We start from the raw sequence: 57,671 nt of genomic DNA, 5'->3' as shown, positions 1-57,671 counted from the left end.
CTACGCCAAGCCGTCGGGGACGGCGATCACGCGGGTCGGGTTCGTGGCCGGCAAGCGGTTGGGTCCAGCGGTGGCCAGGAACCGGGCCAAGCGCTTGCTCCGAGAGGCCTTCAGACAGGTCGTCGGCCGGCAGCCGATGGCCGGCGGCTTCGACCTTGTCTTCGTGGCCCGAGGGCGGCTCCTCTTTCAGCGGTGGGATGAAGTCCTGGACACCATGGCGACCTTGCTATCTCGCGCCCGAGTCCATGAGCGGAGGGCATGACATTGACCTTGGCGACCCGGTTCGTGTCTGCGGCGATCCGCTTTTATCAACGCTTCCTATCACCCCTCAAGCCACCGACGTGCCGCTTTTACCCGAGCTGTTCGGACTACGCGGAGCAAGCGGTGGCCAAGTATGGTGCGGCCAGGGGGCTCCTCTTGGCCGGGCGTCGCCTGCTCCGCTGCCACCCGTTCCATCCAGGAGGCTACGATCCGGTCCCGTGACCGGTCAGCGGACCTGGAATGAGGTGGGCGGAGGAGAACATAATATCGGCGGTTGGGGAAGATAAGGGGGGGCAAGGTTTGGCCTGGTTGACATCAATCGTTCAGCAAGGGCTGAACACCTTTTACGGGTGGACGGGGAACTATGGTTTGGCCATCATCCTGGTGACGGCGGTCATTCGTGTCTTGTTGGCTCCTTTCCAGTATAGCCAAGTGCGGTCGACCCAGAAGATGATGGCCCTCGAGCCGCACCGGAAGGCCCTGGAGAAGAAATACAAGAACGACCCGCAGAAGATGAATCAGGAAACGATGGCCCTTTGGAAGAAGTTTGGGGTCAATCCTCTCGGCGGATGCCTGCCGCTGCTCCTGCAATTCCCGATCATCATCGCTCTTTTCCGGGCGCTGGACAAGTTCCAGTACCTAGGGCCGGCCGGGTTCTTGTGGATCCATCATCTTGGCCGCCCTGATCCACTGTTCATCCTGCCCATCCTCACCGGGGTCACCACCTGGTGGCAACAGAAGATCTCAACGCCGGCGACCGACCAGACTCAGAAGACCATGCTCTTCATGATGCCGGTCCTGATTGCCTTTCTGAGCCTGAGGTTCGCGGCCGGGCTCGCGTTGTACTGGGTGGTGTCCAACTTCCTGGCCATCTTGCAGCAGTACCTGACGCCCAAGCCGGCGCCGGCCACGGGGGAGGACAAGAGCAAGTGAACGAAATCGAAAAGCGGGGAAAGACGGTCGACGAAGCCGTTCGGGCAGCCGTCAAGGAGCTCAACGCCCGGCCCGAGGACGTCGACGTGGTCGTCTTGGACGAGCCGACCAAGGGGCTGTTCGGCCTAATCGGAGCGAAGGAGGCCCGGGTCCTGGTGCGGGTGCGCCAGGACCGGCGCCAGGTCGCCCGTCATCTCATCGAAGAGGTCGTAGCCGGGATGGGCCTCAATGTCCGGATCGAGACCGAGGAGCGGGAAGGGGCTACGGCGTACGACCTGCATGGTGACGACCTGGGGATTCTCATCGGGCGACGCGGGCAGACCCTGGACGCCTTTCAATACCTCGTCAACTTGGCGGCCAACCGGACGGGAGACGCGGAGAAGGTGCGGATCATCCTTGACGTCGAGGGGTACCGCCGGCGCCGGGAGGAGACCTTGCAGCGATTGGCCGAGCGCTTGGCCGACCGGGTCCGGGCAAGCGGCCAGAGCGTCGTCCTCGAGCCCATGAGCGCCCAGGAGCGAAGGGTCATCCACCTGGCTTTGCAGGACAATTCCTACGTGGGGACGCAGAGCGAGGGAGAGGATCCGCAGCGGCACGTGGTCATCTCGGTCAAGAAATAGGGCAAACGGAATCGCCGACTCGTAGTGAGCGGCGGTTCTTTTTCTTTTTTCGGGAGGGTCCTGCCAGGGCTGACCCGGGGCAACTGGCCATCGAAGCGGCCGGCCGGGAAGTGCCCGGCGGTTCTGCTGGGCCCGCGCTGAAAGGTTCGAGCGTCTTAGGGGAGGGAGGCCGGTCATGCCTGGTGTGGGTGAAGGGGGGCCGAGTCAAAAGCCGGCGGAGGGTGATACGATCGCGGCCATCTCGACTCCTCTGGGGGAGGGCGGGATCGGCATCGTTCGAGTCAGCGGGCCGAAGGCCCGGGCCATCGCCGGGCGGCTGTTCACTCGGGGTCCGCGCAGGGAACCTCCAGCCCGCGGAAGGGCGGCCACCGAGGGCGTTAGGCCGGCGGCGGGGGAGGGATCTCCCCGGCTTCTGTACGGCCACGCTTGGACGCCGGACGGGCGCCTTCTCGACGAGGTCCTCCTAGCCGTGATGGGCCAACCGCACAGCTACACCCGGGAAGACGTGATCGAGTTCCAGTGCCACGGGGGCCCGGTGGTCACCCGGGCGGTCCTCCAGGCCGTACTGAGGGCGGGGGCGCGTTTGGCCGAGCCGGGGGAGTTCACCAAGCGGGCCTTCCTGAACGGCCGGCTGGATCTGGCCGAGGCCGAGGCGGTGATGGCCCTCGTCCGTTCGAGGACGGAGGCCAGCCGCCGGGCGGCCGTGGAGGCGTTGGGCGGTCGGCTGTCGGGGCAAGTCAGGCGGTTGCAGGAGCGCCTGACTCGAGCCATCGCCCAAGTGGAGGCGGGGGTCGACTTTCCGGACGAGGAGATCGATGCGAGCCCGTACGGGTCACTCCGCGGTGAGTGCCAGGCCATCGACGAAGACCTGGCCAGGCTGGTCGGGTCGGCCCACGCGGGGAAGATTTTGAGACAGGGGCTCAAAGTGGTCATCGCGGGCCGACCCAACGTCGGGAAGTCTTCGCTACTCAACGCGTTGCTCAGGGAGGACCGGGCGATCGTCACTGCGGTGCCCGGGACGACCAGGGACGCCATCGAGGAGCCCCTGGATCTCAGCGGCGTGCCGGTGCGCCTGGTCGACACCGCCGGCCTGCGGGCGACGACGGACCCCGTGGAGAGCCTGGGGGTCGAGCGGACAAGACAGTGGCTGACGGCGGCCGACGTGATCCTGGCCGTTGTTGACGTCAGCGAGCCCCTCCGCGACGAGGACCGCCGGCTCTTGGAGAGCCTCGGGGCGGTCCCGGCGATTGTCGTCCTGAATAAGTCGGACCTTCTCTCGGTGGATGGGGGCCTCTCCCCTGAACTTGAGCGGGAGGTCGCAGGCCTGGCTCTTGGGCGGGAGAGGGTCCTCGTGTCGGCCGCCACCGGCGCCGGGCTGGATCGCCTGGAGCAGGCCCTGATCGCGTTCGTCTACGCCGGTTCGGCCGAGGCGCCAGAGGAGGCCCTGGTGGGGAGCGTCCGAAACGAGGAATCCCTTCGCCGGGCACGGTCGGCGGTCGGCGAGGCGGTGACCACTCTGGCACGTGGTCTGGCCGAGGACCTGGCCGTGGTCGACCTTCGCGAGGCCTGGTCGGCCTTGGGCGAGATCACCGGGGAGACCGTCGATGAAGGCATCCTCGACCGTCTCTTCGCGGAATTCTGCGTGGGGAAGTGAACGGTTTGGGGTACCGCGTCGCCGATTATGACGTCATCGTCGTCGGTGCCGGACACGCCGGCTGCGAGGCGGCTTTGGCTGCGGCCCGGCTCGGGCAGGAGACCCTGATCCTGACCATCAACCTCGAGAACATTGCCTTGATGCCCTGCAACCCGGCCATCGGGGGGCCGGCCAAGGGGCACCTCGTGAGGGAGATCGATGCCCTCGGTGGCGAGATGGGCCGGACGGCGGACCTGACGAGGCTGCAGGTCAGGCTGCTCAACACGGGGAAAGGGCCGGCCGTGCAAGCCCTTCGGGTCCAATCGGACAAGCGGGCGTATCAGGCCGAGATGCGGCAAACGCTTGAGCGGACGCCGGGCCTCCGGATCAAGCAGGCCATGGTCGAAGAAGTCGTGCTCGAGGACGGGCGGGGGAGCGGGGTCAGGACCACCGCGGGCATGGTCTACGGGGCTAGAGCCTGCATCCTGACGACCGGGGTCTACCTCAACAGCCGGGTGATCATCGGCGACCTGTCCTATGAGTCCGGACCTGGCGGGCAGCTCTCGTCGCGCGGACTGACCGCCAGCCTGGAAGGGCTGGGACTGAGGCTGGGGCGGTTCAAGACCGGTACCCCGCCGCGAATCGACCGCGATTCCATCGATTTCGGGGCCATGCAGGAGCAGCCGGGTGCCTCGCGGTCGTATTGTTTCTCCGCCATGACCGGGTGCCTCGCTGAGGAGCGGGCGCAGCTGCCCTGTTGGCTGACATACAGCAACGAGGAGACCCACGCCATCATTCGGGCCAACCTCCACCGCGCGCCCTTATACAGCGGCGCGATTAAGGGCGTCGGCCCACGCTATTGCCCGTCCATCGAGGACAAAGTGGTCCGTTTCGCCGAGAAGACACGGCACCAAATCTTTATCGAACCGGAGGGCCGGGACACGAGGGAGATGTACGTCCTCGGGTTCTCAACCTCGCTTCCCGAAGACGTCCAACTGCGGGCCCTGCGAACGGTCCGCGGGCTTGAACACGCCGAGATGATCCGGCCTGGCTACGCCATCGAGTACGACTATCTCGTCCCGACACAGCTCCGTAAGAGCCTGGAGGTCAAGGCGGTGCCGGGCCTGTTCGCGGCTGGGCAGATCAATGGTACCTCGGGGTACGAAGAGGCGGCCGCCCAAGGACTGATGGCCGGGATCAACGCCGCCCTGACCTTACAGGGCCGGCCGCCGCTGGTCCTGGAACGGTCTGAGGCCTACATCGGCGTGCTTATCGACGATCTGGTGACAAAAGGGACCGATGAGCCATATCGGATGCTCACAGCCAGGTCGGAACACCGCCTTCTGCTCCGCCATGACAACGCCGATCTTCGTCTGACCCCCATCGGCCGGGCGGTGGGATTGGTCTCCGACCGTCAGTACGCGGCCTTTGAGGCCAATAGGGAAGCCACGGAGAAGGAGATTGAGCGGCTCGAGGCGACACGGGTCCGTCTCGACCAGGCCACCCAAGGCTTCCTTCGGAAGCACGGGAGCGCCGAGCTTCGGGCGGCGACTTCTCTGGCCGACCTGTTGCGCCGCCCCGAACTGGACTATCCGGCCTTGAAGGAGATTGATCGAGGCCGACCGGATCTTCCGGGGGAGGTCGGGGATGAGGTCGAAGTACAGGTCAAATACGCGGGGTACATCGCTAAGCAACAAGCCCACGTCGAGCGGATGAAGCACCTTGAGGCCAGGACCATTCCGCGGTACCTTGAGTATGAGCGGGTGTATGGGTTGTCCAACGAAGCCAGACAGAAGCTGGGCCAAATCAGGCCGGAGTCGGTCGGTCAGGCGGGGAGGATCTCCGGAGTCTCACCGGCCGATGTCTCGCTGCTCCTGGTCCATTTGGAAGCCGAACGGCGCAAGGGAGGTCCGCCCGATGCTTCAGACCGATGACCAACTCGCGGCCATCGCCTCTGCCCTGGGGATCGCCTTGACGCCGGAGCAGGAGAGGCAGTTCGGGCGGTTCGAGCGGTTGCTCCTTGGGGCGAACCAGGAATTCAACCTGACCCGGATCACCGAGCATCAGGAGGTGCTGGTGAAACATTTCCTCGATTCGCTCACCTGTCTTTTGGCCCTGGACTTCCCGGTCGGGGCTCGGGTGGTTGACGTCGGCAGCGGCGGCGGATTTCCCGGGATTCCCCTGACCATCAGCCGTGCCGACCTGAGGATGACGCTGATAGAAGCCAGTCAGAAGAAAGCCGTCTTCCTCGAGGCGACGACCCGCCGGCTCGGCCTGGATGGGGTCGAGGTCGTCGGCGCCAGGGCAGAGGATGTGGCCCGCCAGGCCCGCTATCGGGAAGCCTTTGATGTGGCCGTGGCCCGCGCCGTCGGGCACCTAGCCACCCTGGCCGAGGTTTGCCTGCCCTTGGTCAGGGTGGGCGGATGGTTCGTCGCAATGAAGGGCCCGGAGGGGGAGACCGAGGCCGACGAGGCCGCGTTGGCTTTGACGGCGGTGGGGGGACGGATGGCCAAAGCCGTCAAGGTGTCTCTGCCAGGGGGCGGAGGGGCGCGGACCCTGGTGGTCGTGGCCAAGGAGGCAGGAACGCCTGAGAAGTACCCCAGGAAGGCGGGGATTCCGCAGAAACGGCCGCTCGGAAGGCCCGGACCCGGAAGGACGGGAGAGTCGGAGACCGCGGGGAGGTAATCCCGCTGAGAGCGGCGAAATGGCTTATTAGACAAGAGAGGGGCGGCGAGGGTCACGCCAACCTCCAGGGAGGGGTGGGCCGGATGCCAGGGGACGAGGCCGCAAGAGCCAGGCCGGAAGGCGGCACCGTGGTAATCGACGTTGCTTTGGACCGAATCAAGATAAACCCGTACCAACCGCGGAAGCAGTTTGACCCGGCGAAGCTGTCTGAGCTGTCGGCCTCCCTGCGAGAGCATGGCGTCCTTCAGCCCCTGGTGGTCAGGCAGTTGTCTGACGGAGGCTACGAGCTCGTCGCCGGGGAAAGGCGCCTTAGGGCAGCTAAGATGGCCGGACTCGAGCGAGTGCCGGTCATCGTTCGTAGTATGGGTGGGATCGACCAGGCCATCCTGAGTCTGGTCGAGAACCTTCAGCGCGAGGACCTGAACTGCCTGGAAGAGGCGGTCGGGTATAAGCGGCTCATCGAGGAACACGGGCTGACCCAAGAGGAGTTGGGCCAACGGCTTGGTCGCAGCCAACCGGCCATTGCCAACAAGCTAAGGCTGTTGAAGCTCGACCCGCCCGTGCAGGAGATGGTCCGGGGGGGCCGGCTAAGCGAGACCCACGCCCGGGCCCTGCTCCGCCTGGAAGATGGCAGACTGGCCGGGAAGATAGCCCAGCGCATCGCCCAGGAGGGCCTCTCAGTTCGGCGGACGGAGGAGTTGGTGGCGGAGACCCTCGAGCAAATTTCCCGCGAAATAGAGACCGCGGGAGGGAAGGGTCAAAGGGTGCTGAGGGTATTCAAGGATGTCCGCATTTTCCTGAACACCTTCCGCCAGGCGGTAAAGACCCTGCGTGATGCGGGGGTCAGGGCGCAGATGAGCGAAGCCGACCGGGGGGAGTTCATCGAGGTGACCGTGCGCATCCCGAGGGAGCAGGCCGGGTCGGCGTCGGGGAAGCTCCGGAAGTAAAAAATTCTTCTTGACAAGCAGGAGTTTGGCGAATTATGGTGAATTAGGAAGGGCACAGCAAAAGGATATAGATCCGTCCCGATAAAGGCAAACCTGTCGAAAGGCAGGGACGCAAAGCCACGGGTCTAAGGCGAGAGCTAGGACGGCCGGGCTACCGAAGGAGGGTTGGTATTGGGGTAGACCCGCCTTTTCGGCATCCAGAAAGGCGGGTTTTTATGTCTTTGAAGCAGGCTCCGATTCCTGACCACGGATCGGGAAGGAATGGAAACCACATGGAGGTGGAGCGTTCTTTGAGCAAGAAGGGTCTCGGGATCGACCTCGGGTACGGGTTTGTCAAGGTCACCGATGGGGAGAAGGAATGCCTCTTCCCAAGCGTAGTGGGGCTTGGCCAGCCGCTATCGTACCAGTCTGAGTTCACCGACCGAAGCCGATTGGTGGACAACCTGATGGTCAGCGTTGGTGGACGACGGTACTTCGTGGGGAGGCTGGCCGTTCGCCAGAGTGAGATCGCCGCCCGCTCCCTGGATCCGAATCGCGTTCAGGACAAGAATGTCAAGGTGTTGCTCCTTGCCGGGTTGAGCGTCTTCGCCTCGGAACCGCAGCAATCGTTCAACGTCGTCACCGGCCTCCCGACCAACTACTACGCGAGTTACCGGGACGGGCTGGCGGAGGCCCTGCGGGGGGCGCACGAGCTGACGGTGCATGAGGGCAATGGCGATCGCGATCTGGTCCTGGACGTGGACAAGGTCAAGGTGGTTCCGCAGCCGTTTGGGACGTTGTACGATCAGACCCTCGATGACACCGGGCGCGTTGTTGACCAGGACCTCAGCCGGGCCAAGGTGGGGATCATCGACATCGGGTTCAAGACAGCCGATTTCGCCGTGGCCGACGGGATGGAGTTCATCGACCGGCTGAGCACGTCGACTACCACTGGCCTGGCCAGCGCCTATGGGATCATTGCCGGCAAGCTCCGGGAGATCTTCGCCATTGACAAAGAGAACTGGGAGATGGACGAAATCGTCGAGCGGGGCGAGATCAGGATTGCCGGAAAGGGTTACGACCTCAGCGAGTTCAAGAAGGAAACCCTCGAGTGGGTGGCTGCAAAGCTCATCACGGTGGTCGATTCCCTGTGGGACTATCGCGATCTCGACCGGATTCTGATCACCGGCGGGGGCGGGCAGCCTCTGGGGCAGTATCTGATGACAGAATTTCCCAACGCGATGATTGTCGAGAACGCCCAAATGGCCAACGCTAGAGGATTCCACAAGTTGGCCCGGCGGGTCTTCAAGAGCGAGAACGGTGGCGGATTCCTGGATTAAGGGTCGCCTACCGTGCGAAGGTCGAACTAGCGGTGCGCCGTGCACCGCTTTTTTGTTTGACTGCATGTGCCAGGTTCGAGGAAGGCGGAACCGAGTCCAGTGCCGGCTGGTCTTTGGCGGCCCGGGGGGAGACCGTAGGATGGGCGGGCCGCGTCAAGGGCGGGGGAAGCGGTTGGGCGCATATCTGGTAAGAAGAGAAGGAACTGGGTTTTTCAGTGACGAAGTTCTGGACAGACAGCAAGGGGTCGTCGACGGGGGTTCAAGGAATGGATGGGGTGATTGGATGAGCAGAGTTATCGCCATCGCCAACCAGAAAGGCGGAGTGGGGAAGACCACGACCGCGGTCAATCTTGGGGCGGCCTTAGGAGCACTGGGTCACCGGGTGCTGCTCATCGACAGCGATCCGCAGGGGAATACCACGAGCGGTCTGGGAGTCGACAAGAAGAAGATTACCCAATGTATCTACCAGGTGCTGATTGACGATGTCCCGATGCGCGAGGTCGTCGTGAAGACCGTGGTGGGCGGGCTGGACCTGGTGCCGTCGACCATTGACCTGGCGGGTGCAGAGGTCGAACTGGTGCCGGCCCTGTCCCGGGAGACCAAGCTGAAGAAGGCGCTGGCCGATGTGCGCGACGACTACGAGTTCGTCCTCATCGACTGCCCGCCTTCCCTTGGACTGCTGACCGTTAATGCACTAACCGCAGCTGACTCGGTACTGGTCCCCATCCAGTGTGAGTACTATGCGCTGGAGGGGCTGACCCAGTTGATGAACACGATCCACCTCATCCAAAATCAGCTGAACGCGGGGCTACAGCTTGAAGGGGTGGTACTGACGATGTACGATGCGCGGACGAACCTCTCCAACCAGGTGGCGGAGGAAGTCAAGCGATTCTTTCGGGAGAAAGTCTATCAGACAATCATCCCGCGGAACATCCGACTGAGCGAGGCTCCCGGGTATGGGAAGCCGATCATCACCTACGACCCCAAATCCAAGGGCGCAGAGGTCTACACCGAGCTCGCCAAGGAGGTTGCGATGCATGCCCAAGCAACGAGGGCTAGGCAGGGGGCTTGAGGCGCTGTTGCCGGGGGGCGACGAGGGCCCTTCGGAGGCGTCTCGGCTTCAAATTGACAGGATAAAGCCCAATCGATACCAACCGCGGCGGGTGATGGACCAAGAGAAGCTCCGTGAGCTCTCGGAATCCATCAAGGAACACGGTGTCGTGCAACCGATTCTCGTTAGGCCCGTCAACGACGGGTACGAGCTGGTGGCGGGGGAGCGGCGTTGGCGGGCGGCGCAACTGGCCGGGATGCGGGAGATTCCAGTTGTGGTGAGCGAATTCGGCGAGGCGGAAAGCATGGAGATCGCCCTCGTCGAGAACCTGCAGCGCGAGGACCTGAATCCGCTCGAAGAAGCGGAGGCTTTTCGTCGACTGATGGATGAGTTCTCGTTGACTCAGGAGGACGTGGCCCACAAGGTAGGCCGGAGCCGGCCGGCGGTGGCCAACTCACTGCGGCTTCTGAGCCTTCCGGCGGAGTTGAAGGACGATGTTTCACGTGGAACACTCTCCGCCGGACATGCTCGGGCGATCCTCTCACTTGAGCTGGATGATCTGCGCCTCCGCCTGGCGAAGGCGATTGTGGCCAAGGAGCTATCGGTCCGCCAAGCCGAGGAGCTGGCGAAGAAGCTGGCTGCCGACAAGGAGAATAAACCGAAGGCCAGCACTCGCCATCGTGAGCCGATGATGGTCGAGGTCGAGGAGAACCTTCAACGAGCCTTTGGGACCCAGGTTAGGGTCAAGCAGTTAAGAGGAAAGGCGCGGGGGAGAATCGAGATCGACTACTATAGCCGGGAGGACCTCGAGAGGATCCTCGACATGGTCCTGACTCGAGGCACATCCGGCACGACCCCAGGGGTGCGCTCTCGGGTGCTTACCACGTAGGGAGAGGAGAAGCGCGGGCCCAAGCGCGGCCGACCAGGCCCCAGGGAGGGCAAGAGCCACTCGCCAATCGCCCGTGCCGGATGGAAGCCCCAGAGACTCGTAGCCGCCAGTACGCGCTGGCGGCTACTCTTGCCCCTGGCCGCTAGCTGCCACTGCCTTGTGGCGCTTGGCGGGACCGCGAACCCAAACTCGCCAGTGCCAGCCGTATCGGGGCAGCCAGGAGACACGACAGTCACTCCGGGAGGGTGCCAAGAGACTCGACCCAGACACCCTTTCTCGCCCGTTCGACCCAGTCTGACAGGCGACGGGTCCCCCCAGGCCCCTTGCCCCGCTGGCTCGACTCCCAGGCAACACGCACCGATGACCAGTCAGAGCCCACTGGCCAACGAGACTCGGCGACTGCAGACCCATTTCGACGCCGGGCGACAGAAGCGGCGAGGCGGCGGGCTCCCTGCCCGCCGCCACAACTTGCGAAACCTCTTCTTTCACGGCCAAAGGGAAGTTGGAGGCTGAGCGCCCGCAGTATTCCCAGCCTGCGATCCCCGGCGGAAAACCCACAGGCCGAACCGCTGTTGCCCCCCTCGACCCCGGCCCCAAGCCGTCACCGGGCGAGTCGCGTCAACGCAAGCCCAAGACTGAGAGGGCCGCGCGATGGGCTTCATCGTAGATCGTCTTCAACGGTTGTCGAGCGAATCTGGCCAGGGCTCGGCAATCTTCATACTCAGGTGACACCTGAGGTTGCTCCCCGGAAAGTCCCACCTTCACCCGCACCGGACCGTAGGGCGTGTCGACTGAGATCATCCTGCGCGGTGCGACCATCCGCCGGCAGTCATGGGCCCGCACGCCGAGGGTGGTCGTCTCCACCAGGATTAGGCGGGATAACCGACCGGCCACCTCGGGGGGGCAAATGGCCCCTAGCAAGACGCCAGGGCGGGACTTCTTCATGCCGATGGGACTGGTGTAGACGTCCAGGGCGCCCTCTTCGAAGAGGCGCTCAAAGACGTGGCTGAACACCAGGGCCGGCATATCATCGATGTTCGCCTCGAGGACGGTCACCCGGTCCTGCTCCAGCCCTGCCACGTCTTTCCCCTCTTCACCCACCTGTCCCACCATTACGCGAACCAGGTTCGGGGTGTCCGGGTTGCGCGATCCCGCCCCGTACCCGACGCCCTCGACCCTCAGGTCAGGCAAGGCCCCGACGGCTATGGAGAGGTGGGTCAACAAGGCCGCCGCGGTAGGGGTAAGGAGCTCGCCGTCGCCAGGTCCCTCGCGAATCGGAAAGCCCTCAAGTAGCCTGGCCGTGGCCGGGGCGGGAACGGGCAGGAGCCCGTGAGAAGTCATCACGGTCCCTCGCCCCACGGATAGCACCGAGGCGTAGACCCGGTCGACCCCGAGGAGCTCAAGACCGAGGACCACGCCGGTTACGTCGATGATGGAGTCGATCGCCCCGACCTCATGGAAATGGACGGCTTCAACCGAGACGCCGTGGACGGCCGCCTCGGCCTTTGCCAGACGAGAGAAGACCCCCTCCGACTGAGCCCGCACCCGCGCGGGCAGGCGGCTCCCATGAAGCAGTTCAAGGATGTCCGAGAGGTGCCGGTGGGGCGGGTCGGGGTCGACCACGGCCACCCGAAAGTGCGTGCCGACGAGGCCCCCTCGATCGACCTTCTCTGCTTGAATGGTGTAGCCACCAAGATTGAGGGTCGCCAAACCATCCCGAAGGTCCGAGAGCGACAGGCCGGCATCCAAGAGGGCCCCGACCAGCATGTCTCCCGCGGCCCCATGAAAGCAATCGAAGTACGCCGCCCTCAAATGACCTCTCCTCCCAGGCGGTTGATCTGAGCGGCCAGGTAGCCTGCACCGAAGCCGTTGTCGATGTTGACCACGCCGACCCCGGCGGCGCAGCTGTTGAGCATGGCCAGGAGGGCCGCCAAGCCACCGAAGCTGGCGCCATACCCGACGCTGGTGGGGACGGCGATGACCGGCTTGTCCACCAACCCGGCCACCACGCTCGCCAGGGCCCCCTCCATCCCGGCGACGGCGACTATCACGCGGCCAGCAGTCAGCACTTTCCGCTTGTCCAGCAGCCGGTGCAGACCGGCTACTCCGACGTCATAGACCCGCTCCACCTCTGCGCCCATGACTTCAGCCGTGACCGCAGCCTCTTCGGCCACCGGGATGTCGGCCGTGCCCCCCGAAGCCACCACGACGCGCCCTACCCGCTTCGGTGTCTTGACACCGGGTTTCTCCAGGACGATAACCCGGGCTGCCTCCCGATAAGCGGCATGCGGCCAAAGCGCCCTGGCCGCTTCATAGAGCTCCGGGCCGGCCCTGGTGGCCATGACCCGCGAGTTGACCCGAGCCAACCGGTCGAGGATGGCCAGAACCTGCTGGATGGTTTTTCCCTGACAGAAGACAACCTCCGGGAATCCCGTTCGAAGATGTCTATGGTGGTCGACCTTGGCGAACTCGAGGTCCTCGTACGGCAAGGTCCGAAGGATCTCAACCGCCTGATCCACACCGATGGAGCCGATCCGCAGACGCTCGAGGATTTCCCGAAGGGAGGACTCCTCCAACTAAGCCACCACCTGTCAACCGCTAGGCAAATCGTAGTACATCCTGGGCAGCCTGTCAACGAAGCCCCGCTAAACCTACGCCCCCGAACAACCGATAAAGGAGGTAGATGCCCGGCTTTAAGTCCGCCCGGCAGGATAAGCCCACAGCCTGTTGAATAGAAGCGATGCCCTGTCCGTCCCCGGCGCGCACTCGCTCAACAGACTAGGAGGATCCTGTCAATGCTCGATTCCCAAGCCGTCATCGCTCGACTTGTTCCCGTGACCATAGCGCTGGCCCTGGCCATCGCAGTCACGCTGACCGCCCTGGCCATCTTCATCCTCGCCTATCGTCGGCTGCTCGCGAACGCCCGCTTGTATCGAAGGCTATACAGTGATGCCCAGGGCCGCGACCTGCAGGCCCTGTTCGCCTCGATCGACCAACGGCTCACCCACAGCGAGACGGACTTGGCCGACCTCCGTCGCTCCCGCCAGGACATCCTGGAGAGCCTCGGGCGCTGCTTTCAAGGCATCGGTATGGTCAGGTTCAACGCCTTCGAGGGCGTCGGCAGCGATCTGAGCTTCTCCTTCGCCCTCATTGACGGCCATCGGGACGGAGTCGTCCTGTCAAGCCTGTTCGGCCGGGACGAGTCTCGCATCTACGCCAAGCCGATCAAGGATGGCCAATCAACCTATCAGCTGACCGGCGAGGAGAAGGATGCCGTCCGCCAGGCGTTGACGCAACGCCAGGAACGGCCAGGCACCTGAGACGAGCGGAAATCAGCCCATATTAAGCAGGAATTGGCAGTAGGCCGCCGAAACTCTTTTTTTACCGGATGGACCGATTAAACCCTGGGGGTGGTGAGAAGCTTGACCGCAAAAGGCGGCCGGAAACTTTTTACCATCATGATTGTTCCCCATTCAGAGCGGTCTGTCTACAGCTTCAGCATCCACCTGACCACCCTCCAGGTAGCCAGTTTCATTCTCATTGTCCTCAGCTTGTCGTTGCTCATCTTCGCCAACGTCTATCAGGACATGAAGGCCAACATGTCCGAGTTGAGACAGGTTCGACTGGTCAACCGGGAGCAGCGCCAGCAGCTGGAGGCCCTGATGACCGAGACCGACCAGCTGAAAGCGAACATGCAGAGTCTGTCCGAGCTTGACCGGCAGATCCGCGAGATCCTCAAGACCAGTCGGGACTTCAGCCGGGTTCAACTCTCAACTCCGTACCAGCCAAGCACAGTGGAAACGCCGACGGTCGGGGGCGGGCAAGGGGGAGCCGATTACACCACTGCCTCCATCCTCCCCGGCGATGACCGCGGAGCTCAGGTCAGTCGAGACCTATTGAGCCGGGCGGCCGGCCTCCAGACCGACCTCGACACAGTTCGCACCGACATGACCAACCGGCAGGTGAGTTTCGAGGACCTCCGCAAGCAATTGACCGAGAACCAGTTGTACCAAGCGGCCAGGCCGTCGGTATTCCCGACCAACGGGTCGATTACCTCTGGCTTCGGTTTTCGTTCCTCGCCCCTTGGTTTCGGCACTGAGTACCACTCGGGGCTGGACATCGCTGCGGCCTACGGCACCCCGATCATCGCCACGGGCGATGGAAAGGTCGTCTTCGCCGGTTGGAGGGGGGCCTTCGGGCGAGCCGTGGTCATCGACCATGGCTATGGCTTCAGCACCATGTACGGACACACCCAAAAAATCGTCGTGAACGTGGGTGATCGAATCACCAAGGGGCAGACCATTGCCTACGTCGGTAGCTCCGGACGAAGCACGGGGCCCCACCTGCACTACGAGGTGTGGATCAACGGCAAGCCGGTCAACCCACGGACCTATATCCAGTAGGGACGCCAGGGGGGCGCCCTTGACTCCGCCCGGGCCCACGGACGGGCACGAAAACGGGAGGCAAAGATGTTCGGGAAAAAGGATGGGCGGGATGGTATTGCCATGGAGAAAATTGACACCATCGTCGGCAAGGAAACAGAGTTCAAAGGGGTTTTGAACTCCAGCGGAGTGCTCAGGATCGACGGCAAGGTGGAGGGCGAGATCCACCACAAGGGCGATCTCATTGTCGGAGAGACCGGCATGGTAGTCGCGACGGTCATTCACGCCCGCCACATAAGCATTGCCGGCCAAGTCAAGGGGAACGTCGAAGCCGAAGGGAAGCTCGAGCTGGTTCCCACCGGTCGCCTCTACGGGGACATCAAGGTAGCTGGCCTTATCATCGGGGAAGGGGCCATCTTCCGCGGCACCAGCGAGATGAAGACGGGCGAGGAGAAACCGGCGCTCAAGCCCAAGCCGTCACCGGTCTAGGGCTGGCGGTCGTGGTCTTGACCCAACCGGTAGGTTGGGTTACTTTTGTTCACCCGTGAAGAGACTAGGGAGGACCGACGCGCCTTGAGAACATTGGTGATTGTCAACCTAGTGGCCGCCCACGGTCGGTCCGCCGGCGTCTGGGAGGAAATCCGCACGGTACTGCCCAGGGATACCGGCGAATACGATTGGACGGTGACGCAACGGCCAGGCCACGCCACGGAGATCGCCAGGAGGGCCGTCACTGACGGCTTCGAGCGGGTGGTCGCCCTCGGAGGCGACGGCACCGTCCATGAGACCGTCAACGGGCTCGCCGGTTCGAGGGTCACCCTCGGGGTCATCCCGGCTGGCACGGGAAACGACTTCGCCAAGTCAATAAACCTTCCAAGACGGCCCATCGATGCCTGGCAGGCCATCGAGCGCCTGCCGGTCAGGTGCATAGACCTGGGCAAGGTCAACGATCGTTACTATGTAAACGTGGCTGGCGTCGGGTTCGACGCTGAGGTGTCCGGCGAGGTGAATACCCGGATACGCGCAACCGGGGTGGCCGCCTATCTCCTGGGGATTCTCCGAGTCTTACCCAGATTCACTCCCGTACCCATTAAGGTCACCCTAGACGAACAAACCATCGAGCAACGCTGCTTATTGGTCTCGGTCGGCAACGGAAAGTACTACGGCGGCGGGCTGAAAATCTGCCCGGAAGCCATCCCCGACGACGGCCTCTTCGACGTAGTCGTGGGGGGTGACTTTGGTCGTCTCGAGACCCTCGCCGTCTTGCCCCGGGTGTTCTCCGGGACCCATGTAACGCATCCCAAGGTTAAGACCTACCGGGTCAGACGTGTGCACGTCGAATCCGCCCTTCCCTTGTGGATTCAGGCCGACGGAGAGGTCATCGGCCGGACCCCGGCGACCTTCGAGTTGATCCCCAAAGCCTTGTACGTCGCCGGCTCCCAAACGTGATTGAGATCGGCCGCGCCTCGCGGCCGCCACTGCCCCATTGTCAGGCAGGAAGAGGTGATCGGTACGCTTTTCGCCGACCGCCGAGAAGCTGGCGAGTGCCTCGCTCAAAGACTGCTCGGTTTTGCCGGGGAAGAGGCCCTGGTCTTGGGCATTCCCCGGGGTGGCGTAGCCGTTGCGGCGCCGGTGGCCCGGCGTCTGGCCGCGCCCTTGGACGTCGTCGTCCCCCGCAAAGTAGCCGCGCCGCACAATGAGGAATTGGCCATCGGAGCCGTGGCCGAGGACGGGACTCTCTACATCGATGACACGTTGGTCGCCTATCTCGGAGTCACCGAAGAATACCTGCGGCGGGAGGCCGCCCGGGAGATCGAGGAGATCAAGCGGCGGTCGCAGCTATACCGGGGCAACAAGCCACCGCGTGAGGTAGCCGACCGGGTGGTCATTCTGATCGATGACGGCGTGGCGACGGGCTATACCGTCCTGGCCGCCCTCCGTTACCTTCGGCGCCAGAGGCCCCGGCGACTCGTCCTGGCGGTGCCGGTGGCTTCTCCAGACGTCCTCCTGAAGCTCCGTGAAGAGGCCGACAAGGTGGTGGTCGTCTCCACCCCGGAGCCTTTCTATGCCGTCGGCCAGTTCTACCGGGACTTCGGCCAGACGACTGACGCCGAGGTGATCGACCTCCTGGAGACGGGCATAGGCGTTCCCGTGACCGGACACCCTAACCCCGAGTTAAGGACGTAGACTAGGGGGTGTGCCCATGAAGGGCGTGGTGGCGGTGGAAGGGACCCTGACCCCCGTCGCCGAGGTCCTCAGGAGGCAAGGGTATGAGGTCATCGACACCGAGGGTGACCTGACCCGCGCCCAAGCGGTTGTCGTCAGCGGCACCGACGACAACTTCCTCGGCCGGCAGGACATCGTCGTCCCGGGCCCCGTGATTAACGCTGAGGGCAGGACCGCCGAGGAAATCGTCCGTTCTGTCATCGAGAAGATCGGTCGCCAGAGCTAGGGCCACAACCGGCCAGACGGCCGTTACCTGATTCAGCATGAAGCGACGAAAGAGCCAGGCCCCCCGGGGACCTGGCTCTACTGATGTCTGGCTGAATTCTCCCCAGCCCAGCTCTCCGCCGGTGCGGCGGCAAGCGGGATAGCGGCCGTCAGGCCGGTGGCGAGCCCGGCCGCAATCACCCTGGCCATCTTGAAGACCAGGTTAAGACGGGTGTTCTGGAGCACAAAGTACTCCATGAAGCCGCCCACGTTGACGACACCGGTGACGTATAGATTTCCAACCTCGGGAAGAGCCTTGTTCACCCCTGCGCCTGGTCGCAGGGGACCCACCCCCAGGGCGATCATCCCGACGCTGTCGAGACTGCCGAGACAGGCGTCGATGGCGATCAGCGGCCTATCCCCGTTGAACTGGTCGACCTGCCGCAGGGTTTGGTTGAGGTTCGAGGCATGGACCGGGTGGTCCAGGGTTCCCCAGACCGTCACCTCGGGGATCCCGACCCCGGCCAACTCCGTGCCAATCAGCGGCCCGAGACAATCCCCCGTCGATCGGTCGGTTCCAATGCATAAGACGACAAATCCTCTGGCCCCAGGGAACTGTTCGGCCAACAGGCCCCGCAGAAAGAAGGCCACTCGCTCGACGGCCACCGGATCGGTTGAATCGACCCGGTGCTCCTGGGTCCGCTCCGGTCGGGCACGATCCCTGTATCGAAGGTCGAGCAAACGCCTTCCCCCCAGCTCAAGTGCTGGTAAGAAGTATATGGGAAGGCCCGGAAAGATATTCGTCCAGCCGACATAAGCCTTACCGGGGCCTCGCCACCGCGCCCCGGAGAGGATACCACCCGTGCTCAGTGGGCTCTCACGAGTCTTTCTGGTCGCCGTGGCCTACACGGGCGCCGTTATCGGGGCCGGTTTCGTGTCCGGGCGGGAAGTAATCCAGTTTTTCGCGGTTTACGGCGGGCGCGGAATCTTCGGCGCCACCCTGGCCGCCGTGGTCTTTGCCGGCCTGGGCGGCCTCGTCGCCTACCTGGCCGCGAGTGAGCGCCTTTTCGACTACCGCGAATTGGCCGCCCATCTGGGCGGGCCTCGGTTAGGAAAAGCCATTAGCGCCCTCATCACCCTGACTCTGGCCAGCGCCCTGGTGGTCATGCTGGCCGGCGGTGGGGCCCTGGCAAAACAGCAGCTTAACTGGGCCTATCCTGCCGGTGCCGGCTGCACCGCTGCGGCCATTGTGCTGGTCCTCGCTTCCGATCTCCGAGGCCTGCTCCGGTTCAACGGGGTTCTTGTGCCATGCCTCCTCTTCGGTCAGGTTGCCCTGGCGGTCGCCACCGTGACGTCCCGGGCCCCCGGGCAGGCGACCCTCTTTCCTGGCCGCCCCGATCCGACTAAGCCCGCCGTGGTGGCTCATGGGGTTGTTCTACGCCGGCTACAATTTGGTCGTCGGGCTCTCCATCCTGCCGCCGGCGACCAGAGGGACCAAGAGTCCAAGGGAAGCCGCCCTGGCCGCGGTGGTCGGAGGTCTCGCCCTTGGCGCCTGTGCCTTGGCCACGACCGTCTTGAGCCTGAGCCTTTGGCCGGCGATCTCCGGCGTGGAGATTCCCACCGCCTATGCCGTCGCCCAACGGTGGCCGGGCCGAGAGGCCCTCGTTTCAATTGGCATCTGGCTGGCCATGGTGATGTCCGGGACGGCCAACGCCTACGGTCTTGGTACCCGGTTGGCCAAGAATCGCCCCTGGCCAGTCAACCGGGTGGCGATCTTGGTGGTCCTGGTCTGTTTCCCCCTGACTCGGCTGGGCTTCTCCGGCGCCATCGGTCTTCTCTACCCCATCGCCGGGGCCGGTGCCCTTCTGGTTCTAGCTGCCACCACGATAAGAAGAATAAAAGCAGGAAGATGAGGCCCAAGAGAGTACATGATACAGGACAACATCTTACGAGGAGGGACAAGCGTGCCCCCTGCGGTCGGCGCCAGACCCCGCCCACGACCCGCAAGGCCGCCGGGCGCGCTCTGGGCGGGCCTATTCTGCCTGTCTCTCTTCTCGTTCCTGGCGCTTTTGCAACACCCCCTCGCCCTGCCCTCATGGCGCGGCCTGGTTCCACCACCGGCGGCCATCGAGCCGACCTGGTCCCAAACCGTTGAACCGACCGCCATGATAACCGGGGATGGCCAGGCGGTCACGGTCTTTGCGCCTGGCCCCGAAGGCATCCCGACCTTGACCACTTACGACGCTTCCGGTGCTCAGGTCCGAAAGGCGGCCGTGCCCGAGGCTGCCTTTGGCGGTTCCATCGAAGGGCGATCAACCGCCGTCAAGGTCAACCCGGCGGCCGTCGGTCTGATCCGGGGGGCGATCGTCATTTGGCAACCCCTCGGGGATCCCAGCGCCCCACCGATCACCGCAATTCAGGTCTCTTTCGGAGGGACCGGGGATGGGCTCATATCGGCCACCCGGGACCCCGGCGAACCCCCACGCCAGGTCCTGTCAGTGACCGCCGCCGGGCTCATCCGCTGGCGGCTGGACTTGGCAGAAGGAGTTGTCACCTCGATGGCGAAGGGCCCGGGCGGATCCGCCGCTGTGGGGGCCTATTCCCCGGGTCCCCAGCCCCGCGCGTGGGTGACCATCGTCAGTCCCGACGGAACCGTTCAGGGCAGATACGAGACCGGCTCGGAGCCCCTCTATCGACTCGCCGTGGGCGGCGATGGCCCCGTGGCGGCCCTGGATAACAGTCATGTCTGGCTGATCGACCCCAAGGCCGGGACGACTCGAGTCATGACCGTCCAGGCTCCCCAAGGAGCGGCCTTCGGAGCCAAGGGCGCCCTTGGTGTCGTCAATCAGGACGGACTGGTTACGTCGATTACCCCGGAGGCCCAGGTCAACTGGAGGCGCCAACTCGCCGGGCCAGCCACCGACCTGGCCGTCCTCCCTGACGGTGGGTTGGTCGTCCTCGGCGAGGACCGACTATACTGGCTGGATGACGCCGGGCGGGCCAGACGAACCATCGCTTTCCCCGATCGGCCCAGGCAAGTCACCATCCTCTCCAACGAAGGCCAGCTAGTGGTGCTGGCCGGAGGCCGGGTGTCGGCTTACCCCCTGTCGCCTTACCCCTGACCCATCGAGAAGACACCCGCCGGGGCTCGCCCGGCTGATTGTGGGCGCGGTTCGCCCGACGAAAAGAGGTCGATCCAACGGTGCGCCCTCATCACCGCCTAGTGTCCATCATCGTTGTCGCCGCGGGAGTCCTGCTGGCGGCAGCCCTGCTCACCCCGACCAGAGTCCCCTCAATCCTTCGCGTCCTGGCCGTCTTCTTGACCGCCAAGCTGCTTGGGGACTTGATGGACCTCATCTTCAGCGGGTTTGCGGAAATCGTTTTCTACGAAGATTTCCTTCGTGAGCTCATGGCCTACCTGGGACTCGGTCTGGTCGCCTGGGGGGTCATCGCTCTGGGCCTTCGGCTGACCGGGACGGAGGTCTCTCCAGCCGTCCCCGCCATCGGGGTCTACATCCTGTTCCTTTTCATACCGCCCAAGCGCAGGGGGACGCGGAATGAACCCTATTGACGCGGGCATCCTCATAGTGCTGCTGCTCGGCTTCATTCTCGGGGCGGCCAAGGGATTGGCCCGGTTGCTCGTCGGGGCCCTGGCCTTTGTGGCCTCGATCGCCGTGGCCGCGGCCTACCACACCCAGGTGGCCCAGCTCCTGGACGGTCAGTTTCACCTCGTGGGGAAGCTGGCCGCCTTCTTTTCCCGGCGGCTCGCTCTGACCCCGGAACTCCTCCGGCTAAGGGCGCCGTCACTGGCCCCGGAGCACGTCGAACGCTTGGTCGGTCTGCTCCGACTGCCCGAGCCATTCTCCACGTCACTTGTCACGTACCTCGACCGCTTGGCTGGAACGGTAGCCGCCGGTTCTGGGTTGGCCAGTGCGGCCCGCCCGGAGACCGCCGCCCAGGCCCTAAGTCTGACCGTGGGCACGGCGCTTGTCCGGGGGTTGGCCTTTCTCCTGATCCTGATCATCGTCGCCCTCGTCTTCCGGTTGTTGACCCCATTGTTGGCCGGGGCCATGACCGCGGTCACCGGCCACGGCCTGAGTGCCCTGGCCGGAGGATTGATCGGCCTGGGTCTAGCCGGTCTGGGCGTGGCCATCATCCTTGGACTCGCCGTCCCCTTCCTTGGACTGGCGGGCTACACGCCTTGGATTGAAGCCCTTACAACCTCACGCCTGTCCGGCTGGTTCCTGCAGGTCTTCATGACCATCGGTCCCTGGTCCGCCCGTCCATGACCACCCGGGGACGCGGCCCCGCCGGGCCCTTCGCGAACCACGCCCGGGCCGGCCCTTGCGCCGGGCCCCGTGACGGCCTCAGCGGACCCCGACTTCACCGAGAAAGGCCCGAGCGCCATTGACTTACCTCAACCAACACCCCGAAGTGTCACTTATCCTCCGGCGAGGGCTCGCGGCCGTGATCGCCATCGCCGCCGGGTGGCTCCTGATCCGTCTGGGCAACCTCTCGGTCCGGCGCCTGCTCGTCGACCGGGGCCGCCGTCGCGCCTACCTCGATGAGAGAAGAGCGCGGACCCTAGCCTCCCTCCTGAGGAGCGTCTCTCGCTACGTCATTGACTTCGTCGTCCTCTTGACCGTTCTTGGTCTCTTCAACGTCCCAGTGGCCTCGGTCTTGGCCCTATCCGGCTTCATCGGCCTGGCCGTCGGCTTCGGAGCCCAGAACCTCGTCAAGGACTTCATCGCCGGATTCTTCATCCTTTTCGAGGACGAGTTCGCGGTGGGTGAGGTGATAAGGACCGCCGGCCTGACCGGGACGGTCGAAGAGATCGGCCTCAGGACCACACGACTGCGCGACCCCGGTGGGCAAGTGCACACCATTCCAAACGGACTGGTCGACAAGGTCACCAATCTCACCCGGGGAGAGAGGAGGGCCTCTATCGAGGTCCCTGTCCCTTACGGTGAAGACTCAGAGAGAGTCCTGGCCGCCCTGAATGAGGCGGTCGATCTGGTCAAGGGGGGCAACCCCGAAATCAAGTCGGGCCCGGGGGTGCTCGGACTGACGGCCTTCGGCCCGAGCGCCATCATCTACACAATCGAAGCCACTACATCCGCCAACGCCCAGTGGCGCGTGGAGCGCGAGCTGCGACTGTCGGTCCGCCGGACCTTCGCCACGCGCGGCATCAATATGACCGCTCCAGCGAGCCCGGGCCTTCTAAGTCCAGGAACTCCGGGTCAGGGTGGCCAAGGCCGCCCGGAAGAGGGGAAGAGCCAATGAACAAGGCCTTTGTTCGCTACCAGGTCGGTGATACCGTCCGGATGAAGAAGCAGCACCCCTGCGGGAGTGACCTTTGGGAGATCACCCGGACGGGGATCGATTTCGGCCTCAAGTGCGTGGGCTGTGGGCGCCGGGTGATGATCCCCAGAGCCAAGTTCGAGCACGGGGTCAAGGACCACTTCCCGCTTGGGACCGCCCCCCCACTGCCGACCCTGGTCAAGCCCCCGACCAAGCCACGCCGGACGAAGGTCCCTCCGGTCCGCGGACCATCCGGGCCCCCTCCCGTCGGTGTGCTTCCGCTCAACCCGCTCCGCTCGGCTCGTGTGCCCCGATCACGCCCGGCCCCGGCCACCTCGCTGAGCAGCCGGCCCGCCGGGACAGGCCCCTCGGGACCCCCTGGGTCACCCGGTCGTACCCCTGGCCAACCCTCCGGCGGCCCGGCCGGTCGACCCGTGGGCCGCTCGCCCGGCCGACCCGCCAGCCGTCCCCCCGGGAGGCCCTCCGGCCCCTTCGGACCTCGACCGAGTGCTCGCCCGGGGAGCGCTCGTGGAAAGAGACCCGGACCCAAAGGCGGGCGGCCAAAGTCCTAAGAACGGCCTTTTGGCGAAGGAGGCTTGCGGTACCTTCAGCCCGCCGGCTGACCCAGCGGCGGACTCCAATCTCTTGATGGCTCGGCCCCGCCCAATCGCGGCGGGGCTTTATGCTACCGCGGGCCGCTGGACCCGGGCTAACCAGAGGGCGGTTGACGGCTGCTCGACGAACCACGACGCCCCGTCCCACCCCGGCGCCGCGTTCAGTCGGCTCAATAGAAACAGCCGAAACGCCGATATTCTCTAAGCCAAGGATGACTCAATTTTCGGGCAGGGAGAAAGCAATGCCAAGGACGAAACCAGGACTTTCACGGCCGGAAAAGCCGGGCGCCAAGCCCTCCACCCGCCGCCGGTCCGGCCCAATAGGCCTGGACGAAGTTCTCGGGCGGCTGCTGGAGGACATGCTTGCCGCCTTCCCGGTCGAGCGGGCGACCCTCCACCTTACCGGTCATGGCCAGGAATGCCTGGCCCTGACGGCAGGCAGGTCTTCCGGCAATGCCCGGAAGCACGTCCGGAGGGTGGCGGCCCCGGTGAGCCGACTCGCCGCGCAGGCCGTCGCCGACGGAAGACTCCGAATGGCCAATGACGCCGCCAAGAACCCCTTCTCAGCCCCATCCGTGGCCGCTGGGTTGCGGTCTCAGGCTTGCCTCCCGTTGGTCAAGGACGGCCACGTCTTGGGAGTCATCGACCTGGCCAGCGACCATACGGGGACGTTTGCCGCGGAAATGCTGCCCGAGCTCAGGGCCTTCGCGGACGAAGCGGCCCAGGTCATCGACCAGGTCACCGTCTACGACCACGCCAGGGACTGGGGCGAGAAGCTGGAAGCCCTTCTGGAATCGTCCGATGCCGGAATCATCATGACCGACCCCCGGCACATCATTCAGATTGCCAACAAGCGAGTCGCCGACCTCCTCGGGCTCGACCCCGAGGGACTGATCGGGCAAAGGGCCCCTGGCCCCATCCTTGAAGTTCTCAGAAGCCGGGCTGCCGATCCGCACCAAGTCGAAAGACTCCTGACCGGAGCATACACCAAGGCAGGCCGGACGGTGAAGGAAGAGGTCGAACTGGTCAGGCCGGCCGGGGCGACCCTCAGCGTCTTCACAACCCCACTGCACGCGCGGGCCGGCGAAGTCACCGGCCGGCTGGTCGCCCTCCGAGACATCTCCTGGGAGCGGGAGGCGCAGGCCCGTCTGCGGGCGGCCAGCGAAGCTGCGCTGGCCCTGAGTTCCAGCCTCGACCTCAATAGCGTCCTTAGTTCCTTGGGAAAGGCCATCGGGAAGCACGTCCCTTTCGACCAGCTTTCCGTGGCCACCGTTGACCAAGAAGGGAAGACGTTCCAGCCGCTGGCCCTCATCGGCCGCCTCGACCAGGCCCACTCCGATCGCGGAGGCGGCTCTCTGGAAGGGACCAGAACTGGGCGAGCCGTCGAAGTCAAGGCCCCGGTCCTTTCCCGGGATCTCCAAGCGAATCCCGATGAGTTCGTGGGGGACCGCGCCCTCCTCGAGACGGACCTCAGGTGCGTTCTCTGCCTTCCCCTCATCTTCGGCGACACCTGCCTCGGCACTTTCAACCTGGGAAGCGCCAAGCCAAACGCCTTCGACGAAACGACCATCAGCTTCCTGACCCCCATCGTGGACCACCTGGCCGTCGCCGTCAACAATGCGACCCTACGCCGACAAGCCTGTGCCCGGGCGGAACAGAACGCCGCTCTTAACCGCACCCTTCACGCCGCCGCGACCTCGACCACCCCCGGGGAATTCGTACCCCAGCTGGCTACGGAGCTGAGTACGGTGGTCCCCCTCGATCACTTGTGCCTCGCCCTTGAGACCGCTACCGGCGGTTTGGAGCTGGCCGGCGCGCGCCCGGAAGGGCCCGGGCCCCAGCCCTGGAACGTCACCCTCCGGAGCGTTCCGCCCCCGGAAACCGCGGCCGATGAGGGATTGGCCGCGGCCCTCTGGGGGGCCGACGCTTGCTTCAGCCTCACCGTCCCCCTGGGGTTTCGCGGGAGGCTCCTCGGATCACTCAGCCTTTCGCGGAATCACAGGCAGCCCTTCACCCCGGCTGAGCAGGACTTCGCCGAAAGAATGGCCGGACAGGTCTCAGGGATGATCGAAAACGTTCGCTTCTACACGAAGCTCCGAGAAGAGGCCGACGTCTTGACGGCCCTTCTTGAAGTCGCCCAGAGGGTGGCCAGACGGGACGACCTCCGGTCCATCTTCTCAGCCGCCGCCAACTGTATGGTCAAGGTCTTGGGATACGACGGCATGGCCGTCTGTGTCCACGAGCCCGGCCACCGGACGCCAAGGACAATCATGCGGGCCACCCGCACCGGCGGTGAGGTCGAGGTGACCGGGGTGGAACCCCTCTCCGAGATCGCGGCAGACTTCGCCACCCTGGCCGGCTCGGCGGGGACCGACGAAGTCGTCTTCATCGAGGACGCCGCCAAGCTTACCGGCTTGTCTCGTTGCTTCCAGGGGCAGTTCCGGGTCAGAAGCGCCATCGTCGGGCTCATGCGCAGCGGGGAAGACCAGCTGGGCGCCCTGCTGATCGGCTACTCCGGGCCGGCGGAATTCAGCGAGAAACACGAGCAGCTGGTCAAAGGCCTCGCCGGACAGTTGGCCTCGGCCATCCAGGAGAGCCGGCTGACCCGCCGGCTGGAACGAAAGGTCAGCGAGTTGACGGCCATCGGCCGCGCCAGCCATCACCTCACCGCCATTCTCGACCTGCCGACCTTGCTCAATGAGGTCGTCGTCTTCCTCACCAAGGACCTGGGCCACGACTATTCCGCCGTCTTCCTGCATGACCGGGAAAGTGAGGAACTCAGACTCTATGCCCAGGCCGGGACGATGGCCAAGGACGTCCCGGACGGCTTCACCCAGAGCGTCAATGTAGGAATGGCCGGGTGGGTGGCCCGCAATGGACAGCCCCTGGTGGCCAATGATGTCGGTCAGGACCCGGTCCAAGCCTCGGTGGCCGGCCTGGCCTCCAGGGCCCGCATGTGCCTTCCTCTCAAGGTCGGCGACGACGTCCTCGGCGTCCTGGACCTTGAGTCCAGGACCCCGGGGGCCTTCATCGAGGACGAGGTCGACGCCATCGGTACCCTCTCAAGACAGCTGGCCATTGCCATCCATAACGCGACCGTCTTCAAGCGCGAACGTGACCTCTACATGGCGGCCATCAAGACCCTGGCTGAGGCGGTCGACGCCCGGGACCACCGCACCCGAGCCCATTCGTCCCGCGTCTCCCATTACGCCCTGATGATCGCCAGGGAGATGAACCTGCCGGCGGAGACCCTGCCGACCATCGAATACGCCGGCGTCCTCCACGACATCGGGAAGATCGGGCTCGAGGATACCGTCCTCAAGAAGAAGGGCGCGTTGGATCCCCTCGAACGGGCGCAAGTGATGGAACATCCGGTCAAGGGGGCCAACATCCTGCAGCAAGTGGCCCAGTTTCGAGAGATCGTCCCGCTGGTCAAGCATCACCATGAATGGTGGGCCGGTGGGGGGTACCCGGACGGAATCTCCGGGGAGGCCATCCCGCTTGGTTCGCGCATTCTTGCCGTCGCCGACTCCTTCGACGCGATGACCACTGACCGGCCGTACCGCCTGGGACTCCGCCCGGAAGAGGCCATCACCAGGCTTCAGGCCGGCCGGGGGACCCAATTCGACCCGACGGTAGTGGATCACCTCGTGACCCACTTGAGACGTCTACAAGAGGAGCGCGATCCGGCCTATGCCGTCCTTGAGCGACCCGGGGGCAGGGGCCCGCTGGAGGCTGGCCCACCCAAGCCCGAGACGACCATCGGGCGGATCCTCCCGGTCCACGGGAAGGAACTGGGGATTCTCTACCAGATTTCCCTCGAGACCAGGTCCCTCCTGAACCCGTCCCATCTGATGCACCGCATCCTCAGCATCCTCTACGACGCGATGGGGCCCAACCTGTATACCCTCTTCTTGGTCGACGAGGAAACCGGAGACCTGGTCGCCAAGGCCTCGGTCGGGCTGCCGACCGGGCCGGAGCGGCCCCACATCCTCAAGGGGCAGGGGCTCACCGGATGGGTCGCCCAGCATGGCCTGCCCCAGGTGGTCGGCGACGTCCGCTCAGATCCCCGCTATTACCCGAGCCCGGCCCGCCGGATGCTCTCCGAACTGGCCGTGCCGCTAGTCGCCGAAGGGCGGACCATCGGTGTCCTCGACATTGAATCGGAGCCGCTGAACGCCTTTTCCCGAGAAGACCTTTACCTGGTCAGCGCGGTGGCCGGGCAGATTTCCATCGCCATCGAGGTGGCCCGCTACCACGAACAGGTAGCCCACGCCGCCATCCACGACGGCCTCACCGGAACGTACAACCACTCCTACTTCTACCGACGCCTGGAGGAGGAAATCTCACGATCGGCCAAAGACATGGCCCCTCTGGCGATAATCCTCATCGACGTCGACAGCCTCAAGCTGATCAACGACGTCTACGGCCACCTCGCAGGCGACAAGGCCCTGGTGGCGCTGGCCAGGGCACTCGATGAGAGCTTTCGCGCGACCGACACCGTTGCCAGGTATGGAGGGGACGAGTTTGCCGTCATCCTCCCCAGGACCGGCGCCAACGAGGCCAGGCAGGCCGCCGAGCGCCTGGCGGCGACCGTCGCCGACCGTTCCATCAGCCTGCAGGAACGAGAATTCAGGCTCCCCGGGGTGACGGTCGGCGTGGCCATCTTCCCGGACGATGGAGCCCGGCCGGCCGAACTGGTGGCCCGCGCCGATGAGCGGATGTATGAGGGAAAGCAAGCCAAGAGACCATCGGTGGCGGCCGGGCAATGACCCGACTTGGCTCCGCTGCCCCCGTGCCACTGTCCCCCGCTCGACGGCGCCGCCCCTACGGCCCCCACCGGTCCCCCGAGGCCGCCCGCAAGTATGTTTCGGGCGGCCTTTCTGCTATACTTCTGGGTGGGAGGTGGTCATCACCATGGCCTTCCAGTGCGGACTCGTCGGGTTGCCGAACTCGGGCAAATCGACTCTCTTCAACGCCCTGACCAGAGCCGGGGCCCAGACTGCCCCTTACCCGTTCTGCACCATCGAGCCGAACACGGGGGTCATGGAGATCGCCGATGAACGGCTCGCCGCCGTCGTCAGGGCCACCCGCCCGAAGAAAGTCGTCCCAGCCGCGATTCAGTTCGTCGACATCGCCGGGTTGGTCAAGGGGGCCAGCCACGGAGAAGGCTTGGGGAACCAGTTCCTGGCCCACATCCGCGAGGTGGACGCCATCCTTCACGTCGTCCGGGCTTTCGACGATCCCCAAGTGCCCCACGTCGACACCGTGCTCGATCCGGTCAGGGACATCGAGACGGTGGACGCCGAGCTGCTCCTGGCCGACCTGGACACCGTCGACAAGCGACGGGAGAAGACCGAGCGAAAGCTGAAGACGGGCGACCGGCGCCCCCTGGACGAACTCGCCCTCCTCCGGAGAATCCGCGAGGCCTTGGCGCGGGGCCTCTCCGCCCGGGGGGCAGCGGCCGACCCCGGACTCCGCGATCTCGTCCGCGAGCTCTTCCTGCTCACCGCCAAGCCCGTGCTCTTTGCCGTCAACGTTTCCGAGAAGGCCCATGACCCTGCCGCGGACCCCTTGCTCCAGGCCGTCCTGGACCATGCCGGGCGCCGTCGCGACCCGGCCGTCGCCGTGCCGGCCAAACTGGAGGCAGAAGTGGCCGAGCTCGGCCCGGAGGACCAACAGGTCTTTCTGAACGAGCTTGGCTGGGCCGGCTCCGCCCTGCCCGCCGTGGTCAAAAAGAGCTTCGATCTTCTGAACCTGGTGACGTTCTTCACCGTCAACGACAACGAACTGCATGCCTGGACCGTCCCCAAGGGCACTCCGGCCCCCGCGGCCGCGGGAAAGGTCCATTCGGCCATGGAGAAGGGCTTCATCCGCGCCGAGGTGGTGAACTGGTCGGACCTGGCCAAGGCCGGTTCCATGGCCGGCGCTCGCGACGCCGGCTACCTGAGGATCGAGGGACGGGAGTACAAGGTGAAGGACGGCGACACCCTTTGCTTCAGGTTCAACTCGTGATTCGGCGTCGCGGAAATGCCCGCGTCAGCGGCTGCGGGTCGACGGCCTCGCCCGGAAAAACCAGCTTCTTCACGTCGTTCTTGCGTTTGGCCGAAGCCCGGTGATATAATTAGACCCGCATGGCTGCCCCGCTCCATACCACACCGTATGGGGCCGTTAAGTCCAGGGGGAGGAGGTGAAGAGCCATGAGGAAATACGAAGTCATGTTTGTGATCCGACCCGAGCTTGATGAAGAGAAGACCACCGCGGTCATCGAGAAGTTCCAGAACCTGTTGACTGCCCAGGGCGCCACCGTGACCAAGGTCGAGAAGTGGGGAAAGCGGCGCCTGGCATACGAAGTCAAAGGTCTCTTCGAGGGGTTCTACGTGGTCCTGCAGTTCGACGGTGAGGCCGAAGCCGCCGCGGAACTGGAGAGGGTCCTCAAGATCACCGACGAAGTCATCCGGCACTTGATCATCCGCCAGGAGACCTAGACTCAGGTGGTGGACACGCCTTGTTGAACCGGATCGTCCTAATTGGACGCTTGGTGAAAGAACCCGAGCTCCGGTACACGCCGAACGGGGTGCCGGTGGCCACTTTCACACTGGCCGTCGACCGGCCCTTTACCAGCCAATCCGGCCAGCGAGAGACCGATTTCATCGACATCGTGACCTGGAGGAAGCTCGCCGAGAACTGTGCCCAGCACCTTTCCAAGGGCCGGCTGGTGGCCATCGAGGGGCGCCTCCAAGTCCGCTCCTACCAGACCCAGGACGGTCAAAAGAGGCGGGCCGCTGAGGTCGTCGCCGACAACTTCCACTTCCTCGATCGTCCGAAAGAGTCCGCGCCCGCCCCCGCACCTTCAACCGGCTCCGCCGATGACATCGGCGATGAGGTCAAGGTTTCCGAAGATGACATCCCATTTTGAGGTGAGCATACATGGAGAAACTTGAGGGCGCCGTCCCAACCGGCCCGGTTCCCGCTCCGGCGAGTGCTCCCGGCCCCACCGGCCCGGCACCGGCCGGCCCGAGGGGACCATACGGCGATCGTGGCCCGTCCGACCGTGGCCCTGGGGGCCCCGGTGACCGTGGTCCGCGTCGCGAGTCCCGGCCTCGCCGAGAGAAGGGTCGCCGGCCAAAGCGCCGCGTCTGCAGTTTTTGCGTGGACAAGATCAAGGACATCGACTACAAGGATGTGCCCAGGCTGCGCCGGTACCTGTCGGAGCGGGGCAAGATCCTTCCCCGCCGGATTTCCGGCAACTGCGCCAAGCATCAGCGCCAGCTGACGATGGCGATCAAGCGGGCTAGGAACATCGCCCTTTTGCCCTTCACCCAGGAATAAGGGGCTGGGCGCGAGCCGCCCGGGCGGCAGGGTTACATAACGGCTAAAGTATCGTCTCGAGCCTTCCGACAATATGTGCGGAAGGCTCTTACTTTTCAGGGGGTTAAGCCGTGGACCTTGCCACCGTAATCGGCCTAGTGGGAGCCTGGGGCGCCCTGCTGGTGTCGTCGATCATCGAAGGCACCAACCTGAGGTCGCTCCTGGCGCCTTCGGCCTTCATCCTGGTCATCGGGGGAACCCTCGGGGCCACGATCATTTCCTACTCCATGGAGGACGTGGCCGCCCTGCCGAAGGTCATGACCCTGGCCTTCAAGAAACAGGACACCGACCCCCTGAAGTTCATCGACCTCCTCGTCGAGTTCGCCGAGAAGGCCCGCCGCGAGGGTCTGCTGATCCTTCAGGAGTTCATCAAGGACACCCAGGACAAGTTCCTCGTCCGGGGGATGAACCTGGTCATCGACGGGGCCGACCCTGAGCTCGTCCGGAACATCCTCGAGACGGAGATCGTCTTCCTCGAAAAGCGCCACAATACCGCCGCCAGCATGTTCGAGACGGCCGGCGGTTTCGCCCCGACGATGGGGATCATCGGCACCGTCGTCGGGCTGATCACTGTCCTCGGCAACATCGAGGACTCAGCCGCGCTGTCCAAGGGTATCGCCGTGGCCTTCCTGGCCACCTTCTACGGCATCGGCACGGCCAACCTGCTCTGGCTGCCCCTCGGCAACAAGCTGAAGCTGAAGAGCAAGGTCGAACTGCTCATCAAGGAAATGATCCTCGAAGGCATCCTCTCCATCCAGGCCGGCGAGAACCCGCGGATCGTCCGCGAGAAGCTCGAGGTCTTCCTCCCGCCGAAGCTCCAACAGGCGGCCAAGGAGCAAGACAAAGAGAAAGGCGGCGGTCCGGGTGAGTAGGAAGGGCCAGGGCGAAGGGCATGGGGGCGGCGGTCATGACGGAGCCGGCGGGATGCGCTGGCTCCTGACCTATTCTGATCTGATCACCCTGCTGATGGTGTTCTTCGTCGTCATGTACTCCATGTCGATGGTCGACGCCCAGAAATTCAAGACCCTGGCCGGATCCCTGCGGGCCTCGTTCTTTTCCGGCGGGATGTCCGGGACGCCCGGCCCGGGCCTCGGCATGGGCGGGGGGGCCATACCGGTCGGAGAGACCGGCGATGTCCTCGAAGACCTGGGCAACGCGATGGCCCAGGCGACCCAAGCCGAAGGCGGCGAGGGCTCGGTCTCCATCTACTACGGCGACCGAGGCCTGACCATCAGCCTCGGGGCCGTCCTCTTCAACCCCGGAGACGCCGAGATCATCCGTGAAGCCAAAGTCATCATCGACAAGTTGGCGCCCTTCGTCGCCCAGGTCCCGAACTACGTGAGCGTCGAAGGATACACCGACAACCTGCCCATCAGCACCCACGACTTCCCCTCGAACTGGGAGCTCTCGGCCCGCCGGGCGACCAACGTCGTCCACTACTTGGTAGATCAAAAGAACTTTCCGGCCTCGCGCTTCTTCGTCGTCGGCTATGGCGAGTACCGGCCGGTCGTCCCCAATTCCACCGAGGCCAACCGGGCCAAGAACCGGCGGGTCGACATCGTCATCCTGAAGGCCGCTCCCGTCAACGACCAGGGTCAGCTTCTCGGTCAGGGGAAGCAGTAGCCTTCCCAAGCCCGACCCAAAGCCGTTTCTGGCCTCGATGCTTCGACCAAGAGAGCGCCCACCGGGCGCTCTTTCTCACCTTCAGTCAGGGGCCGTCAATCCTCATCTCGCCGAGTTGAACGGCCCCTCAGGCGACCGCCGACTCGACCCGAAGAGCGCCGCTCGCCCACCAGATGACCAAAAGGAGAACCGATGACGGCGGCGAATTCTTTTCAGACGCGGCAGGTCCCCGGTCAAAAAGGCCTTACCGAGGCCCATTTTTTAACCCTGTGGCCGGCCCATGACCCGCTTTAAAGAGCAAGAAATGGTAATCCTGTCGTTAGACCGGTTCAACTGGAGGTATTAGGGACTCGGTGCCAGCCACAAGCCAAACCAAACCACTCGTTGAGGCCGCCATCCTGGCCGGCGTGGCGGTGGTGATCGGGGTAGCCGGAGCGATTATTCCGGCGGTCGGGGCGATCTCCCTCTTCTTTTGGCCCCTTCCGCTGATCATCCTTCAGATGCGGCACGGATTGAGGGTCACCGTCATGGCCCTCATTGTCACCGCCGCCCTGACCACCCTGATCATCGGCCCCCTGCAGGCCGTGTCCATCGTCGGGGCCATGGGCTTCGTCGCCCTGGCCTACGGCTATGCCTTCCGACGACGCCTGGAGCCTTTGCGCGCCTACCTTCTGGGAGGGATCGGTCTCGCCACCGGCCTTCTCCTCATCTTCGGCCTGCTCTACCTGACCACCGGCCGCAATCCGGCCACCGACCTCTGGTCGGTCATGGAGGCCTCTTACAACCAAGTCCTCAAGTCATACGGGGCCAACCTGCCGCCGGACCAACTGACCCTGGTCCAGAACCAAATCGCCTGGACCAGGACGGTCATCACCCGCTACGCGGCCGCTCTGCTGGTGGGGTCGGCCTTCTTCTATGCCCTGTTGCAGTACGCACTGGCCGAATCCCTGTTGCCGCGGTTCGGCCTGTCCGTGAAACCCTTCCCGGCTTTCGCCCGCTGGCAACTACCCCTCCTGCCGATTCTGCTGGTCTGGGCGCCGGCCCTGGTGGTCAGCCGAGCCTCCGGCCGTTTCCCCGCCCTGGCGCCCTACGTTTCGGCGGCGACCAATCTCTTCTACCTGTGCTCGATCATTTTCGTCATCGAAGGCCTCTCGGTCGCCTACTTCTATCTGACCAAGCTCGGAGTGACCAAAGGGCTGCGGGTGACGATCATCGTCCTTCTCTTCATCGCTCCTGCGGCCATGAACCTCGCCATGTGGTTCGGCATCTTCGATTTCCTCTTTGATTACCGTCGACTGAGACTCCGGCCCGAAAGGTAGCCGGCTGTCGATAAGCCACGTTGGGGGTGAACCAGCAATGATCGTCGTCCTGCTCAAGGAGATCAAGGCGCTCGGCCACAAGGGCGAGACGGTCGATGTCGCCGAGGGGTACGCCAGGAACTACCTTTTTCCCAGGGGGCTGGCCTCGGAGGCCGCCGGCGGGACTGTCCGCCACTTCGAAAACGAGAAGAAGAGGCTCGAGAACCGGGCCGAGCACGAGATGGAGGCGGCCGAGGAAGCGGCGGCCAAGCTCAAGGGGTTGACCTTGGTCCTCAAGGCCAAGGCCGGGGAAGGCGGGCGCCTTTTCGGTTCCGTCACGAGTCAGGACATCGTCGACGGGATCGCCAAGGAGACCCGACTCAACATCGACCGCCGCCGGGTGGTCCTCGCCGAAGCCATCAAGACCCTTGGAGCCCATGACGTCCAGCTGCGCCTCCACCCGAAAGTCGGGGTGACCATCAAGCTGGTCGTCGAAGCAGCGGGCAAGGCCGTCTAGGGCCACGCGGCCGGTCCGCATTGACACAGCGCCAGGGAGGTTATTGGTTGAAACCGTTTCTTGATCGGCTGGTCCGGGCCAATCCCCGGGGAGAGCTCAGAGCCAAACTCACCGACGAGGAATTGACTCGGCGGCAGGTGGCTGCCTTGTTCAACTTGCTCTCCGACATCTACGGGTCTGACAAGCTCATCCTTCGGGCCGGCAAGCTCGAGGCCCTTGACGGCATGCGCTCCAAAGACCTGGCTCAACAGGTCCTCGCCCTTCAGAAGGTGGTCTTTGAGGACCCGACCATCGAGGGGCCCGCGAGCCCCTCCGACTTTCCATCGGTAATCGATGGCATCGAGAACGAGATCGCCGACATCATTGCCCGCAAGTCGGTCGAGGACAAAGTCGAGCGGAAGATCGCCGAGCGCATGCAGCAGCGGCATGAAGACTACGTCCGCGAGATCAAGCTGCAGATCATCAAAGAGGACACCGGTCCGGAGAACGCCCAGACCCTGAAGAAATTCGCCGTCTTGGAGAAGCTCGAACACAAGCAGCTGACCAAGTCGGCCCTGGATATCCTTAAACCGGCCGCGCTGGCCGAGGTGGTCGGTCAGGAGCGGGCGATCAAGGCTCTCCTGGCCAAGATCTCCTCACCCTATCCCCAACACGTCATCCTCTACGGGCCTCCCGGCGTCGGCAAGACGACCGTCGCCCGCCTATGCCTCGAGGAAGTCAAGCGCCTCAAGCACTCCCCCTTCGCCAACGATGCCCCCTTCGTCGAGGTCGACGGGACCACCCTCCGGTGGGACCCCCGGGAGGTCACCAATCCCCTCCTCGGCTCCGTTCACGACCCGATCTATCAGGGGGCCCGGCGCGACCTGGCCGACGGCGGCGTCCCCGAGCCCAAGCTCGGGCTGGTCACCGAGGCCCACGGTGGGATCCTCTTCATCGACGAGATCGGCGAACTGGAGCCGATGTTCCTGGCCAAGCTGCTCAAGGTGCTCGAAGACAAGCGCGTCAGGTTCGATTCGTCCTACTACGACCCGGATGACCCGAACGTTCCTAAATACGTCAAGAAGCTCTTCGATGAAGGGGCTCCGGCGGACTTCGTCCTCATCGGGGCGACCACCAGGGAGCCCGCCGAGATCAACCCGGCCATCCGCTCGCGTTGCGCCGAAGTCTTCTTCGACCCGCTCGGGCCGGGGGAGATCCGGCAGATTGTCGCCAACGCCGGGCGGAAGCTCCGGGTTGGTGTGGACAAGAAGGTCCAGGAGATCATCAGCGAGTACACCATCGAGGGGCGGAAGGCCATCGGCATCCTGGCCGACGCCTACGGTCTGGCCCTTTACCAGAGAGCCCAGAAGGAGAGGGAAGACGAGGTGGCCGTGACGGCTCCGGTCTCAGCCGGGGGCGTGGCCAGCGACCCGGTGCAGGCCGACGAGGCCAAGGTCCCTCACCCGTCGGGCCCCTCGGCCGCGGCCGAGGCGACCGCCGGCAGACGGAAGCCCGAGCCGCGCCTCCGCCTGACCCGGGAACACATCTTCCAGGTCATCCAGGTCGGCCGGATGCTTCCCAACGCCCCCCAGAAGGCCAGCGACCGGGCGGAGGTCGGGAAGACCTTCGGACTCGGCGTATACGGGTTCATGGGTTCGGTGATCGAAGTGGAAGCTCTGGCCTTCCCGGTCCGCGAGCCCGGCAAGGGCACCTTCAGGTTCAACGAGACCGCCGGCTCGATGGCCAAGGACTCTGTCTTCAACGCCGCCTCGGTCATTCGCCGCCTTACCGGCAAGGAGATCTCGGCCTACGACCTCCACGTCAACGTCATCGGCGGGGGGAACATCGACGGGCCGTCGGCCGGGCTGGCCGTCTTCCTGGCTATTTACAGCACTCTCGAGCGGATCCCGATCCGGCAGGACGTTGCGGTCACCGGCGAGATCTCGATCCAGGGACGCACCCGCGCGGTCGGCGGGATCTTCGAGAAGATCTACGGGGCCAAGCAAGCGGGCATGAAACGGATCATCCTCCCGCGGGAGAACCTCAAGGACGTCCCGGCCGATGTCCGAGGAATCGAGGTCGTCGCCGTCGACACGGTCGAAGAGGCCCTCAGCTACGCGTCCGCGCCGGTCCCACTCGACACCACCACCAATTGAGTGCCGCCAGGGGGGATTGGTCTTGAGTCTGTCTTTGGACCGCATCCCGCCGCAGAACCTCGAGGCCGAGCAGGCCGTCCTGGGCTCGATGCTGATTGAGCGGGAGGCCATCATCAAGGCCTCCGACGTCCTACAGCGGGAAGACTTCTACCGAGAGGCCAACAAGGAAATCTTTCAGGCCATCCTCGACGTCCACGAGCGCGGCGAGGCGGTCGACCTGGTCACCGTGACCGAAGAACTGAAGCGCCGCAGCCAACTAGAGGCCGTCGGCGGGGTAGCCTATCTGACCGCTCTGGCCAACGCCGTGCCGACGGCGGCCAACGCTGAGTACTATGCCAAAATCGTTGAGGAGAAGGCCCTTCTGCGGCAGCTCATAACGGTGGGAACGGACATCGTCGGTCGAGGCTACCAGGGGGCCGAGGATGTCACCGAGCTCATCGACGATTCCGAGCGGCGCATCTTCGAGATCGCCCAGCGACGAGCCAGCGAAGGGTACTCGCCAATCAAGAGTGTCTTGTTGGACGCCTTCGAACGGATCGAGTTCCTCTACAGCAACAAGGAAGGGATCACCGGGGTCCCCACCGGCTTCAAGGGCATCGACGCGATAACCTCCGGCCTCCAACCATCCGACCTCATCGTCATCGCTGCCCGCCCGTCGATGGGCAAGACCACCCTCCTTCTGAACATAGCCAGGAATGCGGCCATCCAAAAGACACAGCCGGTGGCCATCTTCAGCCTCGAGATGTCCAAAGAGCAGTTGGCTCAGAGGCTTCTGTGCTCCGAGGCCGGCGTCGACGGCCAGCGGCTCAGGACCGGCCACCTGACCGACGCCGACTGGCCTCGCCTTTCGCACGCCCTCGGCCGGCTGTCGGACGCTCCCATCTTCATCGATGACAGCCCCTCGGTCTCGATCATGGAACTAAGGGCCAAGTCCCGCCGGATCAAGGCCGAGCACAACTTGGGGTTGATCGTCGTTGACTACATCCAGCTCATGCGGACGCGCGGGCGAGTCGAGAACCGCCAGCAAGAAATATCGGAGATATCCCGTTCCCTGAAGGCATTGGCCCGTGAGCTAAAAGTCCCCGTGGTCATAGGGTCGCAGCTTAGCCGGGCTGTCGAGCAGCGCGACGACAAGCGTCCGCTCCTCTCTGACCTCCGTGAGTCAGGCGCCATTGAACAGGACGCCGACCTGGTCGCCTTCATCTTCCGTGAGGAGTACTACAAGCCGGATACCGAGAAGAAGAACCTCGCCGAGATCATCGTCGCCAAACAGCGGAACGGTCCGACCGGCACGGTCGAGCTCGTCTTCCTCAAGGAATACGGCCGCTTTGCCGATCCGGAGCACTTCCGCAAGCCGGCCTAGCGGACCCCGCAGGGCCTCGGGCTCTCCAGCAGAGCCCTCCGGAGCCCTCCGGAGCCCGATATCAGTCGGCCATGCCCGCGGCGCCAATCCGAGCCGTGGGTTTTTCGTTGCCCCCTGGCCTATTAATGCCGTCCGCCGGACGGATCGGCGTTCGCCGGGACGGCCTGAGCCCCAGCCGTATCGGTGTCCCCGTGCCGGGGTCAATCTGGCCCCACGAATCCATGCTCATGCCTATTTGACACATGACAGTTGTCGGGTGTACCATGAGGTTACCCGTTACCCAACAGTCCCATGGTTCAGGAGGTTGGTCCAGTGAGTGGTTTCGACCCGGCCCAGAGCCTGATCCCCACTGAGGACTTCATCAAGATCGCCAGACAGCAGGGGATCGACATCAACCACCGAACCCTGCGGCTCTATGCCTCGCAAGGACTGCTGCCCCACGCGGTGGTTCGGAATCTGGCCGCGGGCGGGCGCAGCGGCTTCTACCCCCAGGACGTCCTCCAGACCCTCTTTCTCATCTCGCTCCTCAAGGAGCGCGGGCATACGCTCAAGGACATCCAGGGGCTTCTTGGCCGTCTGGGTGAGGTCGCCCGACAGCGCGGCGTCCCGCCGACAGTGGTCCATGCCGACTTGGCCATGACTTTTGAAGGCGGCGACGAGATTGAGCCTTTGGCCGGAAAAGACTATTGGCGCCCGATCAGCCGGCTCGTGGCCGAGGAACTCGTCAGACGCGGGCGGCGGGCCGGACAGGAAGACATTGAATCCATTGAACTCGTGGTCCGCCTCCGGGACTCGGATGAGGAGTTGCCTATCCTGCTTTACCTGTCACTAGAAGATGTCGCCTTCCGACGGCTCGGTGCGGACGACCGCGAGCAGTTGACAGCCTTCATCGCCGGGTGGACCCATCCCGAGGACCTGGAAGACGGCCTCATCGCTGAGTGGTCAGGGCTGGTCCTCGGCTATGGCGAGCTCGACTCCAACGGGATACCCCAGCTGCCGGGGCGCTTGACCATCGCCGGCCCGTACGTCCGCCCCGGGTACCGCGGGCAGGGCATCGGCAGTAAGCTCCTCCAGGCCCTGTTGTCCAAGGCCTCCGAGCGGGGCGCAGCGGTGGCCGAGATGACCATCCCGGCGGAGTCCACGACTCTGGGCCCCTTCATCTCCAAGAACGGCTTCTCACTCGCCGGGGCATACTGGCAAGTGGTTCATCCCCTGGAGCGGATACCGTCCGTCCCACTCCCTCAGGGTTATCACCTGCGGGCCTACCGCCCCGGCAGCGATGCCGCCGACTTGGCTTCGCTCGCTCGTAAGCTCAGCCGGGGGGCCAAAGAGCCCAGCTTCTCCGCCGAAGCCGTCCTGAGAAACGAGCGTCTCCCAGGGTGGCAGGCCGCCTTCCAGTCGCTGAGCCTGATCTGCAGGGGAGACGCCCCTGTCGGTCTGCAAGCCTTCTCCCCGGACGGCCGGGCCCTCCTCGAACTCTGTCCGGAGGAGTCGGCCGGACCCATCTACGAGGGGGTCCTCGGCGTCCTCCTGAACGAAGCGGCCAAGCGGTCCCATCACCCTGAGCTGAGAGCCTGGATCGGGGACTCCGGGCACGACGCCGTCAACCGGGCCGTCGCCCTGGGCTTTGAGATTGAACAGCACCTCGAGCGGTACGAGCACCGCCTCGCCTCGACCACCGGACCCGGGGGTGAGCCCCTTGGAGGTTGACCTGTCCCAGCCCTACAAGCACTTCGCCCGCCTCTACGACCAGGTCATGCAGGACGTCGGATATGACCTCTGGGTTGACTACATTGAGGCCATTCTCCAGCGTTTCGACCATCGTCCCGGGTCCATCCTGGATCTGGCCTGCGGCACGGGCAACAGCACCCTTCCATTCGCGCGGCGGGGGTACCAAATCATGGGCCTCGACCGCTCCCCGGAGATGCTGGCCAAGGCCCGGGAGAAGGCCGAGCGCGAAGGGCTGCCTATCGTCTTCGAGGAGGGCGACATGCGCCAGTTCTCCCTCCTAGAACCGGTGGACCTGGTCACCTGCCTTTACGACAGCATCAACTACGTCCTGGAGCTTGGCGAACTCAAGGAAGTCTGCCGTAGGGTCCACGCTGCCCTTAACCCCAAGGGGCTGTTCATCTTCGACGTCAACTCGGCCTACCGCCTTTCCCACATCCCCGACACGACCATGTTCGTCGAGGACAATGGTTTCTCATTGGTCTGGGAGAACCTCTATCACGCCCTCAACCGGATCTGGGAGATCCGGCTGACCGGCTTCCTGCGCTCCGACGGCGACCTCTACCGCCAGTTCAAGGAGGTTCACCGCGAGCGGGCCTACACCGTCGAAGAGATTGAGGCGGCTCTCAGGGCGGCCGGGTTCTCCATCCTCGCCGCCTACAGTGCCTACGGCTTCGACCCGCCGGACAGCGAGACCGCCCGCATCTACTTCGTGGCGGAGAAGGCGGGCGGAGCATGAGTGACCAACCGTCCCTCAAGATCCTGGCCTTCCTCGGCAGCCCGCGCCGCGGCGGGAACACCGAGATCCTCCTCGACGAGGCCGTCTCGGCGGCCCAGGCGGCCGGGGCCGAGACCGACAAGGTCGTCCTCAGCCGCCTCGAGTACGAGGGCTGCCGCGAGTGCGGCGGCTGCGATCAAACCGGGTCCTGCGTGGTCCAGGACGACATGCAGGAGCTCTACCCGAAGATCAGGGAGGCCGACCGGATCATCATTGCCTCGCCTGTCTTCTTCGCCGGAAGCACCTCTCAGACCAAGGCGATGTTCGACCGCAACCAGGCGAATTGGGTGGGTAAGTACAAGCTGAAGAAAAACCCCGAGGAGCGGCCGAGGGGACGTCTCGGAGCGATCATCGCCGTATCGGGGTTGAAGAATCCGGAGATCTTCCGGGGCCTCGGGGCCGAAGTCCGGGCCTTCTTTCGGACCAATGACGTCACCTACCTGGGTGGGTTATTCTTCCCTGGAATTGACCAGAGGGGCGAGGTTAGCGGGCACAAGGCCGCCCTTGAAGCCGCTGGTGAGCTCGGGCGCTTTCTGGCGGACGGCGGGCCGAGACCCGAGGCCCTGGTCAAGGAGCCGTGGGTCGGCCCGACGGCGGATCACCGTGATAGGGGACCAGGGCCAGATTGACCGGGGCATTCGCCCCCCCGGGGATCATGAACTGCATCCACAGCCCGATGCCTTCCCCCGGGACAAAGCGTCCGGCTATCACGGCCAGTCCGGGATCGGCCAGGGAGTCGGGGGACCAGGGCAGGTAGACTTCGCCACCGGCATCGATCCCGGCCGGGAGTTTGATCGCCCCGCCGAAATCCATGCCGCGGGGGTTGACCAAGACCGCCAGGTCCCGCCGGTCGCTGGCGGTGACCCACAGGTGGATCCGGTAGAGCAGGCCGTAGTTTCCGGGCAGCGGCTCAGGCCCCCCGACCGGGGTCAGGTGGTCCGAGACCATCAAGTTCGGGTCGATCAGGCCGTCGCCGCAGCGGAGGAAGGCCACCCCCCAAGACGTATCGTAATAGGGGTCAAACTCACCGCCGGCCGACGTGTTCAATTGCCGGTCACAGGTCGACGAGGTTCCACGGGTGAAGGGCGGCCCGGTCCTCGGGTGGGGGGCCAGCGAGGGATAGGCTTTCTCGACCAGGACCTCCGGGTCGCAGGCAACTACGGCCATTTCCGGAGGACCGCCGGGAAAGACGTCCAAATCTATGATCCCGCTGACGGTGAGTCCGTGGGCGATTCCTGTGGCCGCCAGAGCCGGGTCGAGGATAGCCGTTTCACCTTCGGCCAGGCGCTGCGCCGGGTACGTTTGCCCGTCACTGAGCCAGCGGTAGAGGGCCCTCCGCCCGGCGGGGAGGGGGTCGGACCATGGACCGGCCAGCCCGCGCCGGCGGATGGCCAGCCACGATCCGCCCGGCCCGCCCCTGACCACCACGGCCAACTTCTGGTCCCGCCCAGTCCCGTTCTGATGGTGGAAGAACACCCGTGAGGGTCCAGCCGGCAAGGCCGGTTCCCGGGCTAGGACCCGGTTGGGGCTGGTGTACGTCTCCGGATCGTTGGAGTAGAGCAGGGGTCCGCCGCTCTCGATGACCTCGAGGTTCAGGCGGCGGGCAGCGCTGGTGTCGAGCCCGTGCAAGTTGATGATCTGCCCCGGGGCCCCCCTACGCAGGTCCGCCACCAGCGCGGGCGGCGGCGTGATGACCCCCCTGTTGAGCGGCATCCATGGATTCCCCCTCCGTGGCCCGGGAGGCCACGTCACATCATACGGCGGAGAGAATCCCGGTGACACATGACCCAGGGCGAGCCACGAACGATAAACGGGTTTTTGCCGGGAATGTTCGGCAATCTGTTGACGGAAAGGCCCTCTCCTGCTATCATGAGTGTGGCTCTGCCACTTGTGGAAAGACTTTCGGCCGCCCCGATGTCCGTGGTCGGCCGTTGTTTTCTTTCCCCCACGCATACTAGGACCAGAGGAGGCGCTGGTCATCCATGCCGGAGAACGTGGAAAGCTATGATGTAACCATCGTGGGCGCCGGGCCGGCCGGCATCTTCGCCGCCTTGGAACTCGCCGAGAAGGCGCCGAAGCTTAAGGTCCTTCTCCTGGAGAAGGGGCCGGACATCAACCAGCGCCGCTGCCCCATGCAGGTCAGGCACGTCGGCTGCACCCGCTGCGAGCCATGCCTCATCCTCTCCGGCTGGGGCGGAGCCGGGGCCTTCAGCGACGGCAAGCTGACCCTGACCCATGCCGTCGGCGGATGGCTCGAGCAGTACGTCGGGCGTCAGCGCCTCGACGAACTGATCGGCTACGTTGACCAGGTCTACCTGAGGTTCGGAGCGCCGGAGGAAGTCTACGGGACCAACGGCGCCGCCTTTCGGGATTTACAGCGTCAGGCGGCCACGGCCGACCTGTCCCTGATCCCCACGCGGGTCCGTCACCTGGGGACCGATCGCTGCTACGACATCCTCTCGGCGATGCGCGACCACCTGGCCGACCGAGTCGACATCCGTACGCGGGTGCAGGCCGAGGAGATCCTGGTCGAAGGGGAGCGGGTGACCGGCGTCCGCCTGACCCGTGGAACGGTGATCAGGAGCCGTTACCTCGTGGTCGTTCCCGGGCGTGAGGGAGCCGAGTGGTTCACCGGACAGGCCAAGAAGCTCGGCCTGCCGCTGGCCAACAACCCCGTCGACATCGGAGTCCGGGTCGAGCTCCCGGCGGTCGTCCTCGAACCATTTACCAAGGAGCTTTATGAGGCCAAGCTCATCTACTACTCGAAGTCCTTCGATGACCAGGTCCGCACCTTCTGCGTCAACCCATACGGGGAGGTGGTCATCGAGAACACCGGCGGACTCTTGACCGTCAACGGCCACAGCTATTCCGACCAGAGGACGGAGAACACCAACTTTGCCCTGCTCGTCTCGAAGACGTTCACCGAGCCGTTCAAGGAGCCGCTCTCCTACGGTCGGGATATCGCCCGCCTGGCCAATATGATCGGCGGGGGAGTCCTGGTCCAGCGCCTGGGAGACCTGCTGGCCGGCCGCCGCTCGACCCAGAAACGCCTTCAGCGCGGGATGGTCGAGCCGACCCTCAAGGAGGCCACCCCGGGCGACCTCAGCCTGGTTCTACCTTACCGCCATCTGATCAGCATCCTCGAGATGCTGCAGGCGATGGACCGGATCACCCCAGGCGTTTACTCGCGCCATACCCTTCTGTACGGTGTCGAGGTCAAGTTCTATTCACAGCGTCTGGAGCTCTCAAAATCATTGGAAACCAAGGTCCAGAATCTCTTCGCGGCCGGGGACGGGGCTGGGGTCACCCGCGGGTTGGTCCAAGCCTCCGCGTCCGGGGTCCACGTGGCCAAGGAAATCCTCGGGCGCGAAGGGTTCGAGGGGGAGGGGTAGGCATGCCGTCGATCATCATCGTTGGCGCCCAGTGGGGCGACGAAGGTAAGGGCAAGATCACCGACTACCTGGCCGAGCAGGCCGACATGGTGGTGCGGTACCAGGGTGGGAGCAACGCCGGCCACACCGTGGTCGTGGGAAATAACGAATACAAGCTTCACCTGGTTCCTTCCGGCATCTTCTACCCGGACAAGCTCTCAGTCATTGGCAACGGCGTGGTCCTCGACCTCGGCCTCCTCGACCGCGAGCTGGATTACCTCAAGGATCAGGGGGTCACCCGACCGAACCTGAGGATCAGCGACCGGGCTCATCTCCTCTTGCCCTACCATCATCGCCTGGATGCCGCCGACGAAGAGCGGCGCGGGAAGAACAAGATCGGGACGACGAAGCGCGGGATCGGCCCGGCCTATGCGGACAAGGCGGCGCGCATCGGCCTCCGGGTCTGTGATCTGGCCAAACCGGACGACTTTCGCCGCCGCCTCCAGGTCGTCCTGGACGAGAAGAATCGGCTGCTCGAGCGGGTCCATGACCAGCCCGGGTTCACCGTTGACGAGGTGGCCGGGGAGGTCCTTCGGGTCTACGAACGCATCCGGCCCTTCGTCACCGACACGTCGCTGATCATCAACGAGGCCCTCGACGCCGGTCGGCGGGTCCTCTTCGAAGGGGCCCAGGGGACCCTCCTCGACATCGATCTGGGAACCTACCCGTACGTCACGTCGTCCCACCCGATCGCCGGCGGGGCCTGCATTGGAGCGGGGGTCGGCCCGACCCGGATCAACCGGGTCGTCGGAGTGATGAAGGCCTACACGACTCGCGTCGGCGACGGGCCCTTCCCGACCGAACTGGTCGATGAGAGAGGCGAGTGGATCCGCTGCCGGGGCTCCGAGTACGGCACCACCACTGGCCGCCCAAGGCGTTGCGGCTGGCTCGACCTGGTTATCGTCAGATACGCCGTAAGAGTCAGCGGCCTTGACCGTCTGGCCATCACCCGCCTGGATACCCTCGGCGGGGCGGAGCGGGTCAAAGTCTGCACCGCATACCGGCGCAAAGGCCAGATCGTCAAGGAGTTCCCGGCCTCCCTGGACGACCTGGCCGAATGCCAACCAGTCTATGAAGAGCTCGACGGCTGGCCGGCGGATATCGGTCGGCCGACCTCGGCGGCAGAGCTTCCCCGGGCCGCCGCCGAATACATATCCTTTGTCGAGGAGCAGACGAAGTGCCGGGTCGGCCTGGTCTCAATCGGACGGGAAAGGACCCAGACCCTGACCATGGCCGACATCTTCTGAGCCGCCGGCCAGGTTCTGGGCGAGGACGGCTCGAAGGAGGCCTCCATGGAGCTAGGTATCCTCGGTGGCTGGGCCGGGACGCTCTTCGACTGGGCCATGCGCTATGGTTACTGGGGGATCTTGGTGGCCTCCAGCCTGGAAGGGACCGGTCTGCCTGTGCCAATCGAGATCCCCTTCGCCGTGGCCGGGATCCTCATCGTTCAAGGGAAGATGAGTTTCCCTATGGCCTGGGCCGTCGCGGCCATCGGGGAGACCATCGGCAACCTCGGTGGCTACTGGATTGGCTATTGGGGCGGGCAGGCTTTCATCGAACGTTACGGAGCCAGGTTCGGCATCACCCAGAAAGAACTTGCCCGCGTCTCCGACTGGTTCGCCCGTTACGGCGGCGGGACCATCGTCCTGGCTCGCTGGTTCGGGATCATCCGGACCCCGACCATCATTGCCAGCGGCCTTGCCAAGATGCGCCTCGATGTTTACGTCGTCTACTCGCTCATCGCCGAGGCCTCCTGGACGGCCGGCTGGCTCTGGCTGTTCTACGCCTTCGGCGGGCGCTGGCATATCATCCTCAGATTCGTCAGGCCGCACCTGGCCGCGCTGGCCTCAGTGGCCCTGGTGGCCGGCTTCGGCTACTGGCTGTGGCGGAGGAACCGTAGACGTGACCCAATCAGGTGAGCTTGACGCTGAACGCCGGCCATACGAGATCGGCGCGGTGACCGAAGAGGTAGGATTGGCGGCCATCCGTGACGAATGGGAGAGCCTCCTCGAAGGAAGCCGGTCCAATCGCCCCTTCTCAACCTGGACATGGGCGGCCACGTGGTGGCGCCATCACCGCCGGGGGAAGGCCCTGTACCTTATCACCCTGCGGCGGCCCGGTGGGGAGTTGGCCGGACTCGCCCCGTTCTTCCGGCAGTGGCTGCTGCCCGGTCTGCCCCTGCTCCCGGTCCGTCGCCTACGATTGATGGGCGCGGGCAATAGTGACTATCTCGATCTGATCTTCGCCCGAGGTGAGGAGGAAGCCTTGGCTCGGGACTTGACGTCCTTTCTCGGGAGCCATCCCACTTGGGAGCTGATGACCGTCGAGGAGTGTCCCGGCGACTCACCGGCCCTTGCCGCCATCCGCCAGGCCGCCGACGAGGCCGGCTGGGGGTCGGCCTACCTGCCTCAGGAAGTCTGCCCCTATCGGCCACTCCCGTCGACCTGGGACGAATTCCAGCAGGACCTGGGCAAGAAGACCCGCAAGCACCTGGATTATTACCGGCGGCGCCTCGAGCGCGAGAGCAACTTCGAAATCAGACTGGTCGACTCCGGTGCCCATGTCGACCAGGCCATGGACGATTTCTTCAGTCTTCATAAGCAGCGGTGGTGGGGAAAGGGTATGCCGGGGAGTTTCGCCCTGCCCTCGGTCAGGCGGTTCCACCGCGACGTCGCCCGCCGCTTCCTGGATGAGGGCCGCCTCCGGCTCTACCTTGCCTACGCCGATGACCGATGCGTGGCTAGCCAGTACTGCTTTCGTACTGCCGACGGCACGTTCTACTATTCGGGCGGCTTCGACCCCAAATGGTCCTGGGCCGGGGTTGGCAACCTGGTCCTGGCCCACTCCATCCGGCAGGCCATCGACGAAGGCTCCCCGGCCTTCGATTTCCTCCGCGGAGCCGAAGATTACAAGTACCGTTGGACCTCCGTCGACCGGCGCAACTACCAGTTCTCGGCCGTCCGCCCCGGGTTCCCGGCCCAGCCCCTCCTCGGCCTACTCGACCTCCAGAACCGGGCCGGCCAGGCGATCAAGGAGAGGTCGCACTGAGAACCAAGATCGGGATCGACAACGACGGCGCTCGGCCGCCAACATGCCCGGCAGACCGGCCGATCCGATGACCAATGATCCATGGTCCGCGCCGCGCTTGTGCCGAACCGCGCTGACTTGCAATGAGCCTTCGAGTTGGGTTATAATGAACTTTGCAACGCGGGAGTAGTTTAGTGGTAGAACGTTGGCTTCCCAAGCCGAAGGCCGCGGGTTCGAATCCCGTCTCCCGCTCAAGCCGGCCGGTGAAACACCGGGCGGCTATGTTTTTGTTCAAGACCCCTGGGCCATTAGACCAACGCGAAGCTCGGCCGTCCTCTGAATCCTTTATTTGCCATCCCGGACGAGCTGTGCTAACATTTAGTCAGATCGCGAATGACACGGACAGGGGGAATCACCATTGCCCAAGCCGACCTACCAAGATGCCGAGTTGGTCTTGAGGCTCTATGACCTCAGGCGCGAAGAGGTCATGCGCCGGGCCCGCAAGTGGTTCATGGGCGAATTCTCGGCCAAGACCCTTGCTGAGTTCAAGGCCCAGTGCCCGCCCGGTTCCGACACCAACGCCTATTTCCGCCAAGTGGTCAGCTATTGGGACATGGCGGCGGCCATCGTCCTCCAGGGTGCTCTCCACGAGGACCTGTTCTTCGCCAGCGTCGGCGAAGACATCGGCGTCTGGATGCAGGTCCAGGCATTCATCGCCGAGCTCCGTGCCGAGCGCAAGAATCCACGCTACCTGTCCCAACTCGAAGAACTCGCCCGCCGGCACATGGCTTGGCGTGAGCGCAAGTTGGCCGAGACGGTCCAAGCGAGCGGAACCGGAGAGCGCAAGAAGATTCGCCGAACCGCCCGAACGACCAAGCCGGCGGCCAAGGTTGGCCCGAGGAGACGCCCGGGGCGTCAACGACCGTGAGCACGAACAGACCCGGCCCGCGCCGGGCAAGAGTCGCCCGCAAAGCCTTTCCGCTCTAAGTTTTGCAGGCTGTTGCCGGAGCGGCCGAAATGTGCTATCATAAACAGCGACAGCGCGGCTCACAGACGAGCCGCAATGCCGGCGTAGCTCAATGGTAGAGCAGCTGAATCGTAATCAGCAGGTTGCGGGTTCAAGTCCCATCGCCGGCTCAAGGCAAGCCCCAAGCGGGAGCTTTTTCCTTTCAGATGGTCGGACAACGTCCGGCCATCTCTTGTTGTCCGACGGCACGGGCCGGCCGACCGGCCCGGCCACAAGAGGACTCGGTGCCGATGCAGAACCAAGAGGGCCGGAGGCTCCCGCCCCCGGCCCTCAATCTTGCCTCAGATCGAGCTACTTCTTCTCCAGGCTGTTGCTGATCTTCGCCGTCGCCTTGAGGCTGTCCATCCAGGTCTGGTACTGGGCGCTCACGCCCTGGGCGATGACGGCCTCCTTGACATAGTTCTTGCTGGCCTCGAAGGTCGGGGCTGTGCCCTTGATCTCGAGGACCTGGACGATGTGCCAACCGTACTGGCTTTGCACCGGCTGGGAGACCTCGTTGACCTTCAGAGCGAAGGCGGCTTTCTCAAAATCGGGGTCCATCTTGTTGCGGCCAAACGTGCCCAGGTCGCCGCCCTGGTTCTTGTTGGTGTCGTCGGTCGACTTCTGCTTGGCCAGAGCGGCGAAGTCACCGCCCTTGTCCAACTGGGCCTTGATCGTCTTGGCCTCGGCTTCGGTGGCGACGAGGATGTGCCGGGCGTGGAGCTCGCGCTTATCGAACTGGGCCAGATTGTCCTGGAAGTACTTTTGAAGGGCGGCGTCGTCGGTCGGGACATCCTTACCGATGATCTTTTGGACCTTCAGCTGGAACAGGATGTTGTCCTTCAGTTGGGCCAGGGTCATGCCGTTCGACTGCAGGGCTTGGTCCAGCCCACTCTGGCCGCCAAAGCGATCTTCCAGCTTCTTGACCTCCGCGCTGATCTCGGCGTCGGTGACCGTCGCCCCGGCCTTCTTCAGCTGCTGGTCGAGCAACAAGTCGGTGATCAGACCGTCGACGGTCTGAGCCCCGTAGTCCTTCACCATCTTATTGTACAACTGGGTCTTCGTGATTGAATCCCCGTTGACCGAAGCGACGCTTTGGAGATCGGGTTTGACTGAACGGGCGCCCAGGGCAAATCCGCCGACGCCGGCGACAATCAACGTTGCCACGACGGCGACGATGGTTACCGTCCACTTACTGAAGTTCCGCAATGTCTGGTCCTCCCCACATTAAGGATCGAAGAGAAGTCTGGCTCCTGTTCATTTCGGAGTCTCGGCCGCGTTCTCCTACTCGGCCGGGGCAGCGAAATCATGGGGCAGTTGGGAGGATTGGCTTTGGCCTCGGTCGCCCGCTGCTTTGTCGGAACCTCCTCGGACCGCTGGCTGCAGGCGCTTTGGCCGGATGACCGGCGCTCTTGGAACGCTACTCCGAAAGGACAGTCTGGGGCCGATGAAGAATTCTTCGTCCGGCCGACGAACACCCAACATGGCCACAACCCCGGTCATCGATGGAAAGGACCAACCAATGAGACACACCACTGTCATCACGGCAATCAACCTCCGCGGAATCGTCGAAGGCCTGGCCGAGTTGATCCTTCCCGACCAGATCCCGCCCCGGACGCTCTTTGCTCTGGTGAACCCCCCCGAGTCGGCGCTGGTCACCGGGGACGACGAGGTCAGGGCCCATTTCCAGGTGGGCAAGCCGGTGGTCCGGGAACTCTGGCTGCAACGGGCCGAGCCCTGGGCCCGTGGCACCGACGGACGGAGATCCCTCCGCCAGGCCGGCGGGGCCGGCACCGCGGCCGAAGGGGTGGTCGTCCAAGTCACCGGGCCGAGGACCTTTTGCCTGGACGGCGATCCCGGAATCTCGGTCGAATGCCACGGTCAGCCGCCGCGTCTCGGGCAGTGGGTTCGGGTTCGCGGTACTCTGTTGTGTCTGAACGAGCAGGGCGGCTTCCAGACCGGCAGGGATTGACCGGGAAACGGCGTAATCAAGAGACCCACAAACCTACTTTCGGTCCCGCGAAACGGGGCCACGAGCCAACGGCGGCATCTATCCGACGGCTCCTCGGGAGCGAATCATGACCAAAACCCAGCAGTGGGCAGAGGCGCGCGGCACAGCCGAGCCCAAGCCCCAACCGCCGAAGCCGGGATCACCGGGACTCCGACCCGGGCCGACCGGACCCCACGCCACCTCCCCCCAAGAGCCCGTCGCCCAGGGCACCACCGCGCTGGCCACCGGGGCCATCCTCTTGGCCGTCACCTTCTGGGGCCTCTCCTACATGAGCACCAAGGTGGCCCTGAGAGAGGTCCCGCCTACGACCATCGGGGTGCTCAGGTTTGCCATCTCTACGGCCATCCTCTGGCTGATGACCAGGTGGACGGAGCCGGCGTCCCGCCTTCGCCGGGCCGACCTCCCCCGAATCATCCTGGGCGGACTCTTGAGCGTGACGATTTACTTCTACTTTCAGAACGCCGGGATCCAGCTGACCTCCGCTTCGAGCGCGTCGTTGATCGTGGCGTTGATTCCCATTGTCACCATCATCCTCGACGTCCTCGTCTTCCGGACGAGGCTCTCGGCCCTGAGGGTCCTCGGCGTCGTGGCGGCCATCATCGGCTCTTACCTGGTGATCACCAGCAACGGCCGGATTGACCTGACTTCCACCGACTTCCGAGGCAACCTGTTCCTGGTCGCGGCCGTCCTGGCCTGGTCCGGCTACACGCTCCTGATGAAGGCCTTCTCCGGTGCCTACTCGAGCCTTTTCCTGACCGCCCAACAGAACCTCTGGGGCACGGTCTTCCTCATTCCCCTGGCCTTCTTCGAAAGGCACGAGTGGCGGGCCATCTCCATGCCGACCTTTGGCCACCTTCTCTTCCTGGGCATCTTCTGCGGCGCGGTGGCTTACCTGTGTTACAACGTGGCTCTCGCCCGGCTTGATGTCGCCGCCACCACCCTCTACCTCAACCTCGTTCCGGTGATCGGCGTGCTGAGTGGTTACCTCATCCTTCGAGAGGCCGTCGGTCCGGCCCAACTGTTCGGGGGAGCCATTATCATCGTTGGCATCCTCATGGTCAGTTGGACGGGCGCAGCTCGGGCCGGGAGACAAAAGCGCGCCGTGGGGTGATCCAGGTGGCGGGCCTGGATGATTTCGCCGTCAGGAGCGGTCGGGCCGAGGACATTCCGGAGGTCCTTGAGGTCATCGGCCGCTCTTTCCGCTTCCGCTACTACGGCGGCGGCAATCCGAACGCCGGCTTCGCCAAAGTCGTGGCCCCGGTGGGGGGCGCCCCGCCCGGGGAGAACCCGCCTGGGTGGCCTTGGCCCTCCCTTGCCGCGCGGCGCCAGGTACGCCCTCAGCATCCTCTTTCCACCGCGTCACCCCGACCCCGGACAGCATGTGCTCTGAACCGCTGCGGCCGGCCGGATCACCGTCGCCCCGCCCCGGAACTGGCCGATGCCGCACTGGAGGAGAACGAAACCATGAAAGCCGTTCAGTTCACCGACGACAAGGCCCGGTACGTTTGGGGCAAGATGGTCGGCTCGTTCAGTCCTTCCGTCCACTGGGGCGCCTTAGGCAACCTCCTCTACCGCGAGGTGCCGGAGCCCGCCCTGCCCGGCCCGCGCTGGGTCCGCGTCAAGACCCGCTACTCCGGCATCTGCGGCAGCGACCTCAACCTGGTCAGGCTCCACAACAGCCCCTCGCTGTCCCCCTTCGCCTCCTTCCCCTTCACCATCGGCCACGAGAACGTCGGCACCATCGCCGAGGTCGGAGCGGAGGTCAGAGGATTTGCCATCGGTGACCGGGTCGCCGTGGACCCGCTCTTGGCCTGCGCCGCCCGAGACATCGAGCCGTCCTGCCCGCACTGCCGCCGGGGTGATTTCTCAATCTGCGACAACTTCGCCCGTGGCCGACTCTCAGCCGGGATGCTCATCGGGAGCTGCCGGGACACCGGCGGGGGATGGAGCGAGTCCTTCGTGGCCCACGCCTCACAGCTCTTCCGCCTCCCGGACCGGCTCCCGGACGAGGAGGCCGTCCTCGTCGAACCCCTGTCCTGCGCCCTCCACGCCGTGGCCCGCCACCCTCCCGCCGAGGACCAGGCCGTCCTGGTCATCGGCGTCGGCATCATCGGTCTCGGCGTCATCGCTTCCCTCCGGGCCCTCGGCCACAAGAACCGCATCGTCGCCTTGGCCAGGCACGGCCACCAGGCCAGGGCGGCCGCCAACCTGGGAGCCGACGACGTCGTCCCGGCCCGTGGCCGGTATGATCAGGAGGTCGCCTCGCTCCTCGGGGCCCGCGCCTACCGCCCGGTCCTCGGGCCGCCAGTCTTCCGTGGAGGTCCCGGACTAGTGTACGAGTGCGTCGGCACCTCGAGGAGCATCAGCGACGCCCTCCGGCTGACCGGCGCCGGGGGCCGGGTCATCCTGGCCGGGCTGGCCTCGACCCCCAGGGGCGTTGACTGGAGCCGCGTCTGGGTCAGCCAATTGACCATCGCCGGGACCTACGCCAGCGGTCTCGAAAACATCGGCGGACGAAGCGTGCCTACCTTCCAGAAGGCCATCGAACTGATGGCCGACGGCGCCGTGACCTTTTCCGACTTCCTAACCCACCGCTTCGCGCTGGCCCAGTACAAAGAGGCAATGGCCACGGCCATGGACAAGCGGGGCAGTGGCGTCATCAAAGCCGCCTTTGCCTTTGAGTGAGCGGGGCGCCGACGGGTTCGCCCGCCCCGCCTTATTCCGCCCGCCCCGCCTCATCCCGCCCCGTTGCGTGACCGCTCACCTTTTCCCGAGAATGGCAGGAAACCGTTTCTTGCCCACGGAAATATTCAGACACTTAAAACCGGAGCCAAGGGGGAATCGACCGTGTTGCCCGAGTTTCTGGACTTCTCCATGCGAACCCGGGTGATGGGCGCGCCCGGCCTCGTACGTGAACTGGGCGACCAGGTCTCGCGAATCGGTGGGACAAGGGCTTTCGTGGTCGCCGACCGGACCCTTGAAAAGCTCGGCCTGGTGGGCCGGGCCGTGAACGGGCTGACGGCCGGCGGCGTGGCCGTGGCCGGTCAATTCCTCGACGTCCCACCGAACTCGGATGTCGGGGTGGTCGAGCAGGCAGCCGCCGCCGCGGGACGGGCGGGCGGGGACGTCCTCGTGGCCATCGGCGGGGGGAGCGTCATCGACACCGCCAAAGGGATGAACATGATCCTCTCCAAGGGTGGCTCACTCATGGATTACCAGGGCCTCGGCCTGGTCAACGACCCCCTTGGCAAGCTGGTGGCCGTGCCGACCACCGCCGGGACCGGGAGCGAAGTCACCAACATGGCCGTCATCAAGGACCCCGAGGCCAGGGTCAAGTACAGTTTCACCAGCCCCTACCTGGGCCCTGATCTGGCCATTCTCGACCCGGAAGTGACCGTCGGATTACCGCCGCAGTTGACCGCCTCCACCGGGATGGACGCCCTGACCCACGCCGTCGAAGCCTATCTATCCCTGTCGGCCAACCCGGTCAGCGACGCGCTGGCCTTGTACGCCACCAAAGTGGTCCGCGACTGGTTGCCCAAGGCCACCCATGAGGGCTCCAACGTGGAAGCTCGCTACTGGATGCTGATCGGCAGCAATACGGCTGGGGCGGCCTTCTCCAACGCCCTGGTCGGCTGCGTTCATGCGATGGCCCACGCCCTCGGCGGCCTCTTCAGCATCCCACACGGCCTGGCCAACGCCGTCCTCCTAGCCCCCGGGTTGGAGTTCAACCTCGACTTCGCCGCGGCCAGGATCGCCGAACTGGCCCCGGCCTTCCGACTGGCCCCGGCTGCGGCTGAGGAGGCGACCGCCAAGGCGGTCGTCGAAGCGGTCAAGGCTTTGGCCAAAGAATGCGGTCTCCCCGACCGCCTGCGCGACCTCGGGGTCCCGCCCGACGGCCTGGAAGCGGCGGCCGAAGCGGCGGCCGCGGATGGAGCCATCTTCACCAACCCCCGCCCGGCGACGGCTGAAGAGCTCCTGGAGGTCCTGAAGCGAGTCTTCTGAGACCGCGTAGCGCGAAACCTGAGGAGGTGCTTCAAGAATGGCGGTGTTCAAGGACGCGGCCGAGGTCTACCAGTGCATCGGTGGCCTTTTCGAGCGGGCCAAGTCCGATCCCCTGTCCCAGAAGGTGGCCGACTCCAAGATCTCCGTGCGGTTCAACTACAGCGAGCCCGACTCGAGCATCACCGTGGATGCCAAGAACCCCCCGCCGGGCGCCCCTTACGCCGTCTACCAAGGGGACTCCCCGTCCAAGCCGGACGTGGTCATGACGATGAAGGCCGATGTCGCCCACCAGTTCTGGCTCGGCAGGGTCAACCTCGTGGCGGCTCTGGCCAAGGGCCAGATGAAGGCCGTCGGGCCGATTCAGAGCATCATCAAGCTCATCCCGGTGATCAAGCCGGCCTTCGAGCTGTACCCCCAGTACCTCAAGGAAATCGGCCGTTCCGACCTGGTCAGTGAAGGCGGGCGGTGACGACCTATGACCGCGGGCTACATGGGCCGTCTGCTCCAGGCCGACCTGACCAGCGGGCGACTGGAGGACCGGCCCCTCGACCCTGAATGGCTGCGTCAGTACATCGGCGCCGGCGGCCTGGGGGCGCGCTACTTCGCCGATTTCGTCCGTCCGGCCGGGCCGAGCCGCCCCGCCGCTCCAGACCCCTTGGGGCCGGACAACCCGCTGATCCTGATGACCGGCCCGATGGCCGGCACGCCGTTGCCCTCCGCCTCTCGCTTCAACGTGGTCGCCCGTTCCCCGCTCAGCGGGATCTGGGGCGAGTCGAGCGTCGGCGGTTTCTTCGGGCCGCACCTCAAGTTCGCCGGCTATGACGGGATAGTCGTCACCGGGGTCTCCGACCGGCCGGTCTACCTGGCCATCGATGACGGCCGGCCGGAACTGCGGGACGCGGCTGACCTCTGGGGGCAGGACACCTATCAGGTCCACCGTCGCTTTAGCCCCGAAGGCTGGCGGGTCCTGTCCATCGGCCCGGCCGGCGAGCGGCTGGTCAGGTTCGCCTCCATTGTCCACGACTCCGGGCACGTGGCCGGCCGGGGCGGTCTCGGCGCGGTGATGGGAAGCAAGAAGCTGAAAGCCATCATCGTCCGGGGGCGCCGCCCGGTTAAGCTGGCCGACCGCGCCGCGGCCGACGCCCTGCGCCGGCAGATCCTCGAGCGCGGTAGGGAGAGCATCACCTTCCAGACCTACCGTGAGGTCGGGACGATCTCCGCCATCGAGATCAGCCTGATGATGGGCGACGTCCCCGCCAAGCACTGGACCGAGGGGCTCTGGGAGGAAGGACTGCAGGCCCTCGGCGGCAACAACTATGTCGCGACCATCTTGTCCGGCCGCAAGACCTGTTTTGGCTGTCCCGTCAGTTGCAAGCGCGTGGTCCGGGTGGACGGCGAGCCCTACCCGGTGGAGCAGGGTCCCGGACCGGAGTACGAAACCGTCGCTTCCTTTGGGACGATGCTCAAAATAGACGACCTGCGGGCGGTGGCCAAACTCAACGAGATCTGCAATCGACAAGGGCTTGACACCATCAGCTGCGGCGGGACTCTGGCCTTCGCCTTCGAGGCCTTCGAGCGGGGGCTCATCGGCCGTGGCGATACCGGAGGCCTCGACCTTCGCTGGGGCGACCCCGACGCCGCCATTCAGTTGACCACTCAGATCGCCAGGCGGGAGGGCTTCGGCGAACGCCTGGCCGAAGGCTCGGAACGCTTCGCCTCCACCCTGGGCCGCGAGGCTCAGGGCTTCCTGATGACGGTCAAGGGGGTCGAGCCGCCCTACCATGACCCGCGAGCCATGCACGGCCTGGCCCTCCAGTACGCCACGTCAGACCGCGGGGCGTCGCACCTGTCCGGGCTGACCTACTACGCCGAACTCGGAGCCGTCTATCTCCCCGACCTCGGGGTCGAGCCGCCGGAGTCCGCCCAGACCAGCGAGGGGAAGGCGGCCCTGCACGTCCGGGCGCAGGACGCCGGCCAAGTCCTCGGCGGGGCACTGGCCTTCTGTTACGTCGGTGGGTCGATCATCAGCGGCGAGGAACTGGTGGCCGGGCTCAAGGCGGTGACCGGCTTCGATTTGACCATCGAGGAACTGCTCACCGTCGGCCGTCGCATCTGGACCCTGAAACGCCTCATCAACTGCGCCTTCGGGATGGCCAGAGCCGATGATCGGGTGCCCCGGCGCTTCCTTGAACCCCTGCCCGACGGTCCGGCCGCCGGCTCCGTCCCCGACGTCGAGCGGATGCTCGACGAGTACTATCGGCTCATGGGGATGGACGAGACCGGCCGACCGGCTCGGTCCGAGATCGAGCGCCTCGGCCTGGACGAGGTGGCCGGCCGCCTCTGTCCCGGGCTCTGATACCCCGGGCTCTGACGGCGGTGGACGGGGCCTTCCGCCTTGTGCTATAATTCAGGACGGCAAAGCATCCAGGACCTGTCGAGGGAGGAAAAGAGTGTGTCCGAGCCCAAGAAGAGCGGGGCCCAAAAGCACGTCCGGACGGTCGTCAACCCCTTCAAGCGGGTGACCCCCGACGAGCGGTGTGTCAATTGCCAGACGTCGTGCCAGTCGGCCTGCAAGACCTCGTGCACCGTCGGCAACCAAGTCTGCCCCCGCTGACCCGGCGCCTTGCATCGGCCGTTTCCATTTAACGTCCGGTGACTCACGTGAGCTTGGAGTCAAGCCCGTCCATCAGCGGGACGGGCTTGTTCATTTGGCAAAGGACCGTGAATCGACATTGACCAAGAGCGGCCAGATCCACCGGTTCGAAGGTCAGGGCGAGCGACTCGTCCTCGATGTCAATAGCGGGGCCCTCCACATCGTCGACCCGGTGGCCTGGGACATCCTGGACCTCGACGACGGCGGCCTGATCGACCTTGGCCGGGCGTCGGGCGAACTGGCCGGTAGATACGGCCCGGTCGAAGTCAAGGAAGCCTGGACCGAGCTCAAGGCCTTGGTCGGCGACGGCGCCCTATGGTCCCATGAGCCGGGCCCGGATGAGCTATTGGGCCTGACCGGCGACCCGCCCGGGGGTCCTTCCCGGGATTCTCCCCGGGGGCCGGGCGGCGGACCGACTGTCCATGCCCTCTGCCTTAACCTGGCCCACGACTGCAACCTTGCCTGCCGCTACTGCTTCGCCGGCCAGGGCCCCTTCGGTGGGGAGCGGCGCCTGATGCCCCTGGAGACGGCCCGGGCGGCGATCGATTTCCTCATTGGCGCGTCCGGCGATCGTCGCCACCTCGAGATCGACTTCTTCGGCGGTGAGCCGCTGCTGGACTACGACGTCCTGACCGAAGTTATCCCCTATGCCCAAGAGCGGGCGGCCCAGACCGGTAAGGTCTTCAAGTTCACCCTGACCACCAACGCCACCCCGCTCGGTGACGAGGTCATCGCCTTCCTCGACCGCTACCAGGTGGCCCTGGTCCTGAGCATCGACGGACGTCCCCAGGTCCATGACGCGATGCGCCCATTCCGCAACGGGCGGGGCAGTCACGCCACGGTCCTGGATGGCATCCGCAAGGCCGTCGCCGCCCGCCAGGGCCGCGACTACTACCTCCGCGGCACGTACACCCATCACAACCTGGACTTCAGTGAGGACGTCCGGTATCTGTCGGATCTCGGGTTCGACCGCCTCTCCCTCGAGCCCGTCGTCGGCCTTCCCGGCGACGAATACGCCCTGACCGAGGAAGATTTGACCCGGGCCGAGGCCGAGTACGACCGGCTGACGGCCTTCTATCGGGGCCGTCTGGAGGACGGACGACCGCTGGTCTTCTTCCACTTCGAGCTGGAGGACCAGAGCGGCCCGTGCCTCAGGAAGCGGGCCACCGGATGCGGGGCCGGTCACGAGTACCTGGCGGTGACCCCCGACGGCGACCTCTACCCGTGCCACCAGTTCGTCGGGAGGGAAGCCTTCCGGCTCGGCGACCTCCGGTCGGGAATCGTCCGGACCGACGTCGTCGAACGCTTCGCCCGGATGAGCGTCTTCACCAAACCCCGCTGCCTCGGATGCTGGGCCCGTTTTCACTGCGGCGGCGGCTGCAGCGCCAACGCCCACCTGGTGAACGGCGACCTCAATGAGCCGTATGCGGCCGGGTGCCGGTTGCAGAAGAAGCGGCTGGAATGCGCGCTGTACCTACAGTATCGGAAGGCGCTACGAGGGGCCGGTCAAGGCTGACATGGGCGGGACGCAAGAGCCGGATGCTCGCAAGAGCGCCCGGCTTTATTCGTGCGGCTTCGGCGTCCATGGCGGGACCTCCCGGGCTGGCAGTGTAAAGTTTAGGTAGGTGAGTCCGGGGTCCATAAAGAATGAGAGACCCTG

General features: G+C 64.9%; 54 protein-coding genes, 2 tRNA genes, 2 pseudogenes and 1 riboswitch (1 of these 59 running past the window's edge). Of the genes and pseudogenes, 52 read left to right on the top strand and 6 right to left on the bottom strand.

Translation table 11 applies throughout. The annotated features are described in order from the left end of the window. The 11 genes from rnpA to VGL40_02785 form a co-directional block, all read left to right on the top strand. On the top strand, positions 1–262 hold the 3' portion of the coding sequence (gene rnpA / locus VGL40_02835) for a ribonuclease P protein component (GenBank protein HEY3314204.1). Its footprint begins 95 nt before the window's first position; 262 of the gene's 357 nt are visible here — the last part of the coding sequence; the start codon falls outside the window, past its left edge; its stop codon occupies positions 260–262. Next, positions 259–483 (top strand): membrane protein insertion efficiency factor YidD, encoded by a 225-nt coding sequence (gene yidD / locus VGL40_02830; protein HEY3314203.1) that lies wholly within the window; start codon positions 259–261, stop codon positions 481–483. The genes rnpA and yidD overlap by 4 nt, the downstream gene beginning before the upstream one ends. A gap of 78 nt (positions 484–561) precedes the next feature. Further along, positions 562–1,194: a YidC/Oxa1 family membrane protein insertase gene (locus VGL40_02825; GenBank protein HEY3314202.1), complete on the top strand. Its 633-nt coding sequence runs from the start codon at positions 562–564 to the stop codon at positions 1,192–1,194. After that, a complete protein-coding gene (gene jag / locus VGL40_02820; GenBank protein HEY3314201.1) occupies positions 1,191–1,814 on the top strand; it encodes an RNA-binding cell elongation regulator Jag/EloR in 624 nt (207 codons plus the stop codon). The genes VGL40_02825 and jag overlap by 4 nt, the downstream gene beginning before the upstream one ends. A 175-nt stretch (positions 1,815–1,989) precedes the next feature. Beyond that, positions 1,990–3,468, top strand: coding sequence for a tRNA uridine-5-carboxymethylaminomethyl(34) synthesis GTPase MnmE (gene mnmE, locus VGL40_02815; protein HEY3314200.1), 1,479 nt, complete (start codon positions 1,990–1,992; stop codon positions 3,466–3,468). A 5-nt stretch (positions 3,469–3,473) separates the two neighbouring features. Next, positions 3,474–5,381 carry a tRNA uridine-5-carboxymethylaminomethyl(34) synthesis enzyme MnmG gene (gene mnmG, locus VGL40_02810; protein HEY3314199.1) on the top strand — a complete coding sequence of 636 codons (1,908 nt, stop codon included), beginning with the start codon at positions 3,474–3,476 and terminating at the stop codon, positions 5,379–5,381. Beyond that, positions 5,365–6,132, top strand: coding sequence for a 16S rRNA (guanine(527)-N(7))-methyltransferase RsmG (gene rsmG / locus VGL40_02805; protein HEY3314198.1), 768 nt, complete (start codon positions 5,365–5,367; stop codon positions 6,130–6,132). Before mnmG ends, rsmG begins: the two co-directional genes overlap by 17 nt. A gap of 83 nt (positions 6,133–6,215) precedes the next feature. Beyond that, the gene (locus VGL40_02800) at positions 6,216–7,079 is read left to right on the top strand and encodes a ParB/RepB/Spo0J family partition protein (protein ID HEY3314197.1); all 864 of its coding nucleotides are present in this window, start codon (positions 6,216–6,218) and stop codon (positions 7,077–7,079) included. A gap of 76 nt (positions 7,080–7,155) precedes the next feature. After that, positions 7,156–7,238: riboswitch (cyclic di-GMP riboswitch) on the top strand. Between the two features lie 131 nt (positions 7,239–7,369). Next, on the top strand, positions 7,370–8,398 hold the full coding sequence (locus VGL40_02795) for a ParM/StbA family protein (GenBank protein HEY3314196.1): 1,029 nt from the start codon (positions 7,370–7,372) through the stop codon (positions 8,396–8,398). 283 nt (positions 8,399–8,681) lie between these two features. Further along, entirely contained in the window at positions 8,682–9,470 is a 789-nt protein-coding gene (locus tag VGL40_02790; GenBank protein ID HEY3314195.1) for an AAA family ATPase, read from the top strand. Continuing rightward, a complete protein-coding gene (locus VGL40_02785) occupies positions 9,436–10,338 on the top strand; it encodes a ParB/RepB/Spo0J family partition protein (GenBank protein ID HEY3314194.1) in 903 nt (300 codons plus the stop codon). Before VGL40_02790 ends, VGL40_02785 begins: the two co-directional genes overlap by 35 nt. A 618-nt stretch (positions 10,339–10,956) precedes the next feature. Here the strand turns inward: VGL40_02785 and larC are convergent. Continuing rightward, complete coding sequence (gene larC, locus VGL40_02780) at positions 10,957–12,150, bottom strand: nickel pincer cofactor biosynthesis protein LarC (GenBank protein ID HEY3314193.1); 1,194 nt, start codon at positions 12,148–12,150, stop codon at positions 10,957–10,959. Then, entirely contained in the window at positions 12,147–12,914 is a 768-nt protein-coding gene (larB, locus tag VGL40_02775; protein ID HEY3314192.1) for a nickel pincer cofactor biosynthesis protein LarB, read from the bottom strand. The genes larC and larB overlap by 4 nt, the downstream gene beginning before the upstream one ends. 219 nt (positions 12,915–13,133) lie before the next feature. On the opposite strand from larB, the gene VGL40_02770 reads away from it, so the two are divergent. The 6 genes from VGL40_02770 (at position 13,134) to VGL40_02745 (ending at position 17,172) form a co-directional block, all read left to right on the top strand. Then, entirely contained in the window at positions 13,134–13,658 is a 525-nt protein-coding gene (locus VGL40_02770; GenBank protein ID HEY3314191.1) for a DUF4446 family protein, read from the top strand. A 102-nt stretch (positions 13,659–13,760) separates the two neighbouring features. Then, entirely contained in the window at positions 13,761–14,741 is a 981-nt protein-coding gene (locus VGL40_02765; protein HEY3314190.1) for a M23 family metallopeptidase, read from the top strand. Positions 14,742–14,807: 66 nt separating this feature from the next. Continuing rightward, a complete protein-coding gene (locus VGL40_02760) occupies positions 14,808–15,209 on the top strand; it encodes a polymer-forming cytoskeletal protein (GenBank protein ID HEY3314189.1) in 402 nt (133 codons plus the stop codon). Between the two features lie 84 nt (positions 15,210–15,293). Continuing rightward, positions 15,294–16,169, top strand: a complete 876-nt coding sequence (locus VGL40_02755) for a diacylglycerol kinase family protein (protein ID HEY3314188.1) — start codon at positions 15,294–15,296, stop codon at positions 16,167–16,169. A 54-nt stretch (positions 16,170–16,223) separates the two neighbouring features. Next, positions 16,224–16,907, top strand: coding sequence for a phosphoribosyltransferase family protein (locus VGL40_02750; GenBank protein HEY3314187.1), 684 nt, complete (start codon positions 16,224–16,226; stop codon positions 16,905–16,907). A gap of 16 nt (positions 16,908–16,923) precedes the next feature. Continuing rightward, positions 16,924–17,172, top strand: a complete 249-nt coding sequence (locus VGL40_02745) for a YkuS family protein (protein HEY3314186.1) — start codon at positions 16,924–16,926, stop codon at positions 17,170–17,172. Between the two features lie 77 nt (positions 17,173–17,249). Here VGL40_02745 and yyaC read toward each other — a convergent pair whose 3' ends face one another. Both yyaC and VGL40_02735 read right to left on the bottom strand, forming a co-directional pair. Then, positions 17,250–17,891, bottom strand: a complete 642-nt coding sequence (gene yyaC / locus VGL40_02740) for a spore protease YyaC (GenBank protein ID HEY3314185.1) — start codon at positions 17,889–17,891, stop codon at positions 17,250–17,252. 136 nt (positions 17,892–18,027) lie between these two features. Then, positions 18,028–18,243 carry a hypothetical protein gene (locus VGL40_02735; GenBank protein ID HEY3314184.1) on the bottom strand — a complete coding sequence of 72 codons (216 nt, stop codon included), beginning with the start codon at positions 18,241–18,243 and terminating at the stop codon, positions 18,028–18,030. A gap of 337 nt (positions 18,244–18,580) precedes the next feature. On the opposite strand from VGL40_02735, the gene VGL40_02730 reads away from it, so the two are divergent. The 20 genes and pseudogenes from VGL40_02730 (at position 18,581) to VGL40_02635 (ending at position 40,507) form a co-directional block, all read left to right on the top strand. Continuing rightward, positions 18,581–19,063, top strand: coding sequence for a hypothetical protein (locus VGL40_02730; protein ID HEY3314183.1), 483 nt, complete (start codon positions 18,581–18,583; stop codon positions 19,061–19,063). Positions 19,064–19,378: 315 nt separating this feature from the next. Further along, positions 19,379–20,272: a hypothetical protein gene (locus VGL40_02725; protein HEY3314182.1), complete on the top strand. Its 894-nt coding sequence runs from the start codon at positions 19,379–19,381 to the stop codon at positions 20,270–20,272. Positions 20,273–20,352: 80 nt separating this feature from the next. Then, complete coding sequence (locus VGL40_02720) at positions 20,353–20,721, top strand: hypothetical protein (GenBank protein ID HEY3314181.1); 369 nt, start codon at positions 20,353–20,355, stop codon at positions 20,719–20,721. Beyond that, positions 20,708–21,439 carry a hypothetical protein gene (locus VGL40_02715; protein ID HEY3314180.1) on the top strand — a complete coding sequence of 244 codons (732 nt, stop codon included), beginning with the start codon at positions 20,708–20,710 and terminating at the stop codon, positions 21,437–21,439. The genes VGL40_02720 and VGL40_02715 overlap by 14 nt, the downstream gene beginning before the upstream one ends. Before the next feature lie 118 nt (positions 21,440–21,557). After that, positions 21,558–22,433 (top strand): mechanosensitive ion channel family protein, encoded by an 876-nt coding sequence (locus tag VGL40_02710; protein ID HEY3314179.1) that lies wholly within the window; start codon positions 21,558–21,560, stop codon positions 22,431–22,433. Beyond that, positions 22,430–22,609, top strand: a pseudogene (locus VGL40_02705) (DUF951 domain-containing protein). Before VGL40_02710 ends, VGL40_02705 begins: the two are co-directional and overlap by 4 nt. Positions 22,610–23,133: 524 nt before the next feature. Next, positions 23,134–27,837 (top strand): GAF domain-containing protein, encoded by a 4,704-nt coding sequence (locus VGL40_02700; GenBank protein HEY3314178.1) that lies wholly within the window; start codon positions 23,134–23,136, stop codon positions 27,835–27,837. Positions 27,838–27,982: 145 nt separating this feature from the next. Further along, a complete protein-coding gene (ychF, locus tag VGL40_02695) occupies positions 27,983–29,080 on the top strand; it encodes a redox-regulated ATPase YchF (GenBank protein ID HEY3314177.1) in 1,098 nt (365 codons plus the stop codon). Positions 29,081–29,265: 185 nt separating this feature from the next. Then, positions 29,266–29,553, top strand: coding sequence for a 30S ribosomal protein S6 (rpsF, locus tag VGL40_02690; protein ID HEY3314176.1), 288 nt, complete (start codon positions 29,266–29,268; stop codon positions 29,551–29,553). A gap of 20 nt (positions 29,554–29,573) precedes the next feature. Beyond that, entirely contained in the window at positions 29,574–29,984 is a 411-nt protein-coding gene (locus tag VGL40_02685; GenBank protein ID HEY3314175.1) for a single-stranded DNA-binding protein, read from the top strand. Between the two features lie 185 nt (positions 29,985–30,169). After that, positions 30,170–30,397: pseudogene (rpsR, locus tag VGL40_02680) on the top strand (30S ribosomal protein S18). 110 nt (positions 30,398–30,507) lie between these two features. Next, a complete protein-coding gene (locus VGL40_02675; protein ID HEY3314174.1) occupies positions 30,508–31,308 on the top strand; it encodes a flagellar motor protein in 801 nt (266 codons plus the stop codon). Then, positions 31,301–32,059, top strand: coding sequence for a flagellar motor protein MotB (locus tag VGL40_02670; protein HEY3314173.1), 759 nt, complete (start codon positions 31,301–31,303; stop codon positions 32,057–32,059). Before VGL40_02675 ends, VGL40_02670 begins: the two co-directional genes overlap by 8 nt. A 353-nt stretch (positions 32,060–32,412) precedes the next feature. Next, on the top strand, positions 32,413–33,378 hold the full coding sequence (locus tag VGL40_02665) for a DUF2232 domain-containing protein (protein HEY3314172.1): 966 nt from the start codon (positions 32,413–32,415) through the stop codon (positions 33,376–33,378). A 37-nt stretch (positions 33,379–33,415) separates the two neighbouring features. After that, on the top strand, positions 33,416–33,874 hold the full coding sequence (rplI, locus tag VGL40_02660) for a 50S ribosomal protein L9 (protein ID HEY3314171.1): 459 nt from the start codon (positions 33,416–33,418) through the stop codon (positions 33,872–33,874). Positions 33,875–33,921: 47 nt separating this feature from the next. Then, positions 33,922–36,009 carry a Lon family ATP-dependent protease gene (gene lonC / locus VGL40_02655; GenBank protein ID HEY3314170.1) on the top strand — a complete coding sequence of 696 codons (2,088 nt, stop codon included), beginning with the start codon at positions 33,922–33,924 and terminating at the stop codon, positions 36,007–36,009. Positions 36,010–36,031: 22 nt separating this feature from the next. Next, positions 36,032–37,372, top strand: a complete 1,341-nt coding sequence (dnaB, locus tag VGL40_02650) for a replicative DNA helicase (protein ID HEY3314169.1) — start codon at positions 36,032–36,034, stop codon at positions 37,370–37,372. Positions 37,373–37,684: 312 nt separating this feature from the next. Continuing rightward, positions 37,685–39,082, top strand: coding sequence for a GNAT family N-acetyltransferase (locus VGL40_02645; protein HEY3314168.1), 1,398 nt, complete (start codon positions 37,685–37,687; stop codon positions 39,080–39,082). After that, positions 39,072–39,839 carry a class I SAM-dependent methyltransferase gene (locus VGL40_02640; protein ID HEY3314167.1) on the top strand — a complete coding sequence of 256 codons (768 nt, stop codon included), beginning with the start codon at positions 39,072–39,074 and terminating at the stop codon, positions 39,837–39,839. Before VGL40_02645 ends, VGL40_02640 begins: the two co-directional genes overlap by 11 nt. After that, positions 39,836–40,507, top strand: a complete 672-nt coding sequence (locus VGL40_02635) for a flavodoxin family protein (protein HEY3314166.1) — start codon at positions 39,836–39,838, stop codon at positions 40,505–40,507. Before VGL40_02640 ends, VGL40_02635 begins: the two co-directional genes overlap by 4 nt. On the opposite strand, the gene VGL40_02630 is transcribed toward VGL40_02635, so the two are convergent. Continuing rightward, positions 40,446–41,591 (bottom strand): hypothetical protein, encoded by a 1,146-nt coding sequence (locus VGL40_02630; protein HEY3314165.1) that lies wholly within the window; start codon positions 41,589–41,591, stop codon positions 40,446–40,448. The genes VGL40_02635 and VGL40_02630 overlap by 62 nt on opposite strands. A 269-nt stretch (positions 41,592–41,860) precedes the next feature. On the opposite strand from VGL40_02630, the gene VGL40_02625 reads away from it, so the two are divergent. The 7 genes from VGL40_02625 (at position 41,861) to VGL40_02595 (ending at position 47,473) form a co-directional block, all read left to right on the top strand. Next, complete coding sequence (locus tag VGL40_02625) at positions 41,861–43,270, top strand: NAD(P)/FAD-dependent oxidoreductase (GenBank protein HEY3314164.1); 1,410 nt, start codon at positions 41,861–41,863, stop codon at positions 43,268–43,270. A gap of 2 nt (positions 43,271–43,272) precedes the next feature. Then, positions 43,273–44,556, top strand: coding sequence for an adenylosuccinate synthase (locus tag VGL40_02620; protein ID HEY3314163.1), 1,284 nt, complete (start codon positions 43,273–43,275; stop codon positions 44,554–44,556). A 45-nt stretch (positions 44,557–44,601) separates the two neighbouring features. Next, positions 44,602–45,228 (top strand): DedA family protein, encoded by a 627-nt coding sequence (locus VGL40_02615; GenBank protein HEY3314162.1) that lies wholly within the window; start codon positions 44,602–44,604, stop codon positions 45,226–45,228. Continuing rightward, entirely contained in the window at positions 45,212–46,357 is a 1,146-nt protein-coding gene (locus VGL40_02610; protein ID HEY3314161.1) for a GNAT family N-acetyltransferase, read from the top strand. The genes VGL40_02615 and VGL40_02610 overlap by 17 nt, the downstream gene beginning before the upstream one ends. 159 nt (positions 46,358–46,516) lie before the next feature. Beyond that, positions 46,517–46,588: transfer RNA gene (locus tag VGL40_02605), tRNA-Gly, on the top strand. Between the two features lie 166 nt (positions 46,589–46,754). Continuing rightward, positions 46,755–47,264, top strand: coding sequence for a DUF4760 domain-containing protein (locus VGL40_02600; GenBank protein HEY3314160.1), 510 nt, complete (start codon positions 46,755–46,757; stop codon positions 47,262–47,264). A gap of 137 nt (positions 47,265–47,401) precedes the next feature. Further along, a tRNA-Thr gene (locus VGL40_02595) sits at positions 47,402–47,473 on the top strand. A gap of 181 nt (positions 47,474–47,654) precedes the next feature. Here VGL40_02595 and VGL40_02590 read toward each other — a convergent pair. Beyond that, complete coding sequence (locus VGL40_02590; protein ID HEY3314159.1) at positions 47,655–48,551, bottom strand: peptidylprolyl isomerase; 897 nt, start codon at positions 48,549–48,551, stop codon at positions 47,655–47,657. Between the two features lie 313 nt (positions 48,552–48,864). Between VGL40_02590 and VGL40_02585 the strand changes: the two genes are divergently transcribed. The 8 genes from VGL40_02585 to scfB all read left to right on the top strand — a co-directional run bounded on the left by VGL40_02585 (position 48,865) and on the right by scfB (position 57,527). Next, positions 48,865–49,314, top strand: coding sequence for a hypothetical protein (locus VGL40_02585; GenBank protein ID HEY3314158.1), 450 nt, complete (start codon positions 48,865–48,867; stop codon positions 49,312–49,314). A 106-nt stretch (positions 49,315–49,420) separates the two neighbouring features. After that, complete coding sequence (locus VGL40_02580) at positions 49,421–50,464, top strand: DMT family transporter (GenBank protein HEY3314157.1); 1,044 nt, start codon at positions 49,421–49,423, stop codon at positions 50,462–50,464. Between the two features lie 353 nt (positions 50,465–50,817). Beyond that, the gene (locus VGL40_02575) at positions 50,818–52,038 is read left to right on the top strand and encodes an alcohol dehydrogenase catalytic domain-containing protein (protein ID HEY3314156.1); all 1,221 of its coding nucleotides are present in this window, start codon (positions 50,818–50,820) and stop codon (positions 52,036–52,038) included. A 162-nt stretch (positions 52,039–52,200) separates the two neighbouring features. After that, positions 52,201–53,358 carry an iron-containing alcohol dehydrogenase gene (locus VGL40_02570; GenBank protein ID HEY3314155.1) on the top strand — a complete coding sequence of 386 codons (1,158 nt, stop codon included), beginning with the start codon at positions 52,201–52,203 and terminating at the stop codon, positions 53,356–53,358. 37 nt (positions 53,359–53,395) lie between these two features. After that, entirely contained in the window at positions 53,396–53,827 is a 432-nt protein-coding gene (locus VGL40_02565) for an SCP2 sterol-binding domain-containing protein (GenBank protein ID HEY3314154.1), read from the top strand. A gap of 6 nt (positions 53,828–53,833) precedes the next feature. Next, a complete protein-coding gene (locus tag VGL40_02560) occupies positions 53,834–55,714 on the top strand; it encodes an aldehyde ferredoxin oxidoreductase family protein (protein ID HEY3314153.1) in 1,881 nt (626 codons plus the stop codon). A 96-nt stretch (positions 55,715–55,810) separates the two neighbouring features. Then, positions 55,811–55,972, top strand: a complete 162-nt coding sequence (scfA, locus tag VGL40_02555; protein ID HEY3314152.1) for a six-cysteine ranthipeptide SCIFF — start codon at positions 55,811–55,813, stop codon at positions 55,970–55,972. A gap of 94 nt (positions 55,973–56,066) precedes the next feature. Next, the gene (scfB, locus tag VGL40_02550; GenBank protein ID HEY3314151.1) at positions 56,067–57,527 is read left to right on the top strand and encodes a thioether cross-link-forming SCIFF peptide maturase; all 1,461 of its coding nucleotides are present in this window, start codon (positions 56,067–56,069) and stop codon (positions 57,525–57,527) included. Positions 57,528–57,671 lie beyond the last annotated feature (144 nt).

The organism is Bacillota bacterium, assembly GCA_036504675.1.
GTDB lineage: Bacteria > Bacillota > Sulfobacillia > JAJYWN01 > JAJZPE01 > DASXUT01.
The sequence above is the reverse complement of the archived record's forward strand: the minus strand, read 5'-3'. Positions and strand labels throughout refer to the sequence as shown.

Bases quoted from the DNA above. Each gene is read 5' to 3' on its own strand.
- yidD (HEY3314203.1), top strand. From the start codon at position 259: ATGACATTGACCTTGGCGACCCGGTTCGTGTCTGCGGCGATCCGCTTT.
- mnmE (HEY3314200.1), top strand. From the start codon at position 1,990: ATGCCTGGTGTGGGTGAAGGGGGGCCGAGTCAAAAGCCGGCGGAGGGT.
- rsmG (HEY3314198.1), top strand. From the start codon at position 5,365: ATGCTTCAGACCGATGACCAACTCGCGGCCATCGCCTCTGCCCTGGGG.
- VGL40_02800 (HEY3314197.1), top strand. From the start codon at position 6,216: ATGCCAGGGGACGAGGCCGCAAGAGCCAGGCCGGAAGGCGGCACCGTG.
- VGL40_02790 (HEY3314195.1), top strand. From the start codon at position 8,682: ATGAGCAGAGTTATCGCCATCGCCAACCAGAAAGGCGGAGTGGGGAAG.
- VGL40_02785 (HEY3314194.1), top strand. From the start codon at position 9,436: ATGCCCAAGCAACGAGGGCTAGGCAGGGGGCTTGAGGCGCTGTTGCCG.
- VGL40_02770 (HEY3314191.1), top strand. From the start codon at position 13,134: ATGCTCGATTCCCAAGCCGTCATCGCTCGACTTGTTCCCGTGACCATA.
- VGL40_02760 (HEY3314189.1), top strand. From the start codon at position 14,808: ATGTTCGGGAAAAAGGATGGGCGGGATGGTATTGCCATGGAGAAAATT.
- VGL40_02745 (HEY3314186.1), top strand. From the start codon at position 16,924: ATGAAGGGCGTGGTGGCGGTGGAAGGGACCCTGACCCCCGTCGCCGAG.
- VGL40_02735 (HEY3314184.1), bottom strand. From the start codon at position 18,243: ATGGGCGGCCAATTCGCGGTAGTCGAAAAGGCGCTCACTCGCGGCCAG.
- VGL40_02715 (HEY3314180.1), top strand. From the start codon at position 20,708: ATGAACCCTATTGACGCGGGCATCCTCATAGTGCTGCTGCTCGGCTTC.
- VGL40_02700 (HEY3314178.1), top strand. From the start codon at position 23,134: ATGCTACCGCGGGCCGCTGGACCCGGGCTAACCAGAGGGCGGTTGACG.
- ychF (HEY3314177.1), top strand. From the start codon at position 27,983: ATGGCCTTCCAGTGCGGACTCGTCGGGTTGCCGAACTCGGGCAAATCG.
- rpsF (HEY3314176.1), top strand. From the start codon at position 29,266: ATGAGGAAATACGAAGTCATGTTTGTGATCCGACCCGAGCTTGATGAA.
- rplI (HEY3314171.1), top strand. From the start codon at position 33,416: ATGATCGTCGTCCTGCTCAAGGAGATCAAGGCGCTCGGCCACAAGGGC.
- VGL40_02635 (HEY3314166.1), top strand. From the start codon at position 39,836: ATGAGTGACCAACCGTCCCTCAAGATCCTGGCCTTCCTCGGCAGCCCG.
- VGL40_02630 (HEY3314165.1), bottom strand. From the start codon at position 41,591: ATGCCGCTCAACAGGGGGGTCATCACGCCGCCGCCCGCGCTGGTGGCG.
- VGL40_02625 (HEY3314164.1), top strand. From the start codon at position 41,861: ATGCCGGAGAACGTGGAAAGCTATGATGTAACCATCGTGGGCGCCGGG.
- VGL40_02620 (HEY3314163.1), top strand. From the start codon at position 43,273: ATGCCGTCGATCATCATCGTTGGCGCCCAGTGGGGCGACGAAGGTAAG.
- VGL40_02615 (HEY3314162.1), top strand. From the start codon at position 44,602: ATGGAGCTAGGTATCCTCGGTGGCTGGGCCGGGACGCTCTTCGACTGG.
- VGL40_02585 (HEY3314158.1), top strand. From the start codon at position 48,865: ATGAGACACACCACTGTCATCACGGCAATCAACCTCCGCGGAATCGTC.
- VGL40_02580 (HEY3314157.1), top strand. From the start codon at position 49,421: ATGACCAAAACCCAGCAGTGGGCAGAGGCGCGCGGCACAGCCGAGCCC.
- VGL40_02575 (HEY3314156.1), top strand. From the start codon at position 50,818: ATGAAAGCCGTTCAGTTCACCGACGACAAGGCCCGGTACGTTTGGGGC.
- VGL40_02565 (HEY3314154.1), top strand. From the start codon at position 53,396: ATGGCGGTGTTCAAGGACGCGGCCGAGGTCTACCAGTGCATCGGTGGC.
- VGL40_02560 (HEY3314153.1), top strand. From the start codon at position 53,834: ATGACCGCGGGCTACATGGGCCGTCTGCTCCAGGCCGACCTGACCAGC.